Below are 57,454 nucleotides of genomic sequence, written 5' to 3'. Positions count from 1 at the left end.
TTACCATGTTGGCACTGAAAAGTCTTTTAAGAGAATCAGAAAATATATCATTACTATATGAAAGAGGTTGGTCAAAGTATGATTATCGGAACTGGAGTAGACATTGTGGATCTTGCCCGCATAGAGAAATTGATGAATCGCCAGCCCAGCTTTGTGGACCGTATCCTCACACCGCTAGAGAAAGAAAGGTTTTTTACGCTTAGTGAGAAACGAAAAGTGGAATTCCTTGCAGGTCGTTTTGCTGCAAAGGAGGCCTTTTCTAAAGCGAAAGGAACCGGGATTGGAAAAGAATTAAGTTTTCAGGACATGACAATTGTTTCAACAGAAAAAGGGAGGCCGTATTTTTCTGAGCCTCACATGGAAGATAGTAATGTCCACCTGTCCATATCTCATAGTGAACAATACGCCATCGCGCAAGTAATTATCGAAAGCTTGTCAAGCTAGTCTGCATATTCCCCAAAGCTTGCTCATATACATAGTTCAGAAAGGAGACAAGGTGTACAAGTAGAGCTCCAGCCAACCTGCGTCATACAGGATGGTCCGGTATCTCTGCACTCTCACTTTTCTCTAAGATAATCATGTAATGAAGGCAAAGGGGATGAATAATTTGAGAAAAGCATGGCTATTGGTAGTGGTTGGCCTTGTGAGTATCCTTGTTCTCGCAGGGTGCGGTACAAAATCGAAAGAAGATGTAACAGCTTCTCTTAGTGCGAAAGTAGAAGAGATGAAAGGGTATGAATCGAATGCGAAAATGACCCTTCAAACTGGTGCGGAACCACAAGTGTACGAGGTGCAAATCGGGCATAACAAACCGAACTATTACAAAGTGAATTTGAAGAATGCGGAAAAGGATCAAAGTCAGATCATCATCCGTAATGATGAGGGTGTATTCGTTTTGACGCCGGCGCTGAACAAAAGCTTCCGTTTCCACAGCGAATGGCCGCAAAACAGCAGCCAAGCCTATCTGTTTGAGTCGCTTGTAAATGACATTAAGAATGATCCGGAAGCAACGTTCACTGCGACAGAAGAACATTATGTATTTGAAACGAAAACGAACTACCAAAATAATAAGCTCCTTCCGACTCAAGAAATTACATTGAGCAAAAAGGACTTGTCACCTGTTTCAGTAAAAGTGATGGATCCTGATAAAAAACCATTGGTTCTTGTAGAGTTCTCTGATTTCAAATTTGATGCAAGCTTTGATGCTGATGCATTTGATGTGAAAAAGAATATGACTGGTGCTCGTGCAAGCTTGGAGCTGCCTGCATCTGGACCTGTGACAGAAGAGTCAGATGAGTTTTCCGCCATGACACCGCTTGATACGCCTGCAGGTACGGACCTTAAAGAAGAAACCGTCGTGGAAACAGCGAATGGAAAACGTGTCGTCATGACTTATGAAGGCACGAAGACCTTCACGTTGATCCAAGAGAAAGCGCGTAACTCGGAAGTGCCGACATCACAGCTTGTCAACGGTAACCCAGCTGACCTAGGCTTCACAGTCGGCGCCATGACAGAAAACAGCCTAACCTGGACCTACCAAGGCGTGGACTTCACCCTTGCATCCAAAGACCTCACCCAAGAAGAAATGCTCATGGTCGCCCGCTCCGTCCAAGGCGCAGCCATCAAATAACCAAACAACCTAGCAGGCCCGTTGCAGACGGGCCTGTATTTTTTTTGTGAAAAGGGGTCAGACCCCCAAAGGATTTTCCCTCTTCATGTCGAAGGGGCCGTTCTTCACATGACTTTCGGGGATTTTTTCGTTATGATAGGAACATATTAATTTGAGGTTGTAGATTGGTAAAGGAAGTGCTTAGGTAGATGTCGAGCTTTCATAGGGATACGTGGGTTGAGGTAGATTTGGATTGTATTTATGAGAATGTGCAAGCGATACAGGAGCATGTGACAAAGGATGTTACGGTGATTGCGGTTGTTAAGGCGAATGCTTATGGGCATGGAGACGCGCAAGTTGCAAATGTCGCTTTGGAAGCGGGTGCGAAGTATCTTGCTGTATCCTTTTTGGACGAGGCGATGTCTTTAAGGCAGCAAGGAATAACAGCACCAATCCTTGTGCTGGGTGCTTCAAGGGTATCCGATCTGCCGCTTGCTGCTAAGGAAAATATTACGCTTACGGTTTTCCGTCAAGAATGGGTTGAGGAAGCTAGTGTTGCCTATCACGGTAGTGAAGTGGTGAAGCTGCATCTGAAACTTGATACTGGCATGGGAAGGATAGGTGCGCGAACTCAAGAAGAAGTAACGCAAATTTTAGAGTTGGTTGAAAAAGCCCCCAACCTGCAAATGGAAGGGATTTACACGCACTTTGCTACCGCGGATGAGTTGCAATCAGATTATGTGGAACAACAGTTTGAAAGGTTTCACACATTACTGAACAGAATAACAAACCAACACGCCATCCCGATGATCCATTGCGGCAACAGTGCTACAACGCTAAGATTTCCAAAGAGGATCTTCAACGCGGTGCGCGTAGGGATTGCTATGTATGGATTGACCCCATCACCGGAGATGGAACCAGAATTACCTTTTCCGTTAAAAGAGGCCTTTTCCTTGCATACCAAACTCGTACATGTCAAAAAATTATCGATCGGGGAAAGTGTCAGCTATGGAGCTACCTACACAACAAAAGAAGAAGAGTGGATCGGAACGGTGCCTGTTGGCTATGCAGACGGTTGGATCAGAAAATTGCAAGGGATGAACATTCTTGTAGACGGGAAACTCGCTCCAATTGTTGGAAGGATTTGCATGGATCAATTTATGATAAAATTGCCTCATGAACTTCCGATCGGTACCAAAGTGACACTTATCGGCGAGCAGGACGGGAAGAAGATCAGCTCCAACGATGTAGCGGCAAAGCTTGATACCATTAATTACGAGGTGCCGTGTATGATCAGTTACCGGGTACCCCGCATGTTTTGGCGCGATGGGAGTATAATGGAAGTGAGAAACTATTTGCAAGACAAACCATTAGAATAGTAAATGGTAATTTTCTGCATAAAAAAGAGATTATATAGTGATAATAGAGAAGAATTCGCTAAATGGACTTTGCAATTAACAGCAATGATGGTATTATGGAATATGGAATAGTATTATGTGTCTGTAGTTCTTGGAGGTGTATGCTGTGTCTGAATCCAGCGCAACAACTGAAATCTTGATTCGATTACCTCAAAACTTAGTGTCGGAATTAGATGGTTTGGTAAAACAAGAAAACGGCAATCGAAATGAATTAATCTTTCAAGCAACAAAGATGTATCTTCGCGAGCGCAAAAAGCGCCAAATTCGCGAGTCCATGAGACGTGGCTACATGGAAATGTCTAAAATCAATTTAAACATTGCATCTGAAGCTTTCTTGGCTGAATATGAGGCGGAGCATACGGTTGAACGCTTAGTTAGCGGGGGGTAATCATTTGATTGTCAAACGCGGTGACGTTTATTTTGCTGATTTATCCCCGGTTGTTGGGTCTGAGCAAGGAGGCGTTCGACCAGTACTTGTCATCCAAAATGATATCGGAAATCGATTTAGCCCGACCGTTATAGTAGCTGCCATTACTGCTCAAATCCAAAAAGCCAAACTCCCAACTCATGTAGAAATCGATGCGAAGCGTTACGGTTTTGAACGTGACTCTGTTATTCTGCTCGAACAAATTCGAACAATTGATAAACAAAGGTTAACGGACAAAATTACTCATCTTGACGAAGAGATGATGGACAAAGTGGATGAGGCGCTTCAAATAAGCTTAGGACTTATTGACTTTTAATATGTTAAATCCGTTTTATCGATAAGAAGCTATTCACAAGCAGGTGAGTAGCTTTTTTATTTTGCAGTGATACGCACTCTAGCTGTTGATTGGAGTAAAGCCATATGTACAAATCTAATGAACAGCAGCGTTAAATATCGTCCCCTTTCCTACAGAAATACCACCAAAAATAGGTAAATAAACCACAATTATGGGTAGATTGGGATTAAACATATTTGACTTTTAAAATGATAAAAATTTATAGTGGTATTAGTATAGCTATAATTATTGTAAATTTTTTGAATATATCTATTACCGAATAAAGGAGCCGGGATAATGAATCAAGAGATAATTAATTACATTGAGGAAAATCGCGAAACAATCTTTAATCAGTGGATTAATGGTATGGACGAGATCGGCGAAAAGAAAGAGTTTAAGGCTATCTCTGATAAAGTCTATTTAAGTACAAGCCGTGAATACATCAATTTGCTTTTGAATAATATCAGCAAAAACTCCGACGACCTATCAAATGTGTTGAACGACTTTGCTGAGAAGATTGTTCGTTTTGGCTGGCCGCTTGTATATGTAACGGAAGGCTTATCGCTTTTTGGGAAAATTGTTTATGAAGGAATGACAGAACAGGTCGATGACAGTCGTAAAGTCTCTTTAATTTACGATTTTGAACAATGGCTACGTCCGGTAAATAATGAAATTTTAAAATCGTATACAGGTTCGTGGGAGCACACGGTTTCCATGCAAAAAATCGCGTTACAAGAATTAGCGGCGCCTCTTATCCCGGTGTTTGACAAGATCTCAGTCATGCCGCTTGTTGGTACTATTGACACAGAACGCGCAAGACAAATCATGGAAAACCTCCTTCAAGGTGTGGTGAAACACCGTGCGGAAGTGGTTCTGATTGATATTACAGGTGTACCTGTAGTCGATACCATGGTAGCTCACCATATTATTCAGGCTGCTGAGGCGGTTAGACTTGTCGGTGCGAAATGCTTATTGGTTGGCATTCGTCCTGAAATTGCCCAAACTATCGTCAATTTGGGAATTAATCTAGACCAAATTATCACGAAGAATTCCTTGAAAAAAGGGATTGAGACAGCACTTGAAATGACAAATAGACAAATTGTGACTGTGGGGGATCAAGAGTGAGAATACCTATTCTAAAGCTTCACAATTGCCTTTTAATATCCATTCAATGGGAATTAGATGATCAAACTGCGTTGCAATTTCAAGAAGATCTTCTAAATAGAATACATGAAACAGGTGCTAATGGAGTAGTCATTGACTTGACCTCCGTTGATATGATTGATTCATTTATTGCCAAAGTGCTTGGAGATGTCATCAGCATGTCAAAGCTTATGGGAGCGCAAGTCGTTCTGACAGGTATTCAACCTGCTGTAGCCATCACTTTAGTTGAACTTGGAATTCAGTTAGATGAAGTGTTCACGGCATTAGATTTAGAAAAGGGTCTAGAGAAATTACAACAGGAACTGGGGGAGTAAATGATGACTGTCCAATCCTGTGTAAAAATAAGAAACGAATGGGACATCGTAGCTGCCCGGCAAATGGGTAGGAATGTTGCCAAAGATCTGGGTTTCGGAACAGTAGACCAAGCGAGGATAACTACCGCGATTTCGGAGTTGGCTCGAAATATCTATTTGTATGCAGGTACAGGTCAAATTTGTGTAGAAGAAATGGATGAGTACGGAAAAAGAGGACTAAAAGTGATAGCCACAGATGATGGTCCCGGAATTTCAGACATCCGACAGGTAATGGAGGATGGTTATTCCACTTCAGGTGGCCTTGGAGCCGGATTGCCTGGAGTAAAGCGGTTAATGGACTCGTTTCAGATTGATTCTACATCTGGAGAAGGAACGACGATTCATGCCGTAAAGTGGGTTCGCTAGAAGGGGGGATAACCCATGAATTACGAAAAACTTGAATCAGAATATAAAGAAATACTCTCTGCCTATTTAAATCGCCAGTCCGAGGAAGCTCTCTACAAAGGACAGGAGTTCAGTCGCAGATTGCTTGGGGAGAAAATTTCACCGGAAGAAATTATCAGTGTCCATAAATCCATGTTGCAAGATCTTTCTCCGGACATCCCAGACAATATACTGCATTCCTTGGACTTTTTACTTGAAGTGATGATCGGCTATGGCATTGCTTACAGGGAGCACCAAAGCCTCCGTCACCGACAACAGGAAATTCAGACGGAGATTGAAATTGCAGCAAATGTCCAACAAACTCTACTTGAAACGAAGATCCCTGAAACGGACTCAGTAGAGATCGGTGCGATCAGTGTACCTGCTAAACATATGAGCGGAGATTATTACCATTTTGTCCATAACGAGAAAGATTCGTTCAGTGTGGCTATTGCGGATGTCATCGGTAAAGGCATCCCGGCTGCGATGTGTATGAGTATGATTAAATATGCCATGGATAGTTTACCAGATACTAGAGTTGCTCCAAGCTATGTGCTTGGGAATTTAAATAGAGTGGTTGAACAAAATGTGGACGCGAGCATGTTCATCACCATGTTCTACGGGATGTATGACCTTCACAAACACCTCTTCTCATTCTCTTCTGCGGGGCATGAACCACCGTTGTATTTCGATGCGAAGAAAAATGAATTTTATGAGCTGGATGCCAGAGGGCTTGTTCTTGGTATTGACAGACTTGCAACCTATCAACAGTATGAAAAGAGAATTGAAGTTGATGATATGGTGATCCTTTTCTCGGATGGGGTGACAGAGTGCCGTACGGAGGAAGGATTTATCGAGGTTGATAAAATAATAGATTTAATACGGTCATATATTGACCTGCCGCCTCAAGCCATTGTAGAGCTTGTATACAGAGACCTGGAGAAAATTCAGGACTTTCAGCTCAGAGATGACTTTACTTTAATAATTTTAAAAAGAAAGGTTTAAATGTTTGAGAAGCGGGTATTTAGTATTGGGATGACCTAAAAGTGGAATTCTAATTCATGTTTGAGGTGACGAAAGAATGAATATGGACATTCAAATAAAAGAAGAGTTAAATCAGACGCTTGTCTTCCTGGAAGGGGAAATAGATGCCTATACTGCTCCAAAAGTAAAGGAAAAGGTTGCCCCTCTATTAGAAGGATTCGCTGGGGAACTAGTATTTGATTTATCCAATGTTAATTATATGGACAGCACAGGCTTAGGGATGTTTGTAGGTTTCTTTAAAACTGTAAAAGCAAACGATGGTGTCTTTCGTCTGGTAGGTTTATCGGATCGTTTAAAGAGATTGTTTGATATTACTGGTTTAGCAGGAATCATGGAAATTCAATAGGCTCTTTTAGCAGCCGTTAAATAAGTTCACTTAAAGGTGGGGGAACAATGAACCGGGCTTATGACTATATAGAAATGGCTTTTCCGGCAAAAGCAGAGTATGTAGGAGTTATCCGTCTTACTCTATCTGGGATTGCAAATCGTATGGGCTTCTCATACGATGAAATTGAAGATATTAAAATAGCATTAAGTGAAGCGTGCACCAATGCGGTAGAGCATGCTTATAAGCAAGATGAAAAAGGAAATATTCGAATCGGATTCGGTATTTATAAAGACCGACTCGAGTTAGTGGTAGCTGACAATGGACGAAGCTTTGATTTTGACAAAGTAAGGGAAGGGTTAGGTCCATACACCGGGTCCCAACCAGTAGAAACTTTGCCAGAAGGAGGGTTAGGATTATTCTTAATCCAAACGCTGATGGATGATGTGAAGGTGCACAGCAATCAAGGCGTTACCGTCTTCATGACAAAGTATGTACAAGGAGAGCAGGTGGAAAGGGATGCAGAATCAATCTCCGTCCAGTAAGCTGGATGTTAATATGCTATTAGAGCGGTACCAACAAGATGGTTGTGAAGTATCGCAGTTGCAATTAGTAGAGCATTATACTGCACTTGTTGAATCCATCGCTCGTAAATATTCGAGAGGTAAAGCCTTTCACGAAGACCTTTCCCAAGTAGGGATGATCGGTTTGCTTGGAGCCATGAAGCGTTTTGATGCAAGCTTTGGCCGAAGTTTTGAAGCATTTGCCGTTCCGACGATTATCGGAGAAATTAAACGTTTCCTTCGGGATAAAACATGGAGCGTACATGTTCCACGTAGAATCAAGGAAATCGGACCAAAGATAAAATCTGCCGTAGAAGAACTGACAAATGAACTTCAACGTTCACCAAAAGTTTTTGAAATTGCTGAATACTTGGAAGTAACCGAAGAAGAAGTATTGGAAGCGATGGAGATGAGCCAGAATTATCAAGCTCTGTCTGTCGATAATGCCATCGAGGCTGACTCTGATGGTAGTACAGTAACCATCCTTGACATCGTAGGGAACCAGGATGCTGGATTCGATCAAGTGGATCAGCAGCTTCTACTACAAAAAATATTCCATGTGCTTTCAGAAAGAGAAAAACAAATTATTGATTGCACATTTTTTAAGAATATGAGTCAAAAAGAAACAGGGGAAAAGTTGGGTATTTCACAAATGCATGTCTCAAGGCTGCAACGTAAAGCGCTGACCAAGCTCAAGCAAGCGTTTTTGGAAGATAACGCAAACACGGAGATTTTTTCATGATTGAACAGTTCATACATGAAAGAGCGAACGTGAATGCCTACCAGAATGCGAAAAACGGAATGTATTTCTGTGGGGACAGCTACTATGTAAGTACAACAGATGACTACTTTTTATGTGTAGTAGCAGATGGTTTAGGTAGCGGAGAATATGCCCACGATGCATCTCAGGCAGTTATTTCCGCTGCCAAAGACCATGAAACAGAAGACGTTTCGGTTATCATGAAAGCTTGTAATGAAGCGATGAGAAATAAGCGTGGGGCAGCGGTATCTGTGTTAAAAGTCAACTATGACCAGCAAGAAGTTGTGTACAGCTGTGTTGGGAATATTCGATTTTTCCTATATCCTCCGACAGAAAAGCTAATTTACCCACTTCCAGTCAAAGGCTACTTATCTGGGAGACCTCAAACACTTAAAACCCATCGTTTTCCCTACAGTTCCAATATGAAGTTTTTCATCTATTCAGATGGATTAAATATACCGTCTGTAAAAAAATACATCAAAGACATCCCATCCGCTACATCCCTACTAGAGATTGCAGAGATGTTCACAAGCAACGGAATGGACGATGTAACCATCATCTCAGGTGAAATCCACTAGGGAGAACGAAAACTTAAACTTTTTTAAAAACTAAGTTGATTGTAGTGGTAGTCGCGAAAACACCACGTCTTTTCGAGGCCACTGAAATACTGATAACGTAAAGTTTTCAATGATTCCTAGCTGGTGATTGGAGCAAAAGGCGAAGCCCCTTGAGGGAGATAACGCTAAGTGGAGACCCCGCCGCAGGTGTAGCCGAGGAGGCTTCCGGACCGCCCATGAAAAGCGAAGTGCCTGAAACGAAAATCAACAAGTTAATACAACTTTCAAATTCCAAGACTGACAATTCCATGTTAGTCTTTTTTCTTTGTCCGAATAATTTGCTAAAATAAAAGATGGGTTAATATGTTGGGAGGCTACAAAATTGGAATGGAACGATAAAAACGAGCAATTGGTCAACCTATTAGTGAAAGACGTAGAAGTGACAAAAGGACAAGCGAAAAAAGTAATTGCACTTTTAGAAGAAGGCAACACTGTTCCTTTTATCGCCAGATACCGAAAAGAACAAACCGGCTCACTAGACGAAGTACAAATCAGAGCCGTCATGGAAAAATGGCAATACATACAAAACCTTGAAAATAGAAAAGAAGAAGTTACCCGTCTAATTGAGGAACAAGGGAAACTCACACCAGAACTAAAAGCCAGCATTTTAAAATCAACCAAACTACAACAGGTAGAGGACCTCTACCGACCATACAAACAAAAACGCCGCACGAAAGCGACAGTTGCAAAAGAAAAAGGGTTGGAACCTTATGCTGAATGGCTACTCACGTTCCCGTCCTCTCCTTCACTAGAGGAGAAAGCTGCAGATTTTCTCTCTGAGGAAAAAGAAGTGGCGACGATTGAAGAGGTGTTAGAAGGAGCAAAGGATATTCTTGCGGAAACTTTTTCTGATGAACCAACTTATCGCCAATATATCCGCGACGTTACTTTTAAGCAAGGTAAGGTAGTATCAGCTGTTAAGAAAGCGGAAAAAGACGAAAAAGAAGTCTTTGCTATGTATTATGAGTACGAAGAAGCGATCTCAAGAATCCTTCCTCATCGAATTCTAGCAGTAAATCGCGGAGAAAAAGAAGAAGTCTTACGAATCTCCATTGCTGCTCCGACAGAAAGAATCGTTGAATATCTCAATAGACAAGTAATTAAACGAGAATCTTCCATTGCTACACCTCTCATAAAAGAAGCGGTGGAAGACGGATATAAGCGATTGATCGAGCCCGCGATAGAGCGTGAAATTAGAAAAGAGTTAACAGAAAAAGCGGAAGAACAGGCTATCCATATTTTCTCGGAGAACCTAAGAAATCTCCTTCTTCAACCACCTCTTAAAGGACGCGTGGTACTAGGAGTGGACCCTGCTTATCGAACAGGCTGCAAACTTGCGGTTGTCGACGAAACAGGAAAAGTCCTTCATATAAGTGTCATCTATCCGCATACATCAGGGGAAAAGAAACGAGAAGAGTCCATCCAAAAGCTATTGGACGTACTATCAACATTCGAAATTGAAGTAGTGGCGATAGGAAACGGGACCGCATCTAGGGAGACAGAGCAATTACTAGCTGATGTCATCCAACAAAGCGGGAAGAGCATCTCTTATTTAATTGTTAATGAAGCAGGGGCAAGTGTGTACTCCGCCTCTGATTTGGCAAGAGAAGAATTCCCTGACCTACAAGTAGAAGAAAGAAGCGCCGTCTCCATTGCCAGAAGACTCCAAGACCCGTTGGCGGAGCTTGTAAAAATAGATCCGAAATCGGTTGGAGTCGGTCAATACCAACATGACGTGGCGCAAAAACGTTTAGCGGAATCCTTGAATTTCGTTGTGGAAACAGTAGTAAACCAAGTAGGGGTAAATGTAAACACTGCATCTTCTTCTTTATTACAATATGTAGCAGGGTTATCAAAGACGGTTGCTAATAATATAGTGAAAAAGCGGGAAGAAGAAGGGAAATTTGCTAGTAGGTCAGATCTAAAAGGTATTCCAAGACTAGGCGCAAAAACCTATGAACAATGTATCGGCTTTTTAAGAATCATTGACGGAAAGCAACCATTAGACAGAACGGGAATCCACCCTGAAACGTATAGCGATGTAAAAAAATTATTGAAGCAACTCGGGACATCTGAAAAAGACATTGGAACCGAAAAGTTGCAGCAGGCTTTAAAAGATGTAGATGTCGCGAAATTAGCAGAAGATCTGAACATCGGACCTATTACGCTTCAAGACATCATTGACTCTCTCATCAGACCGGAAAGGGATCCTCGTGATGATATGCCAACGCCACTTCTGAAGCAGGATGTATTAAAAATGGAAGACCTGCAAAAAGGAATGGAATTAGAAGGAACGGTCCGAAACGTCGTGGACTTCGGTGCATTTGTAGATATCGGGGTAAAGCAAGACGGACTTGTCCATATTTCTAAACTGAGCAACCGATTTGTGAAACATCCACTAGATGTAGTCTCTGTCGGTGATATAGTCACTGTTTGGGTCGACGGTGTAGAAGTAAACAAAGGAAGAGTTTCCTTAACTATGTTACAACCGGAAAAGCAAGAAGTATAAAGAGAAAATAGCCCCCGAACGGCCAATAAACAGGCTGTCGGGGGTTTTCTTAAAATGTAAGAACGCATAAATACCGTTGAATTCCGTTCCAGGCGCTTCGCTTGCCTGTGGGCGGTCCGTGGTTCTCCTCGGCTTGATCCTGTGGGCGGCTGCGCGCCTTCCACTCCAATCAACAAGGTTATTTCATTTTCAGCTATTCTTTTTATGGTAGAAAAACCAGCACTGATTCAACATTTTTATCTGATATCGATCCTTCTCCAGGTATGCGCGTTGCATCTGCTTCCTAAACCAAGACGGCATCTCTTCACTACCCCCTTCAACCTTTTACTAGAAGGCTCATACTGAGGGGCTGTTTAAATAAAGATTGTTTGAAGTCAAGATAGAGAGAGTGCGAGTGGATTGGAGCGGAAGGCACTCGACTCCGGCGGGAGGTAGCGGTAGACTTGAGACCCCGCAGCGCAGCGAGGAGGCTCAAGCACCGCCACGCGGAAAGCGAGTGCCTGCAGCGGAAAGGAAAGGCAAAACTTCAAAGAGAAAACAACAATCTTATAGAAAACAGCCAAACATAAATGACTTATTTTTTTCTATTCTATGCAGTATAATGGGGAGGGTTCGAATGAAAGGGGCAGGACAAATGGAAGACAAAGATCTACAGAAGTTAATAGAAGAAATCTCACTTAAGTATTTCAACAGACCTTTCCTTCACAAAGCCTCCTTTAACCATCGTCTAAAAACAACCGGAGGAAGATACCTTACTTCCACAAGTAACATTGAAATCAATAAAAAGTATTACGATGCACTTGGTATGGACGAGCTAGTAGGGATTATCAAACATGAACTATGTCACTACCACCTGCACATTCAAGGTAAAGGATACAAACACCGAGATGCTGATTTCCGTTTATTATTGAAAAAAGTGGGGGCACCAAGATTCTGCACACCAATCCAAACACAAGAATTAAAGCCGAAAGCTTTTCGTATATACGAATGTGTAAATTGTCATTTGCAATATAAAAGAGTAAGAAGAGTGAATACAAACAAGTATAGATGTGGAAAATGTAGAGGGAAGTTAAAAGAATTAGGAAAGCGTGTTGACATGCAACCGTGAAATATGATAAATTAATCAAGTCGCTGTTTTAAGAACGGCTGGATGACAATTATGATAATATATCATTTTTGTTCCAAAAGAACTTGACTTTTAAGTACAAGCTTATTAAAATAAAAGCAGTCGGTTGCGACGAAAGAATTTAATTAGTACCGTTTTTATTCCACCATAGCTCAGCGGTAGAGCATTCGGCTGTTAACCGAAGGGTCGTAGGTTCGAATCCTACTGGTGGAGCCATATGGAGAAGTACTCAAGTGGCTGAAGAGGCGCCCCTGCTAAGGGTGTAGGTCGTGTAAGCGGCGCGAGGGTTCAAATCCCTCCTTCTCCGCCATTAATAAGGCCCGTTGGTCAAGCGGTTAAGACACCGCCCTTTCACGGCGGTAACACGGGTTCGAATCCCGTACGGGTCATCAAAAGTTGTGGTATTTTATAAATACTATGGCTTTTTTTTTGTCTAAAATTCTCCTCAAAAGTGTGCTCCGTTTTCCCCTCGAAATTCAGAATTCGGTTTGTGTCTAAATGATGAAATAGATTTCTACTATTTGAAAACATTAACTCATTCATTACCCTTTTTTAAAACAAACAAAACCCCATTTTGAAAAGTAAATTTATTATATTGAAATAATCTATTAATGTAAGCGTGTACATCGATAGGTTTAGACTGCACTTCACAAAAAAACTTTTCGACAAATATCAACATCCCTCCTCCTAATTTTTAGTTAAATCTTCTTTTATTGTAATCCCTTTCAAAAACATTGATATTACGCAATTTCAATTATATCAACAATGAAAACGGTTTCCTGTAATTAACTATTTTTTACATAATAATATACAAAATTTTATATTGTTGATTTATGTCATACGATTTCGACTTGTCGGATAAAGGAGAATATTATAAAAAAGAGAATAGAAGTGTATAACAATATTCTTTTTTATAAGGAATTATGGAAGGGTGAAAAAATTGATTGCTACGAGTGCGACGGATTTTCAGCTGCACCTTTTTCATGAGGGAACGTTGTATAAAAGTTATGAGCTTTTTGGCTCTCATTTAGTACGGCATCGTAAGAAAGTGTTAGGGACTAGATTCACTGTATGGGCACCTAACGCCAAGAAAGTACGAGTAATGGGATCTTTTAACGAGTGGAATGGAAAGTTGCATCCACTAGAAAAATTAAATAACGAAGGTGTTTGGAGCATTCAAATAGATGAAGACCTATCCGGTCATTTATATAAATATGAGATTGTGACACATTCTGGTGAGATATTACATAAGGCTGATCCGTTTGCTTTCCATGCAGAGGTAAGGCCTAATACAGCTTCAATTGTATATGACTTAGAAGGTTTCAAATGGAAGGATCAAAACTGGCGCAGGAAAAAGAAGCGAAAATTGGTTTATGAGAAACCGATGTTTATTTATGAACTGCACCTTGGTTCATGGAGAAAAAAGGATGATGGAGAACTTTACTCCTATAAAGAGTTGATAGCGGAATTAATACCATATATTAAGGAGCATGATTTTACGCATATAGAATTGTTGCCTTTAGTGGAGCATCCGTATGACCGCTCTTGGGGTTATCAAGGTACGGGGTATTATGCTGCAACAAGCAGATATGGAAACCCTAAAGAGTTAATGGCATTTATTGATGCATGCCACCAGGAAGATATAGGTGTGATATTGGACTGGGTACCGGGGCACTTTTGTAAGGATGCCCATGGGCTATATATGTTTGATGGGGCACCAGTCTTTGAATATAAAAACTATCATGACCGTGAGAATGAAGTATGGGGCACGGCAAACTTTGATTTAGGAAAGCCGGAGGTAAGGAGCTTCTTAATATCAAACGCATTATTCTGGATGGAATATTTCCATGTCGACGGCTTTAGGGTGGATGCAGTGGCTAATATGCTTTATTGGCCAAATTCCAAGGAAGAGCATGCAAACCCTTTTGCGCAGGAGTTTTTGAGAAAGCTGAATGAGGCGGTATTTGAACAAGATTATAGTGCACTTATGATTGCGGAGGATTCAACTGATTGGCCATTAGTTACATCCCCAACTTCCAATGGAGGACTTGGATTCAATTACAAATGGAACATGGGCTGGATGAATGACATCTTGCGGTACATGGAGGCTCCTCCAGAGCAAAGAAAACATTTACACGACAAAGTGACTTTCTCCATCGTATATGCTTTTTCCGAGAATTTCATTTTGCCTTTTTCCCATGATGAAGTCGTTCATGGCAAAAAATCGTTGTTAAACAAAATGCCTGGTGAATATGAAGAAAAGTTTGCTCAATTACGCTTATTGTACGGTTTCTTCCTGACGCACCCTGGAAAAAAGCTTCTCTACATGGGAGGGGAGTTTGGTCAATTTGATGAATGGAAGGACCTTGAACAATTGGATTGGTTTTTAGTTAACCAGTATGAGTCCCATCAACAGATGCACCATTATTTTAAGGAACTGATGGCCTTTTATCAAAAGTATAAAGCATTGTACGAATTGGACCATGATCCAAATGGATTTGAATGGATTGATGCTGATAACCGAGAGCAAAGCGTCTTTTCTTTTATCCGAAAAGGGAAAAAGCCTGCAGATACACTAATCATAGTTTGTAATTTCACAGGAGCTTCTTATGAAGGATTTAAAATTGGAGTGCCATATCTTTCTGACTATGAAGAAGTTTTCAGTTCTGATGCAAAAGAGTACGGTGGAGCCGGCCTTATAAACGAGCAGGAAGTTAGTGCGGAAGAGGGAGCATATCACGGCAAGGACTATCATATGATGGTCAATGTTGCATCATTTGGTGTAAGTATATGGCGTCCGAAAAAAATTAGAGGGGAGCGATAACGCGATGGCGAAAAATAAATGTGTAGCAATGTTATTGGCAGGGGGAAAAGGGAGCAGACTCAGTTCCTTAACAAAGACGTTGGCAAAGCCGGCTGTTCCTTTTGGTGGGAAATATAGAATCATTGATTTTGCTTTAAGTAATTGTACGAATTCAGGTATTACTACTGTTGGGGTATTGACGCAGTATCAACCTCTAGTACTTAACTCATATATCGGTATTGGTAGCACATGGGATCTGGATCGGAAAAATGGAGGGGTGACAGTATTGCCTCCATACACTGAATCTTCTGGTGTGAAGTGGTATACCGGGACAGCAAGTGCCATCTATCAAAATATCAATTACCTCACTCAATATGATCCTGAATATGTTCTTATCCTTTCTGGTGACCATATTTACAAAATGAATTATGAGGATATGCTAGACTACCATATTAAAAAGGATGCGGATGTATCCATTTCAGTTGTGGAAGTTCCGTGGGAAGAAGCAAGCAGGTTCGGAATCATGAATACAAACGATAAGCTAGAAGTGGTTGAGTTTGATGAAAAGCCAGCGAATCCAAAGAGTAGTTTGGCATCTATGGGTATTTATATATTCAAATGGTCTGTCTTAAAGGAGTACCTTGAAATGGATGATAGAAACCCTGAGTCCAGCCATGACTTCGGGAAGGACGTCATTCCATTGTTATTGGAGGAAAATAAGAAATTGGTTGCCTACCCTTTTAAGGGATATTGGAAGGATGTTGGAACAGTTAAGAGCCTGTGGGAAGCAAATATGGATCTATTAAAAGAGGATTGTGAATTAAATCTTTTTGAATATGACTGGCGTATCTATTCTGTTAATCCAAACCAGCCTCCACAATTTATTGCACCTTATGCAGACGTTAAAGACTCTTTAGTAAATGAAGGATGCTTCATTGAAGGGAAAATTGATCATTCCGTATTGTTCCAAGGTGTGAATGTAGGGAGAAACTCAGTAATCCAAAACTCAGTGATCATGCCAGATGCCATCATTGGTGAAAATGTCTATGTAAACAAGGCAATCATTCCTTCAGGTATAAAAATTCCTGATGGAGCTGTCATTTGCCCGGAGAAAAATGAAGATGAGATTATTTTAGTAACAGAGGAAATGATGGATAAAGGGATTTTCTCTATAACCCGTTAAATGACGCGAAATTAAACACAGGAAGGGTGTCCATTTATTATGATTAAATCAATGTTAGGTATCATCGATGCAACAATCCATAATGAAGAAATGAAGGAGTTAACTGTAAAGCGATCCATTGCAGCAGTACCTTTTGGAGGACGATATAGACTGATTGATTTTGTACTTTCCAACATGGTCAATTCGGGAATTCAAAACGTTGCAATTTTCCCACGTTATCAGTACCGCTCTCTGATGGATCACCTTGGTTCAGGAAAACAGTGGGATCTCGATCGTAAACGTGATGGTTTATTCTTCTTCCCTAGTTCAGAGAATGAAAACACAGGCTCGTTTCAACATTTCAAAGAAAATGTCGACTTTTTCGGACGCAGCAATCAGAAATATGTCGTGATAGCGAATAGTTTTACGGTATCCAATATGAATTACAAATTGATTCTCGATCGTCATATCCAAAACAGATGCGATATTACCCATGTGGTAAAAGAAGATGAAACCTTGGATATGTATGTCCTTGAGAAGGACCTGCTTGTTAAATTGTTTATGAATCATGAGCAAACGGGGTATAGAAGTATAATGGATGTGGTAGAGGATATTACAAGCGGATACAAAATTTGCAACTATGAATATACAAGTTATGCCGCAGTAATTGATTCGTTGGAAAATTATTATGAGCATAGCTTGGAACTGCTGGATCCTGCTGTTTGGAAACAAGTGTTTGTAAAGGATCATCCTGTTTTCACAAAAGTTAAAGATGAGCCCCCAACAAGTTATTCCAAAGATGCCTATGTAAAGAATTCCATGATTGCAAACGGTGCTATCATTGAAGGGCATGTTGAGAACAGTATTATTTTCCGAGGTGTCAAAATTGGGAAAGGTACGGTGGTCAAAAACAGTATTATCATGCAAAAAGGTGTTATTGGAGAGAATTGTGTTTTAGATTCTGTCATCTTAGACAAAGATGTTAAGGTAGAAGACGGTACAAGATTAACAGGGAAAGCAGATTCCCCGTATTTAGTGAAAAAAGGATCGGTACAAGGAGCTCTGATGAATTCGTGAAGGTATTGTTTGTTGTATCAGAATGTGTCCCGTTTGTAAAGTCAGGTGGCTTAGGCGATGTTGCGGGAGCATTGCCTAAGGAGTTAAAGAAACTTGGTACAGATGTACGAGTTATTTTGCCGAAATATGGGCAAATTCCGGAAGTATTTAAAAACAAAATGAAAAGAGTTCAGACCACTTTTGTAGACGTAGGTTGGCGTCATCAATATTGTGGAGTGGAAAAATTGGTGCATGATAATGTAACCTATTATTTTATTGATAATGAATACTACTTTAACCGCGATTCCCTGTATGGTCACTTTGATGACGGGGAACGCTTTTCCTTTTTCTGCCGTGCCGTGCTGGAAAGTATGACGGCTATTGATTTTATTCCGGATGTCATTCATTGTCATGACTGGCACACGGGAATGGTCAATTTTATCCTGGAGCGCGAATACAAACAAAATCCAAGGTTCGAGCATATTCAAAGTGTCTTTACTATCCATAATCTTCAATTTCAAGGTGTATTTCCACCAAGTATCCTGCATGATTTATTGCGTATTGATAGTAAACATTTTAATGCTGATGAGCTGGAGTTTTACGGTAATGTCAATTTCATGAAGGCAGCATTGGTATCATCCGGTTATATTACAACGGTAAGTCCCACCTATAAAGATGAAATACAGACAGCCTATTTTGGAGAAAAGCTGGATGGGGTTCTACGTCATAGGAATGATTCGTTAGTAGGGATCATTAATGGAATTGACGATGATTTATATAGTCCTGAAACGAACGAGTACATTGAAGCTAATTATTCCGTCAGTAAAATGGGAAATAAAAAGGTGAATAAAGCTGCCCTGCAAAAACTATGCGGATTACCTGTAAAAGAGGATACACCGATTATTGCTATGGTTAGCAGGTTGACCAAGCAAAAAGGATTGGACCTAGTTACATGCGTTTTACATGAAGTGTTAAATGAGGATGTACAGGTTGTCGTACTCGGAACAGGTGAACCTCAGTTTGAACATTATTTCCGAGAGTTATCGTATCAATATTCTGAAAAAGTAAAGACGTTTATTGGGTTTGATGAGCCGCTTGCCCATCAGATTTATGCAGGTGCGGACATGTTCTTGATGCCTTCGAAGTTTGAACCGTGTGGTTTAGGTCAACTAATAGCTCTGCGCTACGGTACCATACCAATTGTACGTGAAACCGGCGGACTGAATGACACAGTCCATTCTTATGATGAAACGACGTTGGAAGGAAACGGTTTTTCCTTCACCAACTTTAATGCCCATGATATGCTTCATACCATCAGGCGTGCCATTAATATGTATGAACAACCAAAAGTATGGAACGGTATTATGAAAGAAGCAATGGAGCGCGATTATAGTTGGGCTAAATCTGCATTTAAATATAATCAATTGTATTCAACACTAATGGCTAGGAGTGGAGTGCATGTTCTCTAATAAAGAGAAATTCAAGGCTGCTTTTTTAAAGAAATTGGAGAGTATGTACGGAAAGAGCTTCCAGGAATCCACCTCTAGAGATCATTATCATACACTCGGAAACATGGTAAGAGAATATATCAGTGCCAACTGGATAGCTACCAACGAACGAAATCGCGCTGCTGATGAAAAACAAGTGTACTATCTCTCTATTGAATTTTTATTGGGAAGATTGTTGGGAAGTAATCTTTTAAATCTTGGAATCCAAGATGTCGTAGAAGAGGGCCTGAAAGAACTAGGGCTCGACTTCTCTTCCATTGAGGAAATAGAAGCAGATGCTGGTCTAGGAAATGGTGGACTTGGCCGTCTTGCAGCCTGTTTCTTAGATTCTCTCGCGTCTTTAGACCTGCCAGGTCACGGGTGTGGCATCCGCTATAAACATGGATTATTTGACCAGAAATTTGTTGACGGTTATCAAGTGGAATTGCCTGAGCAATGGCTTAGACATGGAAACGTATGGGAAGTAAGAAAACCAGATCAGGCTGTCGAAATCAATTTTTGGGGTAAGGTAGAATCTTATACAGAAGATGGAAAAGAGAAGTTCAGGCATGCAAAAGGAGAGGCAATCACAGCAGTTCCGTATGATATGCCCGTTGTCGGATATCAAACGGATACGGTAAATATGTTAAGGCTTTGGAGTGCTGAACCAGCGCCTTTTCCAACGAACAAAGATATCATGCAATATAAAAGAGATACGGAAGCAGTTTCTGAATTCCTATATCCAGATGATACGCATGATGAAGGAAAAATTCTCCGTTTAAAGCAACAATATTTTCTTGTTGCAGCTAGCATAGGGAGCATCATCCGCTCTTATCGAAAGAAGAATGGTAGTCTAATAGATTTCCACAAAAGAGTGACCATCCACATCAATGATACCCATCCGGTGCTGGCGATTCCGGAACTGATGCGAATCCTTTTAGATGAAGAAAATATGAGCTGGGAACAAGCGTGGGAAATCACCTCTCATACCATCTCTTACACCAATCATACAACTCTTTCTGAAGCTTTGGAAAAATGGCCAATCAATATTTTTCAGCCATTGCTACCGCGTATATATATGATTGTAGAAGAAATCAATGAGCGCTTTTGTGCGGAGTTATGGAAAAAGTATCCTGGGCAATGGGGACGGATTGAAGAGATGGCAATTCTTGCGCACGGCTTAGTAAAGATGGCCCATTTAGCGGTAGTTGGTAGCTTCAGTGTTAATGGTGTGGCTAAGATACACACGGAAATATTAAAAAATCGTGAAATGCGTTTATTTTATGAGACTTTCCCAGATAAATTTAATAACAAAACAAATGGGATTACTCACCGCAGATGGTTACTGAAAGCAAATCCCCAACTTACCTCACTCATTCAGAATACGATTGGTCATGGGTGGATGAAGGATACGACACAACTTCGACAGCTTGATGTATATGCAAACGATTCCGCTTTTTTGGAGAAGTTAGACCAAGTGAAACGGGAACGAAAGCAGATTCTTGGGGAACGCATTAGAAAACAAACGGGAATTGTAATTGATTCAGACAGTATCTTCGATGTACAAGTAAAAAGATTACATGCTTACAAACGTCAGCTCTTAAACGTTTTTCACATTATGTATCTGTATAATCGCTTAAAAGAGGACAGTAGTTTTGATATACATCCTAGAACGTTTATTTTTGGAGCTAAAGCTTCCCCTGGTTATTATTATGCTAAAAGAGTAATTAAACTAATTAATTCTCTGGCGGATAAAGTGAATAATGATCCGGCAATTAATGGGCGTTTAAAAGTTATCTTTCTAGAAAACTATCGGGTTTCATTAGCTGAGGACATTTTCCCGGCAGCAGATGTCAGTGAACAAATCTCTACTGCGAGCAAGGAAGCATCAGGTACTGGAAATATGAAATTTATGATGAACGGGGCCTTGACGGTTGGCACGCTTGATGGTGCAAATATTGAGATTAAGGAAGAAGTCGGAGAAGAGAATATGTTCATTTTCGGCCTTACTGCAGAGCAAGTCTTGAATTATTATCAAAATGGTGGATACCGATCTAGCGAGTATTACCATCATGATAAGAGGATACAGCAAGTTCTAGAGCAACTTGTCAACGGATTTTTCCCGGATGTGGATGATCACTTTGAGCCAATTCATGACTCCTTGTTGATGCAGAATGATGAGTATTTCGTCTTGAAGGATTTTGCCTCTTATATCGATGCACAGGAGCGGGTGGATGCTGCTTACCGTAACCGTAATCATTGGTTAACAATGAGCGCAAAGAACATCGCCCATTCCGGATTCTTCTCAAGCGACCGTACCATCAGACAATACGCCAACGAGATCTGGGGACTAGAACCAAGCTATAGCAAGCGATAAGTGAGAGAGGGGCAAATTGCTCCTCTTTTTATATTGAATAAGAAAGTATATATAATCCGGTTGATTTCCGTTACAGGCGCTTCGCTTGCCTGCGGGCGGTCCGTGAGCCTCCTCGGCTTACGCCTGTGGGGTCTCACCTGTCCCTTCCTCCCGAGGGCATCTGCGCGCCTTCCACTCCAATCAACAAGGTGACTACATTCACTAAAGGTTAACGAAAAGGCATTTTAAATAGTTACCTGTAAACATTTTGTTTTCGTAATTTCTAGCTGTTGATTGGAGCAAAAGGCGAAGACTCCTGAGGGAGATAGCTGTAGCTTGAGACCCCGCAGCAAAGCGAGGAGGCTCAAGCACAGCCCCTAGGAAAGCGAAGCCATTTGCGGAAATCCACAGCGGTGTCTAAATAAAATCTAAAATCAATGACTTTTTCAGTGGCCTCCCTTTTTTGCGCGGTCCTTTTGTGTGGTCAAAACTTCTCATTCATTGCTTTGATATAGGTTTCGATGCTGTGGTTTTTGATGATGGAGCCTTCTGTTAGTAGGAACCGGTAGGGGGTAAAGGTGTGCTTGTAGTGCCATGTCTTTTTGCTTAGAGGTGCTACGACTTTTGTTGGTGGTACAAAAGGGACGAGGTCTGCTAGGTTTACGAATCTGATAGACCCTGGAACAACTTCATTATATAGTTGTGCAAACGCTTCGTTCCCTACTCGCGGTGCACCAAAACTATACATATATAGTGAGGAATAGTTTGTATTTATAGCACAATCAAGGGCAAATAGTGTGGCGAGTGCTCCACCGAGACTATGTCCTGTGATAAATATGGTTTTCGAGGCGGATAGCTCTTGCTGAAGACTCTCCAACAGCTCTTCCCTCATAGACTCATATACTGAAAGGAACCCACCATGTACAAGTAGCTGGTTACCTGTTTCACAATAAGGAAAAGGCTCTTGAAAAATTTCTGCATCCGCAATCCAGTCAGGATCTGTTTGTGTCCCGCGAAATGTAACGATGATCGTTTCCTCAGATTCTAAAATAAATCCGAACCATTCTAGGCTATGAAATGATACACCTTTGAATTCTTTTACCAAATCAAAGCCGTTAGGTATAGAAAAAATACCATTTTGATGATACTGGTCATAGGCAAGTTGACAGCATTCTGCTAGAAAAACTGCCCAATCCTTGGAGAAAATATCTCTAGTGTACATGTATCATACCCCTCACTTTCCATCACGAATCGTGATAACTGCCTACGATAATGTATGGTTGTGACAATAAAGAGGTGCATGATTGACTAGATGGGGAAGGGAAATGATAAAATGTGTGGAATAAATAGGAATGATTGATATTGGAAAGGAGCAATAAGGATGGGCTATGAATTAAAAACAAAAGAAACGGATAACAGTGTCATTGAATTCATTGAAACGGTGGAAAGTCCTAAAAAGCGGGAAGATGCGTATAAACTGTTAGAGATCTTCTCAGAAACGACAGGTTACGAAGCGAAAATGTGGGGACCCAGCATAATTGGATTTGGTTCTTATCATTATAAGTATCCTACAGGTCATGAAGGTGATGCCATGCTTGTAGGGTTTTCACCAAGAAAAGCAAAAATAAGCTTATATTTTGCAACTGGTGATTCCAAAAGGGAAGAACTGTTGAAAAGTTTCGGCAAGCATACGACAGGCAAGGCATGTGTGTACATAAATAAAGTGGCAGACATTGATGTGGAAGTATTAAAAGCGTTGATTAAACAATCTATAACATTTTTGCAAGAAATGTATCCAGCCGATTAAACAAAAGGAAGCCTTAGCGCAATGATCTTTAAGGCTTCCTTGTTAAATAAAATTAATTTATTCCGTATATGGATCTTTCTCATACCCATGTAAGTCGCCAAATGTAGTCATAATGCCTTCCTCATCAAGTGCATCTTCATATGCCTCATGTTTGATGGAAGGATATACGGTAACATTTTGACCATACATGTCTGTTCCTACAAAGTTTTCGTAATCCTCTACATAGCCTTCATTCTCTTCGCTTTCTACATATGTGCGGTCGTAATTCTCTACATCATCTGAAAAGTCTGATGGGCTCTCAGAGGTTCCATATCTCTGAACAATTTGCCATGTGTCTTCCGCGTCAAAGGTCACGCCTTCTGATTCATCGTATTCAAAACGCCCATACGGAGGCATCAATACTTTTTCCTCGACAGGCCGGTCATGGGAGACAACCTGATCGGGGCTGTGTTCTTTACAAAAAGTGGTAGTTGGGATAGCATCTAAGCGCTCTACGTCTATTTCTTTTCCACAAACCTCACATACGCCGTAAGTGCCTGAGGCCATAGCTTGGAGCGCGTGATTAATGTCTTTCATTTCTTTTTCGGCATGCTCATTTAAGGCTAGATCTTTTTCTCTTTCGTATAACTCGGTTCCAAGGTCACCTGGATGGTTATCGTAAGCGGATAGCTCACTAACTGTTTCATATGGATGTTCCTGTTCCATCTGATAATGATCATTCTGGTCCAGATGTGCTTGAAGCGTTTGTTTTGTGTCTTCTAATTGCTGCTTTAACTGATTTATTTTATCAGGGGATAACATACAGATAGACTCCTTTCAAATCCTGTCTATTTGTATTATGAGCGTTCATTCTAAAAATCATGATTGCCAATTAAAAAAACTGACTCCATGATCAGAGTCAGTTTATTATTATGCAAAGTAACCAATTACAAGGCCAATGCCTAGCAAAAAGCCGAAAATAGTATTGGTCTTTGCGGTTGCCACCATCGCCGGCATCATCGTCACATTACTGTTATTGTTTGTGAAACCTTTAATCGCTGAAAGCGGCTTGGCCACAGATAAGAAAACTAATAATAACCAAAATGACGCGTAACCAAGTGCAATAAAGAGTACAATAAGTGCATAAGACACAATGAACATGGCAGCTAGAAGTAAAATCGCATTCTTTCTGCCAACTAAAATCGCCACTGTTTTGCGGCCATTCTCTTTGTCGCCTACAATATCGCGAATGTTATTAGCTAACAGAATGGCTCCGACAAGAATGGAAATCGGAATGGAAATTAGCATTGGAATATCAGAAATGGTACCTGTTTGAATGTAAAAAGAGATAAGAATAATAACAAAGCCCATAAAGAATCCTGCTACAATTTCACCAAATGGGGTATAGGCAATAGGGTAAGGGCCTCCTGTGTAAAAATATCCTGCTGCCATACAGGCTGTTCCGATGGCGGCCAACCACCATGTGCTATTCATGCATATATACACACCTAGTAACGTGGCGATACCAAAGAACGCGAATGCGAGCTGTAGAACAGTGGACGGTTTAACACCGTGCCTTACAATCGCGCCGCCAATCCCTACTGAATTTTCATTGTCGAGTCCCTTTTTATAGTCGTAGTACTCATTAATCATATTCGTCGCTGCTTGTATTAACAGGCTGGCCAATAGCATGGCGAAAAATAAAGGCCAGTCAATGCTGGTGTCATAAAGGGCAAGTGCTGTCCCAATAAAGACAGGAACAAACGCTGCTGTTAAAGTATGTGGACGCAGTAGGTTCCACCATACCTTCCATCTCTTTTCTGTAGGTGCTTGAAAGCTTGTCTCTGTTTGAATTGTCTGAGGTTGCATTATGTGACCCCTCCATCTATTATGGCAAAATAAAAAACGAAAACAATATATTATAAATACAATATAAGTGTATGTAAAGGGACAAAAGGTGTCAACGGTTTTTCAGAAGAAACACAGGAAGATTTTACATGTATCTATTATAAGGAAGAAACACGAAAGAAAACCACTCATTTTGTTGACATAAAAAGGTTTTGAGGTGTATCTTTAAGGAAGCGATTTCGAGACAAAGTCTTGCGGTAACAAGGCCTCGGGGGGAGTCTTACATGATTACAATACCATTTCATCATATAGTGAGTTTATGGGAGGAAGCAAAAATTAAAGCGGCCTCGATAAACCAGACGGTCTTAATTAGTTATACTAAAAAAATAGAACAGCTAGATCCCCTTCATTTTTTTCAAAAAAGTGAGCAATTCTTTGAAGGGCAACGGTTCTTCTGGTCAAACCCTGATCATTCTCATATGATGGTCGGTGCAGGTGTGACAGCGGAATTTACTGCAGATGGAGAAGATGACAGGTATCATGCGATTGAAACGCAATGGAAGCGTTTTATCCAGCGGGCTGTATGCATCAAAGATTCACATTCGGTTGGTCCCGTTATGTATGGAGGATTCTCCTTCGATCCAAAAAAGGAGAAGACGAAGTTATGGGACCAATTTACTGACGCCTTATTTATTTTGCCCACCTTTATGCTTACAAAGATAGAAGGTGAAACTTATCTCACCATTAATTATTTGAGTGATTGTGATGAAAGTGTACTGAAAGATTTGGCTAACCTTGAAGAGGAGCTATTGAGTGGCTCTTCTATTAAGCATGTCAGCACTACATCCATTGTAAAATGCCTGGAAATGGATCCGATGGAATGGAAAGAGTCCATTTCTAAAGTTACAGATAGAATAACAGACGGGCAGATGGATAAGGTGGTGCTGGCAAGAGAGTTACGGGTACTATTCCAAGATAAGGTAAACGTTGCGCCTGTATTGAAAAACCTGATGGAAGAGCAGGCGAACAGTTATGTATTCACAGTGGAAAGAGGAACCGATTGCTTCCTTGGTGCGACACCAGAACAATTGGTGAAGAAGCAAGGCCACAACGTTCAGTCCATGTGTTTAGCAGGCTCGATTGCCAGAGGAGACTCAATGAAAGAAGATTTGGAGTTAGGCAATTCTTTACTTAATGATGACAAAAACATGCATGAACATGAGCTTGTTGTGCAGATGATACGGGCATCGTTAGAAAAAGTTTGTGAAAATGTACGTACTCCATCTGAACCAAACCTATACAAAATGAAACATATTCAGCATTTACACACACCTGTAACAGCAGTAACTAACAATGATTGCAGCCTTTCAGATTTAATAAAACTACTTCATCCAACACCAGCACTCGGAGGGTTTCCACAAGAAATTTCTCTTCAAACAATCAGGGAAGTGGAAAGACTGGATAGAGGCTGGTATGCTGGTCCTCTTGGCTGGATGGATTGGAAAGAGGATGGAGAATTTGTTGTAGCTATTCGTTCAGGATTGCTACAGGAGAGGGAAGCCTCCTTGTTTGCAGGATGTGGTATTGTCGGAGATTCCGATCCAGAAAGCGAATATCTAGAAACACAAATTAAATTCCGTCCAATGTTATCAGCACTAGGGGGTAACTAAACACAATGAATTCAATGGATGACATGACCTTTTATCTTGCAGCATTTGTAGATGAATTAGTAAAAAGCGGTATGGAGGATGCGGTAATTAGCCCCGGTTCACGTTCCACTCCAATCGCCCTTCTTTTGGCAGAACATCCTGACATCAACGTTACAGTTCTTATTGATGAGCGATCTGCAGCTTTTTACGCATTGGGACTTGCGAAAACAAAGAATAAACCAGTTGCCATTCTTTGTACATCAGGCACTGCAGCAACGAACTATTATCCTGCCATTGTGGAGGCTTATCAATCTAGACTGCCACTTATTGTCCTAACAGCAGATCGCCCACATGAGCTACGAGATGTCGGAGCCCCACAGGCAATTGATCAATTGAAAATGTATGGAGACTATGTGAAATGGTTCGTTGAGATGTCCTTACCGGAAGATACGAACCGAATGATTCGATACGCACGAACCATGGCAGCGCGAGCTACAGGCACTTCCCTAAGCGCACCTATGGGACCTGTTCATCTCAATTTTCCTTTACGTGAGCCTTTGGTTCCTGACTTAGAGGCGGAGGAGCTTTGGTCCAAGTACAAAGAAAGCAATGAATCGATAGTAGAGGTCAATGTAGGCAAATACTCGATTACGGATGATCAGGCTCGCTTTTTTGCCATGCTGATGAGCGAGCGGAAAAAAGGTATTATTGTTTGCGGAGAAATGCCACAGTCAAAGAGTGATGCATTTTCTAATGCGATTACCGAACTCTCCCAAGCCCTGCAGTATCCAATCTTCGCCGACCCATTATCAGGGCTTAGAACGGGAGCACATCGAAAAGAAACGGTAATGGAAGGCTATGATGCCTTCTTACGACCGGATGAAGTGAAAAAGAATCTGGAACCAGAGATGATCATCCGCTTTGGGGCAATGCCGGTATCGAAGTCTTTAATGCAATACATAAGCAAGTCCAATAGTGCGATACAGATTGTTGTGGACGGAGACGGCGGATGGAGAGATCCGACGTTACAGGCAAGCTATATGGTTCATGCAGAAGAAACGCTTTTTTGCCAAAAGGTAAGGGGGAATCTCTCAGTTCGTGATTCCTTTGAATGGATGGATGGTATCAAATCGTTAAATGACAGGACAAAAAAGATACTTTCTAATGAACAAAAGGAAGGCGGAATGTTTGAGGGGAAAATTATTTCAGAACTTCAAGCAATGCTACCTGATAGTTCGACCATTTTTGTAGGAAACAGTATGCCTATCCGTGATGTGGATACTTTCTTGTATACAGATGATAAAAAGCTGACAGTGCTTGCAAACAGAGGGGCCAATGGGATTGATGGAGTGGTTTCCACTGCACTTGCAGCAAGTAAAGCATATGAAAACCTAGTATTGGTAATTGGAGATTTATCCTTCTACCACGATATGAATGGCCTGCTTGCCGCCAAATTACTAAAGCTTAACGTCACTATTGTGCTTGTAAATAATAATGGAGGGGGAATCTTCTCGTTCCTTCCGCAGTCAAAAGTGGAGAAGCATTTTGAAGCTTTGTTTGGTACCCCAACAGGAATTAATTTTGAGCACGCTGTAAAGTTATACGAAGGCGAATATATGAGAGCGGAAAGTTGGTCTGATTTCCAAGAGGCAGTGTCATATTCTATTAACCAAAAAGGCTTAAAAGTAATTGAAGTTCCAACCAACCGTGCAGAAAATGAAGAGATTCATCGCAAATTGTGGAAAAATGTTTCCCAGGAAATGATATCGGTTTTGGACAAAGAAGAATGATGGAGATTAACGGGGTATACTATCATATAGAGAAGATTGGTCATGGTGCCCGCCATATTCTTATGCTGCACGGTTTTACTGGGAACGGAAGAAGTTTTCACGAATTAATCGCGGGTTTTGAAAATGTAGAAGACTATACTTTTATTTTGGTAGATCAACTTGGCCATGGAAAAACAGATGCGCCTGGCCAAGCGGAGCGTTATCGAATGGAAAAGGTGCTTTTCGATTTGAAATCTATTTTGGATAGATTTAATATTTCATCGGTATCTATTTATGGATATTCTATGGGAGGAAGGGTGGCGCTTTCTTTTGCGGTTGCTTTTCCTTCGATGGTATCCAAAATAGTGCTTGAAAGTGCGTCTCCTGGTCTGGAAAAGTCAGAGGACAGGCTTGCGAGGAAAGAAGCAGATGAAATGCTTGCAGAGCGGATTGAAAAGGAAGGTTTAAAATCTTTTATTGATTTTTGGACTAACATTTCCCTTTTTCAATCACAAAAACTATTGCCTCCGGAAAAACAAGAGGCAATTTATGAGCAACGATTGAGCAATTCACCTGTGGGACTAGCAAATAGTTTGCGTGGTCTGGGTACAGGGATGCAACCTTCCGTTTGGAACTCTCTTCATAAAATCAATTGTCCTGTACTTCTGGCCGCAGGGGAATGGGACGAAAAATTTGTCCTTATTGCTCAGGAAATGAAAAAAAGGATAGAAAAATCGGTTTTTTTCAAAATAAGTGACGCAGGACATGCAATTCATGTGGAACAACCGCGAAAGTTTGGTAAAATAGTAAGTGGGTTTTTAACGAACTAATTTATGTTAGGGAGGAAATAAATCATGGCAAGAGAATGGATAGCAGGACCAAAACAATTTGAAGACATTTTATATGAAACATATAACGGGATCGCAAAAATTACGATCAACCGTCCGGAAGTACATAATGCTTTCCGTCCGAAAACTGTAATGGAATTGATTGAAGCGTTTGCTTATGCACGTGACGATTCTAGTGTTGGCGTCATCATTTTAACAGGTGCTGGAGACAAAGCATTTTGTTCCGGAGGAGACCAAAAGGTTCGCGGACATGGCGGTTATGTTGGGGAAGATGAAATCCCTCGCTTGAACGTACTTGACCTTCAACGTTTAATCCGTGTAACACCAAAACCTGTAGTGGCAATGGTTGCAGGCTGGGCAATTGGTGGCGGACACGTATTACATGTAGTATGTGATTTAACGATTGCTGCTGACAATGCTCGCTTTGGACAGACTGGTCCTAAAGTGGGAAGCTTTGATGCAGGTTACGGCTCCGGATACCTTGCGCGTATCGTTGGACATAAAAAAGCCCGTGAAATCTGGTACCTATGCCGTCAATACGATGCGAAGGAAGCACTTGATATGGGTCTAGTAAACACGGTTGTTCCTTTAGAGCAATTAGAGGATGAAACAGTGAAATGGTGTGAGGAAATGTTAGAAAACAGCCCGACTGCTCTACGTTTCTTGAAAGCTGCCATGAATGCAGACACAGATGGCTTGGCAGGTATCCAACAGTTCGCTGGTGATGCTACATTATTGTATTACACTACGGAAGAGGCAAAAGAAGGTCGCGATGCTTTTAAAGAAAAAAGAAAGCCGGACTTTGGACAATTCCCTCGTTTCCCTTAATAAAAAAGATTTATGGTGATTGGAGGGCAATCTAAGAGCTTTTGGCTTTTGGATTGCCCTTCTTTTTATGGGAAAACTGGGTAGGGAGGTTATAGCGATGACAATATTGCCAAACTTTTTAATGAAACGGGCTGCCTTGACTCCGGACCGGATAGCACTTGAAATGGAAGAGAGGGCGGTGACTTTTTCAGAGTTATACAGGAATTCATTAATCGTGACCGGTAAATTGGTAGAGTTGGGTGTAAGGCATGGTGACCGGATATCTGTCTTTATGGCCAATAGCATAGAGCTTGTAGAATTGCTATTTGCACTAAAAAATCTTGGAGCGATTACTGTATTACATAATTTACGATTAACCTCTAAGGAGCTGTCTTATCAAGTAGAGGACGCAGCATCCCGATTTATTTTGGTGGATGATGAACAAGAATCAGGGCTTCAGAAAAGTAAAGAGTTTAAGGGAACCGATAAGATTGTCTCCTATTCTGAGGTACTTTCATTAAAAGGCAGTGACGTTACTATTGTAGAGGAATTCTCCCTTGAAGAAATCGATACCATTATGTACACAAGTGGCACGACGGGTTTTCCTAAAGGTGTGAAGCAGTCCTATGGCAATCACTTTTGGAGTGCTACTGGCTCTGCTCTAAATATGGGTCTTCACGAAGATGACTGCTGGTTGTTAGCGGTGCCGATCTTTCATATAAGTGGATTATCCATCTTGATGAGAAGCGTGATTTATGGAATAAGAGTGATTATCCATAGACGTTTTGAAGCGGAGGCAGTACATAAGGACTTGATGGAACGGCAAGTTAGTATTGTATCGGTCGTGACTACCATGCTGAGCAACTTGTTGGAACAACTCGGTTCAAAATCCTATCCGCTAACGTTTCGATGCATGCTCGTTGGTGGAGGGCCAGTACCCAAATCTATTCTGGAAGAGTGCAGGAGGAAATCTATTCCTGTTTACCAAACGTATGGCATGACGGAGACCTGCTCACAAATTGTCACCCTCTCTCCTGACTTTGCCATGTCGAAAATAGGTTCAGCGGGGAAACCACTTTTTCCTTGCCAGCTAAAGATAATGATTGATGGAATGGAAGTTGGTCCTATGGAAACAGGTGAAATTGTGGTGAAGGGTCCAAACGTAACAGTTGGGTACTATAACCGGGAAAATAGTACTTCTGAGGCAGTAAAAGACGGGTGGTTCTACACTGGAGATTTAGGTTATGTGGATCAGGACGGGTTTCTATTTGTTGTGGACAGACGAAGTGATTTAATTATTTCGGGCGGGGAAAATGTCTATCCTGCAGAAATTGAAGCGGTTCTCGTTTCTCACCCTTCCATAAAGGAGGCGGGTGTTACTGGGATACCTGATCATCGTTGGGGACAGATTCCCGTAGCATTTGTTGTTACTGGAAGGGAAGAAGAGCTGCTGGAAGAAAAATTGAAGTCTTTTGTTCGTGAGCAGTTGGCGGGCTATAAAGTCCCAAAACAAATATATGTTGTGGAAAGTTTGCCGAGAAATGCTTCCAATAAGTTAATGCGGAGAGAGCTTTTAAAAATGTTGCCGGATTGGGAGGATAATGATGAGAATTGAGAAGGTTGATTTATTCCTGACTTCTATGAAATTAGTTCAACCATTTCGAACTCACCAGGAAACCGTCACAGATAGGGAGAGCATCTTAATTAAAGCAACAGATGATTCAGGGAATTCTGGATGGGGGGAAGTGGTTGCATTTTCTTCTCCGTGGTATACAGAGGAAACTATAGAAACTGCTTGGCATATGTTGACTGAGTTTTTCATTCCAACTGTTTTACATCAAGAGTGGGAATCCCCGCGAGGAGTGAACGAAGCTCTTTTACATTGGAAGCGAAATCAGATGGCTAAAGCTGGAGTGGAGATGGCAATCTGGGACCTTTTTGCTAAGCAAGCGGGTGTGTCTCTGGCAAAGTATATCGGAGGTGTGCGCAGAGAGGTGAAAGCTGGAGTAGTAGTGAGCCTGGATACTCCAGAGAGGATGCTCTCTACCATCGAGCATAGAATAAAAGAAGGCTATAAGCGTATTAAGGTGAAAGTAGACCCATCAAACGACTACGAGATATTAAAAAAGATAAGAGATTCATTTCCGGATATTGCTTTACTAGTAGATGCAAATTCTGCTTATTCGCTTGGAGATGTGGAGCGGCTAAAAAAATTAGATGCATTAAACTTGCTGATGATCGAACAGCCACTTGCTGCTGATGACATTGTGGAGCATGCTGAACTACAAAGAGTTTTAACTACACCTGTTTGTTTGGATGAAAGTATTGTTTCCCTTCAGGATGCAAGAAACGCTATCAAGCTAGGAAGCTGTAAAGTGATGAGTATTAAAATCGGTCGGGTTGGCGGACTTGCTAACGCCATTGACATCCATGATATATGTGCGGGACATGGAATTCCAGTCTGGTGCGGTGGTATGCTGGAAACCGGGATTTCGAGAGCATTCCATATCGCCCTAGCGTCTTTGCACAATTTTACAATCCCAGGAGATCTTTCTTCATCAAGCCGTTATTGGGATAAGGATGTAATTACGCCGGAAGTGGTAGTGGAAAGAGGTAAATTGCCCGTACCAGATGGTCCAGGCATCGGCTTTGAAGTGGATGAAGCGTATGTAAAGGAATTAAGTAAGCGAAATGCAAGCTTTCATACAAAAAAGTAAAATTAAATTTCCGACAAAACAATAAAAAACACAAAAGCCCCTGCAGCCCAATCACTGCAGGGCTTTTTCATGTTAACTTTATATATATTCGACGTAAAGAGCGAAATTCCTAGAGGGGTCTGACCCCCTTTCTTTCTTTTTTTCTATATTTTCGCGCTTTTTCGTTCTTGACAAAAGTTTGCTTAGGGTTTAAGTTTTGTATGAGGGCAACTTTTTGAGTTTAGGCTTAAATTACTGTAATTGGTCAAGTTGAATCACATTTTTATCTTCTTCTACATACAGTGGATTTAGGAGAAGGAAAGAACGTGTGTATTTTTTTACCATAAAATTTGCATTAGACAAACTTTTGTTGACTAGTACAAATACTTAAAAAAGAGGAGAGAGAAAATGAAAAAACTATTGGGGAAATTGGTATTGCTAGGAGCTATCAGTTTAGGATTGACTGCTTGTTCCTCAGGAGTAAGTAGCGATGAGAATGAAACAATTAAGGTTACCACTACTATTGCCCAAATAGCAGATATCGTTGAAAATGTTGGCGGAGATAATGTAGAAGTGGAAAGTCTTATGGGGCCAGGTATTGATCCACATTTGTATAAAGCATCTCAAGGAGATTTAAAAAAATTAAATGAAGCAGATATCATCTTCTATAACGGGCTTAAATTAGAGGGAAGAATGGGAGAAATTCTTAGTAAAATGAAGGATAAAAAAGCAACGGTTCCTGTAGCAGAATCTGTTCCAACGGATAAGTTGTTAATTGCAGAAGGTGAAACAGATAAAAAGGATCCTCATGTTTGGTTTGATATCTCATTATGGGTGTATGCAGTAGAAGAAGTGAAAGAGACATTGATTAAAGAAGATAAGGCGAACGCTGATTTATATGAAAAGAATGCGGAAGCATATATAAAGAAATTGGAAGAATTAGATACTTACGCCAAGGAACAACTTGCAACGATTCCAGAAGAGAGTAGAGTATTAGTAACGGCTCATGACGCGTTCCAGTACTTTGGGAAAGCATATGGAATGGAAGTGACGGGCTTGCAAGGATTGAGTACAGATGCAGAGTTTGGTTTAAGTGATGTGCGTTCCATTGTAGATCTTTTAGTAGAAAGAAACATTAAAGCAGTATTCGTCGAAAGTAGCATATCGGAAGACTCCATAAATGCAGTAGTTCAGGGAGCTGAAAGCAAGGACCATACAGTTGTAATAGGTGGGGAATTATACTCTGATGCAATGGGAGCTGCTGGTACAGAAACAGGAACATACTTAGGAATGTTCCGACATAATATTGATACAATCGTAAAGGCGTTAAAATAGAAGGCTTTTATTTCATGGGGAAAAGCAAATTAGAAAGCAAGGTGAACGAATATGCAGCCAGTCAAAATAGAAAATTTAACAGTAGCTTATCATCGTAAACCTGTATTAAAAGAAGTTAGTTTCAGCGTTCCGGAAGGAAAACTTATCGGGATTATTGGACCGAATGGTGCCGGTAAATCTACATTAATCAAGGCGGCTTTGGAATTAATTCCGAAGGCGTCTGGTACTATATCAATCTATGGAAAATCGTATAAATCACAGCGTAAATTAATTGGTTATGTTCCACAGCGTGGGTCTGTGGATTGGGACTTTCCAACGAACGCATTGGATGTTGTACTGATGGGGAGATATGGTCATATTGGTTGGGTGAAGAGACCGAACAAGAAGGATATAGAGTTTGCTTATGAATGCTTGGATAAAGTCGGAATGAAAGAATATGCAACACGACAGATTAGTCAGCTTTCAGGTGGTCAACAACAACGAGTGTTCCTGGCAAGAGCGCTTGCACAGGATGCGAGTATTTATTTTATGGATGAACCCTTCGTAGGTGTGGATGCTGCAACAGAAAAAGCAATCATCACCATTCTTAATGAACTTAAAGCACAAGGAAAAACAGTGCTGGTAGTTCATCATGATCTCCAAACAGTGAAAGAGTATTTTGACTGGGTGTTGCTGCTTAATCTTAGAAAGATTGCGATTGGTCCGACAGAAGAAGTATTTACAATGGATAATTTACAAAAAACGTATGGTGGTCGGTTGGCATTTTTAGACCAAAATCATGCCATTGTCGAACAATAGGAGTGACAGTATGGAAACGGTTCTCAATATGCTACAAGATCCGAACGTGCAGTGGGTACTGCTAGGGACCATTCTGCTAGGAATGGCAAGTGGTGTCATTGGTAGCTTCGCTTTGTTGAGAAAACAAAGCCTTCTTGGAGATGCAATGGCACACGCAGCTTTGCCCGGAATATGTATTGCGTTCTTACTGATTGGAGCAAAGTCGATGTCGTGGTTATTGATTGGAGCGTCCATCTCAGGTTTAATCGGAACTTACTGTATTCAAGCTATTATTAAACACTCCAGAATAAAAGAAGATACTGCAATAGGTCTCGTTTTATCCGTGTTTTTTGGCTTTGGTATTGTTCTATTAACATATATTCAGCAGTATGGAAGTGGTAATCAGGCAGGGCTGGATTCATTTATTTTTGGGCAAGCGGCGGCTATTGTTGGTTTGGATGTACAAATCATTAGTGTAATAGCCTTTATTTTAATTTTTATCACATTCGTCTTGTTCAAAGAATTGAAGCTGATAACCTTTGATCCTCAGTTTGCTCAAGGGATAGGACTTCCAGTTAAATGGCTGAATGGTCTTTTAATGACTATGATTGTCGGCGCAGTTGTTATTGGGCTTCAGGCAGTTGGCGTTATATTGATGGCAGCTATGTTAATCACGCCGGCTATCACTGCGAGGTATTGGACAGAACGGCTTGACTATATGGTGGTTTTGGCTGGCTTGGTCGGTGGAGTTTCAGGTGTTGTTGGGACTTTGCTCAGTACATTGGCCCGTGGGATGTCGACAGGACCATTAATTATTTTGGCAGCGACAATATTGTTTGTATTCTCCCTTATATTCGGTACAAAAAAAGGGTTATTGCCTAAAATGGTTAAACAATGGAAGGTTAAGCGCCTAGTAACAAGGGAAAATATTTTATCTAGTCTGTATGAATTGAGTGAGACCAAGTTAAAAGAGTCAGAAGGTAAAGAAATTGGAAGCTACACCTACCAACAAGTGGTGGAACTGCGTCCGATATCCACCATCACGATGCTTTCAGTGGTAAAGGAATTGAAAAAGGAAGGTTTATTAGCTGAAGAACAGGCTGATAAATGTATAATGCTAACGGAAAAAGGGCTGGAGATGGCCCATGATGTTGTTCTAAAAAACAGGTTAATGGATATGTACCTTATGTTTGAAAGTAAGTTCCCTGTTTCGAATTGGAGAGAGGGAAGCATGGATCTTTTAAATGGACCGAAAGAAATTATTGATGAACTTCGGGCTTTACTCAAGGATTTTGGAAGGGAACCTAATGGCTTATTTTTATATAAGAAGAAAAGAAATATAGGGAACAAAGGCTTCCATTCTGCAGTAGAAGGGAGTGAAGGCTGATGAGTTATGAAGGATGGATTATTCTAACAGGGTCCTTAGTTGGCATAACATGCGGTCTTACCGGTTGTTTTCTTATCCTAAGAAGAATGGCAATGCTTGCAGATGCGATTAGTCACACGGTTTTACTTGGTATTGTAGGAGCATACCTTGTTTCAAACAGTCTAGATGGTATCTATATGTTTGCTGGTGCATTAGTAGTGGGATTATTGACAGCATTCTTCATTCAGCTTCTCCATTCATCAGGAGTCCAGTCTGATGCAGCAATTGGAGTGGTATTTACCTCCTTATTTGCATTAGGGGTAATCTTAGTTTCCTTGTTCGCAGGAAGAGTTCATTTAGATGTAGATCATGCACTGATGGGAGAAATTGCGTTTGTTCCCTGGGATACGTTAATTATTGCGGGGATGGATGTCGGTCCAAGGGCAGTATGGATGCTTGGAGCTGTTCTTGTCGTCAATTTGGCAATCCTTGTATTTTTCTATAAAGAATTAAAAATTTGCTCGTTTGATCCTGAAATGGCCCTTGCTATTGGAATTCCAGTCATGTTCATGCACTATTTATTAATGGGGATGCTCTCCATTACAACAGTTGCATCTTTTGATAGTGTAGGAGCTATATTAGTTGTTGCAATGCTTATTGCGCCAGGAGCAAGTGCTTACCTATTGACTGATAAACTAAGTATCATGCTTTTGTTAAGTGCTGGTATTGGGGTTGCATCAGCAGTTCTTGGCTACTATGCGGCGTCCTTATTTAATGTATCGATATCTGGTATGATGGCTTCCATGGCAGGAATATTGTTTGTTTTAACCTTTTTCCTATCGCCAAAGCATGGTTTGGTTATGAAATGGTTCTTTAGAAGAAATTTATCAAAAGAAAGCAACAGCCTCCATTAAATGGGGGCTTTTTATATAATTAAGGGAATAGTTTAGAAAAGAATTTATATATTACGGTTGATTTCATTCGTCAACAGATAAAAAAATACGGTCTATTGAAATAGATAAACTGAAAAGCATAAACATTATTTTCTGGTGGTTTCTAGCTGTGGATTGGAGCAAATGGCGTAGACTCCTACGGGGGAGTAGCGGCAATGTTGAGACCCCGCAGGGCACCGAGGAGGCTCAAGGCCGCCCCGTGGAAAGCGAAGCCATTTGCGGAAAGGAACAGTGGCATTTAACCAAACAACTAATGTTTTTTGCTTTGAGAAGACCAGACGGTTTTGAAAATAGAAAAGCCCAAGAGTTACCTGCCACGTAGCTCTTGGGCTCTTTGTTTTTTTCATTAATGAGCAGGTTTGAAGGTTTTGCAGTCGGTATCCTTTGAGTCGTGTGCAGTGTTCCCTTTATGGCTCACCACATAAATAGCATCTGCTTGGCAAAGGTTGCCTTGTCCCCAATAATTACAGTTTTCCACTTCACATAAAACTTCTTTTGCCATTTTTACGTCCTCCTTTTTTGTACAGAAGATACGTTTCTATTGTTAGCCATAAAAAAATTTTCATACTTCATTATAAAAAATAGGTATATTTTATAATTTTATTGACAAAGAGAATCATTCTCAATTATTATGAACGTATAAGAGAGAATCATTCTCAATTAACGATAGGAAGGAAGTAGAAAAAGATGGCTTCACTTATGGTAGTTGGTGCAGATCACTTAGGCAACATTCAAGAAAAACTTGTCACACAAGGATTTGAAAACGTCTTACATATTGACGGAAGAAAGGTGCAAGTAGTTAAGAGAAGCATCCCGGAGCATATTGATATTATCTTGGTTCTTACCGATTACATTAACCACAACCTTGCTAAAGTAATCAAGCAAAAAGCAAAAGAGAGCAATAAACCTGTTTTCTACTGTAAACGTTCCTGGAGTTCCATCCAGAAAGTGCTTTGTAATTTTTCTAAATTAAATTGCCAGGAGAAAACATACTCCTGACCTTAATTTTCACTTTTGATGTATTTTTCATCCTTCATAAACAAGCGCCAAAAATAGATAAAGCCTGGAAACAAGATGATAAACCCAACAATATACGTAATGAAGAGCGCCCGAAAAGATGCAGGGTCTGTAAATCCGTTTTGAATCGTGACATTTGGATAGATGATATAAGGAAGATGTGCACGCCCGTATGCGTAACTTGCCACTGCATACTGAATAAAGGCAGAAACAACACCTAATCTGGGCAGGCCGGTCCATCCATCTTTTCCAGGAATAACAAGCGCCACCCCTGTCACGACAAACATACCAGCTGAAATGAATAACCAGACAAGATAGTCCATCATTCCATCAAAAAGCCAAGTTGCTTCATATCGCATAGTGATCATGATCAATAGGGCGCCTAGTAATGAGACAGGACCCAAGATTAAGGCATCCCTTCTGTATATAGCATATGCATGTCTGTCTTTTGCAACCTTAGAGAAATCCGCCAGTAACAAGGAAGACAAAAACAAGGTGCTGCTAACAGCAAACAGGATGAAAGAGAGGGCATGTGGACTTGTCAGTAAACGGCCAAGCATTAAAGTGTCCACGCCATCGATATTATCGACGAAACCACCATGTGTAATGGGCAAAACAAGGATTAAAAAAGCCGGTATTATAAAACCACTGATTCCTGATACGTACGTTAGTGGTTTATGATAATCATCCACAATATGAGAGAACACAAGGAATCCGCTTCGGACTGCAAGCAAAAGAAGAATGATGCTTCCTGGTATTAATAGGACGGTCCCTAACGTGTAGGCTGCGCTTGGAAAGAAACTGTATATAGCCACCACTACAGCGACAACAAATACATTGGTAACCTCCCAAGTAGGCGATAAATATCGATTAGCGATATTGGTGGCATTTGTTTTTTCATTCTTAATATAGAGCATAGACCAGAAACCGGCTCCGAAATCCATCGTCGCCATGACGGCGTAGATAAAAATGAAACCCCATAGGACAGTAATTGCCAATATTACGTCTGTCATGAAGGTGATCCTCCTTATGCTTGAACCCCAGTAGATGATGGGGGAATATCGTTCAACTCGTCCTCAATCGGATGTCGCTTGAAGTAGTAGCGAAGGACCAGTACCACCGCAACACCGAGAAGTACATAAATACCTGCAAACGCTAGGAACAATGCGGCAAGATTTTGGTTTCCTGTAACCGCATCCTCCGTTAACATCACCCGATAAATAACCCATGGCTGTCTTCCAGTACACGCGAAAATCCATCCAAATTCAATAGCCAACATAGAGAGTGGGCCTGCAGCGACAAACAGCCACATAAGCCACTTAGGATAGGTTGTTTTTTTGAGAATTTTACTCCAGAAGAACCCTACTAAAGAGAGCATAATTAGAAGTGAACCGATTCCAACCATTGCGTTGAAAAGGGTATGAACAAATAAGGGTGGCCAATACTCTTCAGGAAAGTCATTCAGTCCGACAACAACCGTGTCAAAGCGGTCATCTGCTAAAAAGCTTAGTGCCCATGGAACCTCAATGCCCCATTTTACTTCTTTTGTTTCCCGGTCTGTGAATCCTCCAACTGCAAGGGGCGCATGTGACTGAGTTTCGAAGAGGCCTTCTGCTGCTGCTAATTTTTCCGGTTGGTATTGATGCAATAACTGTGCAGATTCATGTCCGTTTATGGCGGTCATAAACGAAAAAATTCCTCCCACAACAAGCCCCATGATCAGTGCTTTTCGGTGAAATTTATATACCCGCTGATCATGTTTATTTCGTAGCATCTTATAAGCTGCAACGGAGGCAATGACAAAGGCCCCTGTCATAAAGGCGGAGACTGCCACATGCGCAGCTGTAATGACAAAACTAGGATTGAAAAAAGCGGCCCAAGGATCCACATCGACAATCTGACCATTTTCAATTCGAAAGCCTGCCGGTGTTCCTTCAAACGCATGGACATTTGTAATGAGAACGGCGGATGCTGCCGCACCGATGGTAACAAGTGTCACACTCAAAATGCGCATCCACGGTGAAATGCGGTCTGCAGCATACACGTATATGGATATGAATAATGCTTCAATGAAAAACGCATATATTTCAATCTGAAACGGGAGAGCCATTACCTTTCCGATGACCTCCATGAATCCAGGCCACAAAAGGGAAAGTTGAACTCCGGCGATTGTACCAGTAGGGATTGCGACCCCTAGTAGCACTGCTTTTGCTTTTGTCCACCTTTTTGCCATAATCGCATATTCACGGTTTTGGGTTTTTTGATACATTAATTCAGCAATGAGAATCATTAAAGGAATCCCAACGCCCAGTGTTGCAAATATGATATGAAATCCCATTGTGGTTCCAAACAATGACCGTGCAATTACTACATCTTCCATTTTGGCTACGTCCCTTCAAGCTAATCTATATCGTTAGAGTCCACATTTTTCCACAAAATATGCATAATTTGCTAAAGAAAAAGTTAACCCATCTAACTGTCAGATCAACTGGTAAAATGGTAATTTAAATTACTTGAAAGGTGGCTGTATAAACTATAAAATTAAAACGTAACTATTACGATTTATTATAGTTTTATTTGCTTTTAGAGCAATTGTATAATGGGTAGTAGAATAGTATGTAGAAATGTTAGGAGTGTTTAAAAATGTCAAAAAAGATTCCAGTTTACGTGATAAGCGGGTTTTTGGGAAGCGGAAAAACAACCGTACTTTTACATATGTTAGAACACTTTAAAAATGAAGGGTTAAAGCCTGGAATCATTCTAAATGAACTTGGTGATGAAAATGTGGAAAACCATCTTTTTCAGGGAGAGAAAGTGGTGGAACTCCTGAATGGATGCATCTGTTGTACCATTCAAGAGGATCTAAAGTCCACGCTTGATCAATATGTAGGGGAAAAAGTGGACGTGTTGATGATTGAAGGAACCGGTGTGGCAAATCCATTGGAAATTAAAGATGTTTTATTGACACCTTATTATATGGAGCATTTCGAGTTGCAGTCCATGATCAGTCTTGTAGACGCCAGTCATTATCTTGAGTATCAAAGTTTCTTCAATAGTTCCAAAGAAATACGGGGTTTGTTAAAAGAACAAGTCACATCTGCTCATTTGTTGGTGCTGAACAAGATGGATCTCGTTTCGGAAAAAGAGCTGATTAAAGTGGAGTCCAAACTGGCGGATGAGTTAGAGGATCATGTTCCTGTCTACCGCACCAGCTATGGGGAGGTACCGCTTGAGATTCTTTTGGAAAAAAGAATGCAAATGAGAGAAGTGAGGGTAGATAAACATGGAGAAGGTGCTGGCCATGACCATGATAGCCATCACCACCATCACCACCATCACATTGAAGCGGTCAAAGTGGCGTTTTCTGAGCCGGTTAATCGAGTGGTGCTTGAAAAGCAATTGAAGAAGCTATCTAAACAGGTGGTAAGATCCAAAGGAATAGTTCGGCTGGATGAAACTCCTGGCTTGTACGAGTTTCAGTATGCAGCATCTACTTTGGTATTGAACAGAATCGAGAAAACCGGCATAGAGCCTTCCATTATATTAATAGGGAAAGAAATTGATGATAAGAAAGTGGAGAAGTTTTGTGAAGCGTTGAGAGGGGAGTAAGAGAAGGAATTGGCTTCTCAAATGGGGATTTGGTTTCGGTGCAAATTTTAACAGCAAAAAAAGGCAGCCCACAACAGGCTGCCTTTTTCTATATCTACTTAATTCAACGCTTTCTTCAACGTCTCTAAGTTTTGACGCATCAAGCTGAAGTAATCTGCTCCGTTTTTAACATCTTCTTCTGTTGCTGCTTCTAAGTTATGCAAGACCAAAGCTTCTGCTTTGATTTCATCTTTTACCACTTCAGCAATTTTACCGCTTATATTTTGATCAAAAATAACATACTTGATCTCATTTTCTTTAGCAGTATTAATTATTTCAGTTAATTGTTTTTGTGAAGGCTCTTGCGTTGGAGATAAACCAGTCACGCTGATTTGCTCCAATCCATAACGGTTCTCCCAGTAACCGTATGCTGCATGGGAAACTAAAAGCTTTTTTGTTTTCGCGCTATCCACTGTTTCTTTGAATTCTGTATCTAATTTTTCGAGGTCAGCTTTCAACGTTTCAAAGTTTGCTTCGAAATCTTCTTTTGCTTCCGGTTTTAATTCAACAAGAGCATTTTTGATATTTTCAGCAAGTGTGATAGAAAGTGTAGGGTCTAACCATACATGAGGGTCTCCATTAGAATGGTCGTGTTCCTCATGTCCATCTTGTGTATGCTCATCGCCGTGCTCATCGCCGTGCTCTTCGTCATGAGCTTCGTCGGAATGCTCATCACCATGCTCTTCGTCATGAGCTTCGTCGGAATGCTCATCACCATGCTCTTCGTCATGAGCTTCATCAGAATGCTCATCATCATGCTCTTTGTTATGAGCTTCGTCGGAATGCTCATCACTGTGCTCTTCGTCATGAGCTTCATCGGAATGCTCATCATCATGCTCTTCGTTATGAGCTTCGTCGGAATGCTCATCACCGTGTGCATCATGGTCAGATTCTCCACCCTCAGGTCGTAGCTCAATTCCTTCAGCGGCTCCAACAATCTTTACGTCCTCGTTTCCTAAGACTTCTTTTGCTTTATCAGCAAATCCTTCCACGCCCACACCTGTAAAAATAAAAGCGTCAGCAGAAGCCATTTCACTCATTGTTTTAGCTGATGGTTCAAAAGTATGTGCATCAGCACCAGCAGGAAAAACAGGCTTCACATCAACATGCTCGCCGCCAATTTTCTTCGTAAAGTCCTCCAAAGGGAAGATGGTCGTATAGACAGTCAATTTTTCACTGCCGTCAGAAGCCTGATTATCTGAATTACATCCAACAAGGAATGTAAAAACTACTAACATCATTGCGATAAAAATAGATTTAGTTTTCATTATTTTCTCCTCTCGTTTTGTATCCCAACACATTATATCGTAACTGTTACGATTTGAGAACTAAAAAGACAAATGTTATAAAATTTTTACAATTACTCTACGATAAAAGCAGGTACAGGATCTGCAAGCTTAGACCAGTCCTCATTCATTTCTTTTTCAGTAAGTAGGCAGGTGTCAAGTGATCTTTCAATCTGCTTTTGCTCCATTTCAATCCCGATGAAGACAAGTTCGGTCATTCTATCGCCATAGGTTTCGTCCCATCTTTCTAGCAATTCAGGTTCTTCTTCTAATGTTTGCTTCTTCTCCTCATCACTGTAACTTGCGACCCATTCTCCAGCACCTTGAATCATAATAGAAGCACCAGCTTGCGAAATCAAGCCTGCCATATCATTTCTTGAAGCAAGCCAGAAGAAACCTTTGGCACGGACAATCTCGCCTGGCCAATTATCTAGCCAAGCTTTAAATCTCTCTGGGTGAAATGGTTTCCTGCGGCGATAAACGAAAGAGGATATTCCGTACTCCTCGGTTTCAGGAGTGTGCTCTTCATTTAGTTCTTTAATCCAACCGGCAGCTTGGCTCGCTTTTTCAAAATCGAACAGTCCTGTGTTCAAAATCGCTTCCAACTTCACTTGGCTGTTTACCGTTTGGATTATTCTTGCATCTGGGTTCAGTTTTCTCAACAGAGCTTCTAATTCAACTACATATTGGGGATCTAGTAGGTCTGTTTTATTTAATAATAGAACATCAGCGAATTCAATTTGGTCAATTAATAGATCAGATATCTCGCGTATATCCGATTCATCCGTTCCCTGTTTACGATCTAATAGACTTTCTCCTGATTGATAGTCATCATAAAAGCGGAAACCATCAACTACGGTGATCATCGCATCCAAGCGGCACTTTTCTGTGAGATCAATATCAAACTCTTCATCTAAGTAAGTAAAAGTCTGGGCAACAGGGATTGGTTCACTGATTCCTGAAGATTCAATAACGATATAGTCAATGTTGCCTTCATCAACAAGACGCTCGACTTCCTTCATGAGGTCTTCTCGCAATGTACAGCAGATACAGCCGTTTTGCATTTCCACCAATTTTTCTTCGGTTCTGGAGAAACCGCCTTGTTGGATAAGTGCAGCGTCAACGTTTACTTCACTCATATCGTTAACGATTACTGCAATTTTCAAACCTTCTCTATTTGATAAAATATGATTTAACAGGGTTGTTTTTCCTGCACCAAGGTAACCGCTTAGTACTGTTACAGGTATCTTCTTTTTCATAAAATATATACTTCCTTTCTTGTTTAAAGCGTAACCTTTACGATTTACATATAGAATAGTACTAAAAACATAAAAAGAAAACAAGCTATTTTTATTGTCATTTTGTTTTGAGTTTGTCATATTGAAAGAAGGGAATCTAAACTATTATTCAGAAAGAGGGAAAAAAGATGAAATTACTGGATGAAATTTTAGAACACAATTCGGGATTTGTAGAAAAAGAGGAGTATATTCAATATCAGACGACTAAATTTCCTGACAAAAAATTAGTAGTCCTATCTTGCATGGATACAAGGCTGATGGATCTGTTACCTAAGGCGATGAATCTTAAGCATGGAGATATGAAAATTGTTAAAAATGCTGGAGCAATTGTATCGCATCCGTTTGGAAGTATTATGAGAAGTATCTTGGTTGCCGTGTTTGAACTACAAGCAGATGAAGTGTTGGTTGTAGGACATCACGATTGCGGAATGGGAAAAATCAATCCAGAAGGCATGCGTGAAAAGATGGAAGCAAGGGGAGTAACAAAAGAAACTATTGATGATTTGAAATATGCGGGCATTGATGTAGCAGGTTTCTTAAAAGGATTTGACAGTGTGGAGGAAAGCGTCCGTGAGAGCGTGGAAATGATTGCAAATCATCCACTAATGCCAGATGGGGTACCTGTGCATGGATTGGTCATTGATCCACACACAGGAAAGCTGGATCTTGTTGTGAACGGGTATGAACATAATTAAACTTTTTCTTTCTTTTCCGGTACATGATCAATTCCACCAGGATGAAATGGGTGGCATTTAAGAATTCTTTTTATCGTCAGCCAACCACCCTTGATTGCTCCAAAACGTCCAATTGCTTCCATTCCATATTGGGAGCATGTTGGATAAAATCGACAAGTTGGCGGGGTTAATGGGGAAATGAATTTTCTATAAAAACGAATGATGGATAAAAAGACATGCTTCATTTACTGTCACCTCAAGTAAATTATAATCGAAAATTTAGGAAACCAAAAATTTATTAAATTCGTATAAATCAGATGAATTTAATTGGAATTAAATATGTGTTATACTGTAAATAACTTTTAAATAAAGGGAGAGTGCTATTATGCCTTCAGTAGAAAGTTTTGAACTAGATCATAATGCGGTAAAAGCTCCTTATGTTCGTCATTGTGGAGTACACAAAGTAGGGACAGACGGTGTTGTTAATAAATATGATATTCGTTTTTGCCAACCAAACAAACAGGCGATGAAGCCAGACGCCATTCACACTTTGGAACATTTATTGGCATTCAACATCCGTACACATGCGGAAAAGTACAGCCATTTCGATATCATCGACATTTCTCCAATGGGTTGCCAAACTGGATATTATCTAGTGGTAAGCGGCGAACCGACAGTAGATGAAATTGTTGATTTGATGGAAGACACGTTAAAAGATGGTATCCAAGTGGAAGAGATTCCTGCTTCCAATGAAAAGCAATGCGGTCAAGCAAAGCTTCATGACCTTGAAGGTGCGAAGCGTTTGATGAAGTTCTGGTTAGAGCAGGATAAAGAAGACTTGAAAAAAGTATTCGGTTAAAAGGGAAGGATGACTCGATTGGGTCATCCTTTTTTAAATGGAAGATATAATGTTCGCTGCTACTCTCGCACCAGAAATATTACGTGCGATTGGACCAACTTCAAGTTCTGCAAGGGCGCCGCTTACATAAAGGTTTGGTGCCCATTCTAACATGTGGTTAACAATAGGATATCCGCACTTTGCGCACGGTAGCTTCTCTTGTTTTATGACAGGATCCAGCCATTCTTTACCTGGAAGTCCTTGTTCAAAACCTGTTGCAAGAAGAATCGAGCCGCCTGTTATTTTTTCACCATTTTCAAGGAGCAACTGTACATCATTGTACTGACCTACAAAATCATTTATGATTCCATCCTTAATGGCTAATTTTTTTGAACGTACTAAATGGCTAATTCTGTTTCTTAACTCAGAAGGAATAGAGCCTTTATGCCTTGCAGATTTAATTGCTTTTCGCCTATTTTCATAATCTTTTATTTTGATAAATGGGTGACGCATTTTAGGGCCAAGCCATTCTGGATTACTATCAAAGTCATGGACTCTAAAAGAATGACGTTTTAGCATCGTCACTTCACCTGGAAACAATGTGGCCAGTTTTATTGCTAAATGGGTGGCGGTTATACCACCGCCGACCACTACAAACGGTCCATCCATATTTTCGAAAGAAGGAAGGTCTTTGTCAAAAACATGAAATAAGGAATTTGGACGTTGCTTTTTTAAACGGCTAGCCCATTCAGGGAGATGCAACTGATCACTCATTCCAATGGCAATCACTACTTTTTCCGTTTGTAACACTTCTCCAGTTTGAAGATACACCTTCCAATACCCATTGCTTTTTTCTACATTACTGACCTTAGATCGGACATAAGCTTTCATTATTTCCAAATCATCGACCAGGTGATCACAATGGTCATTGAACATATGTAAAGAGGGCCTTTTATACCTTCCGTAAAAGTCATTGCTTCCTTGATAGACCTTTTCTTTTTTGGAAAAAGACTGCAAACTAAATGGATCTGTGTCTAAATGATGCACAGAGGGCGATCTTAAGTATGGCATGGAAATGGTGGAGGTACATCTCTTCCAATTTTCTAGAGGTTTTGGATTTGGATCAACTATTCTTATTTTATTAATGGTAGTTTTATTCTTTTTAAGTAAAAACGTGGCAACAGTTAAACCTTGAATGCCCCCACCAATGATAACCCATTGATGCATAGTAAACACTCCTCTTTTTGCAAATAGTAATCATTACGATTATTGATAATACATATAGTATAGGAATATGCAAGAGGAATCAAGAAGCAAAAACACAAACTAGTTTTCCATACTTTACTATCATACTGTTAATAGATTAGACATATATTGCTAGTAACAAAGATAAAGTTTTAAAAGTTTGATATGTTATAATACAAAATAGAAAATATGATAGGAGTAGAAGAATGAGGAAAAGCAGTAGTCTTTTGAAGGATTTGATCGGGCTTGCCTTGATTGGAGTGTTCCTATACCTATTCTTTTTTATAGACTTCAAGGAAATCTCTCTTGATATTCCAAGCTCATGGCTGAATGTAAATACTATTTTTCTTAGTATTGTTATTGAAGCCATACCGTTTATTTTACTTGGTGTATTCGCCTCTGCATTGATACAAACATTTGTCTCAGAGGAAAAAATAAAAAAATACTTACCAAAGAGTCCGATTGGTGCCATTATCCCGGCAGCGTTACTTGGGGTCATTCTACCAATTTGTGAGTGTGCGATTATTCCTGTTGTTCGCAGATTAATTAAAAAAGGGATGCCGCTTCATGTTGGGGTGGTCTTACTTGTAGGTGCACCTATCCTTAACCCGGTAGTTGTAGCTTCTACATACTTTGCCTTTAATGGGGATCCTACCATTTTATATGGTAGATTTGGACTTGCCTTTATTTTGTGTATTGTCATAGGCTTTTTGATGCTGTTGCTTTTTGATAATAAAAATCAATTGCGCTGGACGAAGAGTGAATTGCAAGGCAGACAAGACATGGAACTTGAGCAGCCAGCACTTCAGCAGAATAAATGGAAAGCGACATTCTACCACGCTAGTGACGAGTTTTTTGATATGGGGAAATACTTGATAGCCGGTGCGTTCATCGCGAGCTTATTCCAGACATTCCTTGACCGCAGTGTATTAATGGCGCTTGGACAGAATGAAGTGTTGTCTCCTGCAGTTATGATGGCTTTTGCATTTGTACTCTCACTTTGTTCAGAAGCGGATGCATTCGTTGCCGCATCATTTGGTTCAACTTTTACAGTGGGATCGTTGTTAGCGTTCATGGTATATGGACCGATGCTCGATTTGAAAAATACATTCATGCTTTTTGCCTATTTCCGTACAAAATTTGTACTTGTTTTTATGGCAGTTGTAACCATTGTCGTGTTCGCCGCGATACTTATTTTCCAGCAACTTGTGCTGTAGGAGAGAGGATGATTATAGATGGAAAGCAATCGTGATTATGGGTTTCATATTTATTTGCGTGGAATCATATTGCTGGGATTTACTCTCTTGTTTTTTAAACTTCTGGCCACTGGGAATATAACGAATTTCATTGCACCGAGGATGATGCCGTTCATGTATTTTGCAGCAGGGACTTTGTTTATTCTTGGAATTGTGCAGATTTGGCGTAGCGGTTCTAAAAATAAAGAAGAACTGGTGTGTAATTGTGGGTTTGACCACGGGGAGTCATCCACTCCGATTCAATCAATTTTGATTTATTCCATGTTTGTGTTGCCTGTGGTGACAGGATTCATGTTCCCGGAAAATATTTTGGACAGCTCGATTATTGATAAGCGCGGTTTTACAAATTCTAAGATGATTGTAGAACAACGAGAACAGGCGGGGGCATTTGACGGTCCATCAGGTGGTGCTGCGTCAGATGATGGAAGCGGAGAGTCCGACACATCAAGGGCGGAAGCTTACTTGGATGATCCTGAAGGGTATATGGAGGATCAAGAAAACGGGCCACCGACCATTGACGAACAACTTGCGGATGCACCTTTAGAGCATCCGGAAGGATTTGAATTGCAAGAACCACCGGAAGGGTATTATGAAGAATTGAAGGCTGAAATGCTTAAGATGGACACCATTGTCGTGGATGATGAGAGATACATTCCAATGATGAACATCATTGACATGAGCATTGATGAATTTGTCGGAAAGAAAATTGAAATGGTTGGATTTGTGTACCGAGAAGCCGACTTTACGGAGAACCAGTTTGTTGTCGCGCGTTTTGGATTGTCTTGTTGCGTAGCCGATGCCAGTGTTTATGGGACGTTGTCCACTATGAGCGGGGCAGGGGACCTTAAAAACGATGACTGGGTGAAAGTGAGCGGAACCCTGACAACCACTCAATACAATAACTGGACCCTTCCATATGTCGAAGTAGAAACCTTGGAAAAAGTCGAACAACCAGATTCACCATATATCTATGAATACTATTAACTTTCTATTTAAATAATGGAAGAAAATAACCAAATATTCGAGATCAATAAAACCCCCGGAGCATATCGATCCGGGGGTTTCGACGTTTCGTGCAAAATTCCTTTAGGGGTCTGACCCCTAAAGGAACTTTTTTTATTTCTTTTCCTCATGAGCGGTGTCTTGTTGGTTTTGTGTTTCAATTGGGTCTATGGTGTGTTCGTATTTGTAGGCTTTGTTGGTGGAGAGAAGGGTGAGAAATAGCACGACAAGTACGATGATGATGCAGATGATTAAAATGGTCATCATGGTGATGTATACCTCCGAATAAATTAATTTTTATTATATCATTTTTACTCTCTAACAAAAACTAATCAAGGCATAAGTCCATTGTTTAGGGGGACGCTATAAGGGGTAAATAACCTATATTACCTATATATTATATTGGTATATTTGAAGGAGGCAATGGAACAAAATGTCTAAACAATTAACGGATGTAGTAAATAAGCAAGTAGCGAACTGGAGTGTTCTTTATATCAAGTTACATAATTATCACTGGTTTGTAAAAGGTCCTGAATTCTTCACACTCCATGAGAAATTTGAAGAGTTATACGGGGAGGCTGCCACACATATTGATGAATTGGCAGAGCGATTACTAGCAATTGAGGGGACTCCAGTTGGAACGATGAAAGAGATCTTGGAGATATCCACTATCCATGAAGCGGAAGGGAAAGAAACGGCAGAGCAAATGGTCCAATCCATTGCAAGCGACTTCTCTACCCTTATAGAAGAGTTAAAAGAAGGCATGGAGATTGCAGACCAAGTGGGAGATGAGACCACTGGTGATATGCTTCTTGCCATCCACCAAAGCGTGGAGAAACACAATTGGATGTTGCATGCATTCTTAGGAAAATAAAAACAAGTAGCCTGGTGCAAGAACTTTACCCAAGTCCTTGCATCAGGCTTTATTTTTTCTGAAGGCTCTGTTAAACACCGCGGTTGATTTCCTCACTAGGCTTCGCTTTCCTAGGAGCGTTTGGGGAGCCTCCTCGGAAAAGTGCCTGCGGGGTATCCCCTAAACGCTATCTCCCTCAGGTCAAGGAAGGCTTTGACAGCGAAACATCGCACGAAGAAAACGCGTAGCATTTTCGAGGAGTCTGCGCCTATTGCTCCAATCAACAGCTAGGTTGCTGCAAAAATTAACAATATGCTTTAACAGAGCCTTTCTGAAAAAAGTTAATGAAGCAGACCTTGATCCCCATTAGTTCCACTAATCAACAACTCTTTTACCTGCTCCATCACCAATTCTGCCACCACTTGATGGAGGTCTTCATCCGATAATTCCGTTAAAAGATCGATGCATTGCTCTCTTGTAAAACTGTTTACGATAGAGTACGCAACTGCATCAATATCTTCATCATCCCGTATCCATTTTTTATGATATTTGTTTACGAACGTTTCAAATGATTTCATATATTTTCTATCTCCTCTAGTAAAATAATGATTAGTTTCCTCCAATTTGAAAAGTTCATACACAAAACCCTACTATTTCGTAACGGGCTATTAGTATTTTGCATAATATGGATTATAGAAATAAGTGAGGATGCAGGGGGATTTGTCATGGACAAGTACAATTTAATTTGTTTTGGGATCGCGTCATTAGTGGGTTCCATGGCCTCTTTTTTTTACGGAGGCTTTAGTTCACTATTAATGTTTTTAATTATGTTTGTTGTCGTGGATTATTTAACAGGAATTATGGCGGCATTTGTTGAAAAGCGCCTGTCGAGTCGAGTGGGTTTTAAGGGTATCGCACAAAAGGTATTTATATTTGCATTAGTAAGCATTGCGCATGTCTTGGACATTATTTTAGGTACTAATTTAATTAAAGACGTTACGATTTTATTTTATTTGGTCAATGAGTTTATTTCCATTATGGAAAATGCGTCACGTTTGGGTGTACCAATACCGAACATCTTGAAAAAAGTTATTGATGCCATTAAGAAAAAGGCGGATCCGTAACAATCAAATCTAAAAGAATAAAGCAGGGATTTTGTGTGAAAATAAGAGAAGATACTGGAAAGGGTGAAGATACATGGAGCGTAAAACGTACTACATTTCACTAGCAGAGGGATCAATTTCACAAGTGAGTACAGCATCTTCTTGGGACTATCAGATACAGGCAACAGATGATGAAATAACCCATTTAAGGGAAATTTTCGATCAAAATTATTCTTCTGATTGGCAGGGTTTTTGGCGGGCCCACATACCTTATGTACAATATCATTTTGACAAAACAAATGATGCATATGATAACGGATTGCAACAGGCGTTCAAGATGATTTATGAGCTTGGGGATGAAGCAACGAAGACTCATATTAAAGATCAGGGATTAATGGATGATTTAATCGAATAAAAGTTTTTTATCCATGATGGTCTAAATAAGGTACTTGACTCTCACATTTTCGATGCTACTATGATAAGATAAATAAGAAAAAAGAGATATTGGAGTTTCGATAGTATGTATGAGTTTGAAGATATTTATAACAACCGAGTGATGTTATCCTTTGAAGACCATCCTTTTTCTCGAGACCCCAAACACGTCTGGGTAATTTGTCGTTACCAGGATCAGTGGCTGTTGACCAGTCATAAGAACAGGGGAATGGAGTTTCCAGGTGGAAAAGTAGAAGATGGGGAAACCGCTGACCAAGGGGCGATTAGAGAAGTAAGGGAAGAGACAGGTGGACAGGTGTCCCAGTTGAAATACATAGGGCAGTATAAAGTGGATGGAAGAGAAAAAGTTATTGTTAAAAATGTATATTTTGCAGTAATCGATAAGTTAGAAAAACAGTCTACATACTTTGAAACGAATGGTCCTGTTCTCCTGAAGGAGATACCAGGTAACATAAGAAAAGACAATCGATTTAGTTTTATTATGAAAGACGACGTTCTGACGCATTGTCTTGATAAAATAAAGAAGGGCAACTCCATTTGAGGAGTTGCTCTTTGCTTTTACGTATGTTTCACTAACTTCTTCTCGAGATATTCCACCAATTGGTACATTATTGTTGCAAATACTGCGATAATCAACAAACTGAGTAGTACAAGAGTGAAGTTAAATACTTGAAAGCCATAGATAATCATATAGCCAAGTCCTTTAGAGCTGACCAGAAATTCACCTACAATGACCCCAACCCATGCCAAGCCTACGTTTACTTTAAGGGTAGAAATAATAGTAGGATAGGACGCTGGGAGGACTGCTTGCTGGAAAAGTTGCCTGCGGGTGGCTCCGAAGGTCCTTAGAACTTTTAGATAGTTATCATCTACTTCTTTAAAGGCAGTATAAACCACAATGGTCGTGATGATGACGGAAATAATAGCGCCCATTGTAATGATTGATCCCATATTAGGACCGATGGCCACAATTAAAATAGGGCCAAGGGCTACTTTTGGCATTGCATTCAAAATGACTAAATAAGGCTCAAGCACTCTAGAAATCATCGGCGACCACCAAAGGATGGCAGCCATGATCGTTCCAATGAGTGTTCCAAGAACGAATCCGAAGATGGTTTCGGTTACTGTTATACTAATATTCGAAAGTAGCGTGCCATCTTTTATTTTGTCTATGAATAGATTCCAGATTCTACTTGGATAGCTAAATAGCAAGGGATTAATCCAGCTGTTTTTTCCGGCAAGCTCCCAAGCGGAAAAGAAGACGATAAAGATAACCAACTGATACAGCCTTACTTGAAAGGTCACCTTTTTACGCTGTTTTAAATATCCTTGGTGAAGTAAATCAATGTTCGCTTTCTTGTTCAAGTTGCTCCAACTCCTTCCAAATCTTTTGGAACAAGGAGGAGAAGTCAGGATGCTGCCTTGCTTCAAATGGAATCATGTTTTTCAGTTCTTCCGGCACTATAAACGTTTTCGCCAAACGTCCAGGGTTCGCTTTTAATAAAAAGATGCGGTCACTCATCGCGATGGCTTCCCCGATGTCATGGGTGACGAGCAAGGCGGTTTTTTTAAAGGATTTGAGTGTGGTGAAAACTAAATCCTCAAGCTTTAGCTTCGTCTGGTAGTCAAGAGCTGAAAATGGTTCGTCAAGAAGCAGGAGCTGAGGATCGGTGGCAAGTGTTCGGACCAGTGCTGCACGCTGCCGCATTCCGCCTGATAACTGAGAAGGATATAATTTTTCAACATCCGGCAGTCCCATTTCTTTTAGCAGATGTAAAGTTTTTTCCCTATTTAGTTTCGTCTGTTTATCTGCAATCTTCAACCCTAGAAGTACGTTTTCCTCAATAGTCTTCCATGGGAAAAGATAATCCTGTTGAAGCATATAGCCAATATTGGAGACGCAGTCTTTGGAAGGTTTGTCACCTAACAATACGGTCCCTTCTGTAGGCTTAAGGAGACCCGCAATAATGGATAACAGTGTTGTTTTCCCGCAGCCACTTGGGCCGAGGAAGGAGATAAACTCCCCTTCCTCAATAGAGATGGAGATGTCTTCTAGTACCTTTGTAGCCCGTTCCGGTGTAAAATAGATGTGATTTATATTATTAATTGATAATAAACTCATCGTTCATCATCCTATTCTTCCATTACCTCTTCTGCAATGGTTGTATTTACTAATGTGCCGTATTCCACATATTGTGGAAGCTCCCCGGCTGTGTCCATGATGTTTTGCAGGTTATCCCATTCTTCTTGATCCAGGATTGGATCAGTGGCGTAAGAACCTTGACTCTTATAACGATCTACAACGGTTTCAATTAATTCTACCGACGTATCTTCAAAGTATGGAAGGATGACTTTGGCAGTTTCAGAAGCAGGGTTGTTCTCCACCCATTGTTGGGCTTTGTAGAGCGCACGGGTGAATTTCTCTGCTGCCTCAGGATTTTCTTTTAGATAGCTTTCCTTTGCCATGAATGTCGTATATGGCAAGTGACCTGACTCTTCCCCGAAAGAAGCGACAATATATCCGATGCCTTCCGCTTCAAAAATACTAGCCTGCGGTTCGAATAACTGCACAAATTCACCTGTACCTGAAGCGAAAGCGCTAGGGATGTTTGCAAAATCAACATTTTGAATCAGATTCAAATCATTCTGCGGGTCAATTCCATGCTTTTTCAGAACAAACTCCCCAGCCATTTGAGGCATGCCACCTTTTCGTTGGCCAAGAAATGTACTGCCTTTTAAAATATTCCAATCAAAGTTATCGAGTTTTTCTCTTGATACTAGAAATGTTCCGTCTGTTTGGGTAAGCTGAGCAAAGTTAATGATTGGGTCATTAGAGCCTTGGGCATACACATAGATGGACGTCTCAGAACCTACCAATGCCACATCAGCCCCGTCAGCGAGCAAGGTGGTCATCGTTTTGTCGCCACCCCAAGTGGTCGTTAATTCAATTTCCAACCCTTCTTCTTCAAAAAATCCTTTTTCAATCGCAACATATTGGGGAGCATAAAAAATAGAGCGGGTAACTTCGGCAATCCGGACTTTTTCAGTTTTGCCGCCACCGCAAGCTACAAGCGCAGCGACTAAAGCAAAAGATAATAAAATACTTAACGCAATTCTTAAACCTTTCATGTCCTACCTCCTCACAAATTGTGGGCATATGCTTTGTATGTTTTTATAGATTAGCGTATGATTTGGGCTAAATATGTGTGAATGCCTAGTGCGTCAAAAGGGGGCAATATTTTTGCAAGACGGGACAATTGTTGAAAAGACTCCATTTCCATCACCGAGTTCGAATATCAGTGTTTATAAGGTTACCTATTATAGCTCAGGATTAAAGGTGAAGGGACTGCTAGCCGAACCAAAAGCGGAAGGGGAGTATGATGGGTTTCTATATTTAAGGGGCGGTATCAAAAATGTCGGACAGGTACGTGTTGGCCGGATCGTTCAATTTGCTTCAGAAGGCTTTGTGGTGATGGCGCCATTTTACCGTGGCAATCAAGGCGGAGAGGGGAATGAGGACTTTGCTGGGGAAGACAGGGAGGATGCGTTTGCTGCTTATCAGTTGTTAGCGGGTCATGAAAAAGTTAACGCTAATCGTATTCATGTCTTCGGTTTCTCTCGTGGAGGTGTGATGGCTCTCATGACTGGTATTGAATTTCCTGAAGTGTGTTCTGTTGTGTCCTGGGGCGGCGTTTCCGATATGTTTCTCACCTATGAGGAGAGAGTGGACCTACGCCGTATGATGAAGCGAGTAATTGGGGGGACTCCGAATAAATATCCGGAGCGATATGAGTGGAGGACACCGCTGTTGGAGCTTGGCCGGCTGGATGCACCTATTTTGATTATTCATGGAGAACAGGACAAGAACGTTTCTATTGAGCATTCTTATAGATTGGAAAAGCGTGCAAAGGAGATGGGAAAGAAGGTGGAGGCGTGGTATTATCCGGAGTACACGCACTATTTTCCGCCACAGGAGAACCGTAGGATTGTGGAGCGGCTGACGAGGTGGATGAAGGAGCAGTGATGGAATGTGGGACGTTGTTCGTATAGTTCCTTTTAAGGAAGAGATAGGTTCTCAACACCCGAACCGTGAAGCGAAAAGGGAAAACGGTAACAGAGAGGGCTCCTCAATGCCCGAACCGTGAAGCGAAAAGGGAAAACGGTAACAGAGAGGGCTCCTCAACGCCCGAACCGTGAAGTAAAAAGGGAAAACGGTAACAGAGAGGGCTCCTCAACGCCCGAACCGTGAAGCGAAAAGGGAAAACGGTAACAGAGAGGGCTCCTCAACGCCCGAACCGTGAAGCGAAAAGGGAAAACGGTAACAGAGAGGGCTCCTCAATGCCCGAACCGTGAAGCGAAAAGGGAAAACGGTAACTGAGCGAACTTCCTAAGCGCGCCCAATAAACTAAAAAGCCAACCAAGTCTCTAACAGCCTTGGTTGGCTTCTTCAAATATTTTTTCCGATTATACCGTAGGTCCGCCCAACTCAAGGACTTCCGTCGGTACATTTTCAAACTTTTTGAAGTTCGCCTTGAACTTGCCTGCAAGCTCACGTGCAAACTGATCGTATTTCTCGTCGTTATCCCATGTTTTCTTTGGTTGTAACACTTCGTCAGGTACACCTGGAACGTGTACAGGAATGGAAACCCCAAAGTATGGATCTTTTTCCACTTCTACATTTGTCAGGTCGCCTTCAAGTGCCGCCTGTACCATCGCTCTTGTGTATGAAAGCTTCATGCGGCTTCCAACGCCATACTCTCCGCCAGTCCATCCTGTGTTAACAAGGTAAACTTGCACATCATGTTCATCGATCTTTTTGCCTAACATTTCCGCATAAGTGGTTGCAGGAAGCGGCAAAAATGGTGATCCAAAGCAAGTCGAGAAAGTAGCTTGAGGTGATGTGATTCCTCGCTCTGTGCCTGCAAGTTTGCTTGTGTAACCACTTAGGAAATGGAACATAGCTTGTTCTTTAGATAGCTTAGAGATAGGAGGCAATACGCCTGTTGCATCTGCTGTTAAAAAGACGATGGTATTCGGGTGACCAGCAATGCTAGGCTGAACGATATTTTCCATTGCATCCAGTGAATAAGCTGCACGTGTATTTTCGGTCAACGTAGAGTTCTCATAGTCAGCAATTCTAGATTGACCGTCAATGACCACATTTTCAAGGACTGAGCCAAAACGAATCGCATCAAAGATTTGTGGTTCTTTTTCGCGAGTCAGACCAATGCATTTTGCGTAGCATCCGCCTTCAATGTTAAATACTCCTGTATTAGACCAGCCGTGCTCATCGTCACCGATAAGTTTACGGTTAGGGTCTGCAGAAAGCGTTGTTTTACCTGTGCCAGATAGTCCGAAGAATAATGCTACATCGCCTTCACGTCCTACATTTGCAGAGCAGTGCATTGGCATAATTCCGTTTTCAGGTAAAAGGTAGTTCATAACAGAGA

The 57,454-nt window shown here is 40.8% G+C and carries 59 protein-coding genes and 3 tRNA genes (1 of these 62 running past the window's edge); 45 read left to right on the top strand and 17 right to left on the bottom strand.

Going from position 1 to position 57,454, the window contains the following annotated elements; genetic code table 11:
- Positions 1-78 precede the first annotated feature (78 nt).
- The 14 genes from acpS (at position 79) to HC179_RS12255 (ending at position 11,507) form a co-directional block, all read left to right on the top strand.
- Positions 79-444: a holo-ACP synthase gene (gene acpS, locus HC179_RS12320; RefSeq protein WP_168864555.1), complete on the top strand. Its 366-nt coding sequence runs from the start codon at positions 79-81 to the stop codon at positions 442-444.
- Positions 445-607: 163 nt separating this feature from the next.
- Entirely contained in the window at positions 608-1,630 is a 1,023-nt protein-coding gene (locus HC179_RS12315) for a LolA family protein (RefSeq protein ID WP_205825309.1), read from the top strand.
- Positions 1,631-1,818: 188 nt separating this feature from the next.
- Positions 1,819-2,988 (top strand): alanine racemase, encoded by a 1,170-nt coding sequence (gene alr, locus HC179_RS12310; RefSeq protein ID WP_168864553.1) that lies wholly within the window; start codon positions 1,819-1,821, stop codon positions 2,986-2,988.
- 145 nt (positions 2,989-3,133) lie between these two features.
- Positions 3,134-3,415 carry a CopG family ribbon-helix-helix protein gene (locus HC179_RS12305; RefSeq protein ID WP_010195162.1) on the top strand — a complete coding sequence of 94 codons (282 nt, stop codon included), beginning with the start codon at positions 3,134-3,136 and terminating at the stop codon, positions 3,413-3,415.
- A 4-nt stretch (positions 3,416-3,419) separates the two neighbouring features.
- Positions 3,420-3,770, top strand: coding sequence for a type II toxin-antitoxin system endoribonuclease NdoA (gene ndoA, locus HC179_RS12300; RefSeq protein WP_010195163.1), 351 nt, complete (start codon positions 3,420-3,422; stop codon positions 3,768-3,770).
- Positions 3,771-4,085: 315 nt separating this feature from the next.
- A complete protein-coding gene (locus tag HC179_RS12295; RefSeq protein WP_168864552.1) occupies positions 4,086-4,913 on the top strand; it encodes an RsbT co-antagonist protein RsbRA in 828 nt (275 codons plus the stop codon).
- Entirely contained in the window at positions 4,910-5,266 is a 357-nt protein-coding gene (locus HC179_RS12290; RefSeq protein WP_010195165.1) for an STAS domain-containing protein, read from the top strand. The genes HC179_RS12295 and HC179_RS12290 overlap by 4 nt, the downstream gene beginning before the upstream one ends.
- 3 nt (positions 5,267-5,269) lie before the next feature.
- Positions 5,270-5,671, top strand: coding sequence for an anti-sigma regulatory factor (locus HC179_RS12285; RefSeq protein WP_168864615.1), 402 nt, complete (start codon positions 5,270-5,272; stop codon positions 5,669-5,671).
- 15 nt (positions 5,672-5,686) lie between these two features.
- On the top strand, positions 5,687-6,694 hold the full coding sequence (locus HC179_RS12280; RefSeq protein ID WP_168864551.1) for a PP2C family protein-serine/threonine phosphatase: 1,008 nt from the start codon (positions 5,687-5,689) through the stop codon (positions 6,692-6,694).
- Positions 6,695-6,770: 76 nt separating this feature from the next.
- Positions 6,771-7,079 carry an STAS domain-containing protein gene (locus tag HC179_RS12275; RefSeq protein ID WP_168864550.1) on the top strand — a complete coding sequence of 103 codons (309 nt, stop codon included), beginning with the start codon at positions 6,771-6,773 and terminating at the stop codon, positions 7,077-7,079.
- A gap of 47 nt (positions 7,080-7,126) precedes the next feature.
- On the top strand, positions 7,127-7,603 hold the full coding sequence (gene rsbW / locus HC179_RS12270; protein WP_168864549.1) for an anti-sigma B factor RsbW: 477 nt from the start codon (positions 7,127-7,129) through the stop codon (positions 7,601-7,603).
- Entirely contained in the window at positions 7,578-8,363 is a 786-nt protein-coding gene (gene sigB, locus HC179_RS12265) for an RNA polymerase sigma factor SigB (RefSeq protein ID WP_168864548.1), read from the top strand. Before rsbW ends, sigB begins: the two co-directional genes overlap by 26 nt.
- Positions 8,360-8,959: a PP2C family serine/threonine-protein phosphatase gene (locus HC179_RS12260; protein WP_168864547.1), complete on the top strand. Its 600-nt coding sequence runs from the start codon at positions 8,360-8,362 to the stop codon at positions 8,957-8,959. Before sigB ends, HC179_RS12260 begins: the two co-directional genes overlap by 4 nt.
- 361 nt (positions 8,960-9,320) lie before the next feature.
- Entirely contained in the window at positions 9,321-11,507 is a 2,187-nt protein-coding gene (locus tag HC179_RS12255; RefSeq protein WP_168864546.1) for a Tex family protein, read from the top strand.
- A gap of 189 nt (positions 11,508-11,696) precedes the next feature.
- Here the strand turns inward: HC179_RS12255 and cmpA are convergent, their stop codons facing one another.
- Entirely contained in the window at positions 11,697-11,807 is a 111-nt protein-coding gene (gene cmpA / locus HC179_RS12250) for a cortex morphogenetic protein CmpA (protein WP_156317784.1), read from the bottom strand.
- Between the two features lie 334 nt (positions 11,808-12,141).
- Between cmpA and HC179_RS12245 the strand changes: the two genes are divergently transcribed.
- The 9 genes from HC179_RS12245 (at position 12,142) to HC179_RS12205 (ending at position 21,518) form a co-directional block, all read left to right on the top strand.
- A complete protein-coding gene (locus HC179_RS12245; protein ID WP_168864614.1) occupies positions 12,142-12,615 on the top strand; it encodes a SprT family protein in 474 nt (157 codons plus the stop codon).
- Between the two features lie 159 nt (positions 12,616-12,774).
- Positions 12,775-12,849 (top strand) — tRNA-Asn (locus tag HC179_RS12240).
- A gap of 3 nt (positions 12,850-12,852) precedes the next feature.
- A tRNA-Ser gene (locus tag HC179_RS12235) sits at positions 12,853-12,943 on the top strand.
- Positions 12,944-12,950: 7 nt separating this feature from the next.
- Positions 12,951-13,022, top strand: a tRNA-Glu gene (locus HC179_RS12230).
- Between the two features lie 551 nt (positions 13,023-13,573).
- Entirely contained in the window at positions 13,574-15,457 is a 1,884-nt protein-coding gene (glgB, locus tag HC179_RS12225) for a 1,4-alpha-glucan branching enzyme (protein ID WP_168864613.1), read from the top strand.
- Positions 15,458-15,461: 4 nt separating this feature from the next.
- Positions 15,462-16,619 carry a glucose-1-phosphate adenylyltransferase gene (locus HC179_RS12220; RefSeq protein WP_168864545.1) on the top strand — a complete coding sequence of 386 codons (1,158 nt, stop codon included), beginning with the start codon at positions 15,462-15,464 and terminating at the stop codon, positions 16,617-16,619.
- Positions 16,620-16,658: 39 nt separating this feature from the next.
- Entirely contained in the window at positions 16,659-17,675 is a 1,017-nt protein-coding gene (locus HC179_RS12215; protein ID WP_168864544.1) for a GlgC family sugar phosphate nucleotidyltransferase, read from the top strand.
- Positions 17,672-19,123, top strand: coding sequence for a glycogen synthase GlgA (glgA, locus tag HC179_RS12210; protein WP_168864543.1), 1,452 nt, complete (start codon positions 17,672-17,674; stop codon positions 19,121-19,123). The genes HC179_RS12215 and glgA overlap by 4 nt, the downstream gene beginning before the upstream one ends.
- Entirely contained in the window at positions 19,113-21,518 is a 2,406-nt protein-coding gene (locus HC179_RS12205; protein WP_168864542.1) for a glycogen/starch/alpha-glucan phosphorylase, read from the top strand. Before glgA ends, HC179_RS12205 begins: the two co-directional genes overlap by 11 nt.
- Before the next feature lie 463 nt (positions 21,519-21,981).
- Here the strand turns inward: HC179_RS12205 and HC179_RS12200 are convergent, their stop codons facing one another.
- Positions 21,982-22,719 (bottom strand): lipase family protein, encoded by a 738-nt coding sequence (locus tag HC179_RS12200; RefSeq protein WP_168864541.1) that lies wholly within the window; start codon positions 22,717-22,719, stop codon positions 21,982-21,984.
- A 159-nt stretch (positions 22,720-22,878) separates the two neighbouring features.
- Between HC179_RS12200 and HC179_RS12195 the strand changes: the two genes are divergently transcribed.
- Complete coding sequence (locus HC179_RS12195) at positions 22,879-23,304, top strand: DUF1801 domain-containing protein (protein ID WP_168864540.1); 426 nt, start codon at positions 22,879-22,881, stop codon at positions 23,302-23,304.
- Positions 23,305-23,361: 57 nt separating this feature from the next.
- On the opposite strand, the gene HC179_RS12190 is transcribed toward HC179_RS12195, so the two are convergent.
- Positions 23,362-24,105, bottom strand: coding sequence for a TraR/DksA C4-type zinc finger protein (locus tag HC179_RS12190; RefSeq protein WP_168864539.1), 744 nt, complete (start codon positions 24,103-24,105; stop codon positions 23,362-23,364).
- A gap of 108 nt (positions 24,106-24,213) precedes the next feature.
- The gene (locus HC179_RS12185) at positions 24,214-25,152 is read right to left on the bottom strand and encodes a 1,4-dihydroxy-2-naphthoate polyprenyltransferase (protein WP_168864538.1); all 939 of its coding nucleotides are present in this window, start codon (positions 25,150-25,152) and stop codon (positions 24,214-24,216) included.
- A 263-nt stretch (positions 25,153-25,415) separates the two neighbouring features.
- Here HC179_RS12185 and HC179_RS12180 point away from each other — a divergent pair, with 263 nt between their 5' ends.
- From HC179_RS12180 to HC179_RS12135, 10 genes are all read left to right on the top strand, one after another.
- Positions 25,416-26,801, top strand: coding sequence for an isochorismate synthase (locus tag HC179_RS12180; RefSeq protein WP_168864537.1), 1,386 nt, complete (start codon positions 25,416-25,418; stop codon positions 26,799-26,801).
- A 14-nt stretch (positions 26,802-26,815) separates the two neighbouring features.
- Positions 26,816-28,570, top strand: coding sequence for a 2-succinyl-5-enolpyruvyl-6-hydroxy-3-cyclohexene-1-carboxylic-acid synthase (menD, locus tag HC179_RS12175; protein ID WP_481747974.1), 1,755 nt, complete (start codon positions 26,816-26,818; stop codon positions 28,568-28,570).
- Positions 28,570-29,379, top strand: a complete 810-nt coding sequence (gene menH / locus HC179_RS12170) for a 2-succinyl-6-hydroxy-2,4-cyclohexadiene-1-carboxylate synthase (RefSeq protein ID WP_168864612.1) — start codon at positions 28,570-28,572, stop codon at positions 29,377-29,379. Before menD ends, menH begins: the two co-directional genes overlap by 1 nt.
- Before the next feature lie 24 nt (positions 29,380-29,403).
- Entirely contained in the window at positions 29,404-30,225 is an 822-nt protein-coding gene (menB, locus tag HC179_RS12165) for a 1,4-dihydroxy-2-naphthoyl-CoA synthase (protein WP_168864535.1), read from the top strand.
- A 97-nt stretch (positions 30,226-30,322) separates the two neighbouring features.
- Complete coding sequence (locus HC179_RS12160; protein WP_168864534.1) at positions 30,323-31,819, top strand: o-succinylbenzoate--CoA ligase; 1,497 nt, start codon at positions 30,323-30,325, stop codon at positions 31,817-31,819.
- On the top strand, positions 31,806-32,921 hold the full coding sequence (gene menC / locus HC179_RS12155) for an o-succinylbenzoate synthase (protein ID WP_168864533.1): 1,116 nt from the start codon (positions 31,806-31,808) through the stop codon (positions 32,919-32,921). Before HC179_RS12160 ends, menC begins: the two co-directional genes overlap by 14 nt.
- Before the next feature lie 387 nt (positions 32,922-33,308).
- On the top strand, positions 33,309-34,235 hold the full coding sequence (locus tag HC179_RS12150; RefSeq protein WP_168864532.1) for a metal ABC transporter solute-binding protein, Zn/Mn family: 927 nt from the start codon (positions 33,309-33,311) through the stop codon (positions 34,233-34,235).
- Between the two features lie 51 nt (positions 34,236-34,286).
- On the top strand, positions 34,287-35,033 hold the full coding sequence (locus HC179_RS12145; protein WP_060666904.1) for a metal ABC transporter ATP-binding protein: 747 nt from the start codon (positions 34,287-34,289) through the stop codon (positions 35,031-35,033).
- 10 nt (positions 35,034-35,043) lie between these two features.
- Positions 35,044-36,399 carry a metal ABC transporter permease gene (locus HC179_RS12140; RefSeq protein WP_168864531.1) on the top strand — a complete coding sequence of 452 codons (1,356 nt, stop codon included), beginning with the start codon at positions 35,044-35,046 and terminating at the stop codon, positions 36,397-36,399.
- Positions 36,399-37,292 (top strand): metal ABC transporter permease, encoded by an 894-nt coding sequence (locus HC179_RS12135; protein ID WP_168864530.1) that lies wholly within the window; start codon positions 36,399-36,401, stop codon positions 37,290-37,292. Before HC179_RS12140 ends, HC179_RS12135 begins: the two co-directional genes overlap by 1 nt.
- Before the next feature lie 385 nt (positions 37,293-37,677).
- On the opposite strand, the gene HC179_RS12130 is transcribed toward HC179_RS12135, so the two are convergent.
- Complete coding sequence (locus tag HC179_RS12130) at positions 37,678-37,833, bottom strand: DUF1540 domain-containing protein (protein WP_010195228.1); 156 nt, start codon at positions 37,831-37,833, stop codon at positions 37,678-37,680.
- 185 nt (positions 37,834-38,018) lie between these two features.
- Between HC179_RS12130 and HC179_RS12125 the strand changes: the two genes are divergently transcribed.
- A complete protein-coding gene (locus tag HC179_RS12125) occupies positions 38,019-38,330 on the top strand; it encodes a DUF2325 domain-containing protein (RefSeq protein WP_168864529.1) in 312 nt (103 codons plus the stop codon).
- 2 nt (positions 38,331-38,332) lie between these two features.
- On the opposite strand, the gene HC179_RS12120 is transcribed toward HC179_RS12125, so the two are convergent.
- Positions 38,333-39,361, bottom strand: coding sequence for a cytochrome d ubiquinol oxidase subunit II (locus HC179_RS12120; RefSeq protein ID WP_168864528.1), 1,029 nt, complete (start codon positions 39,359-39,361; stop codon positions 38,333-38,335).
- Positions 39,362-39,375: 14 nt separating this feature from the next.
- Positions 39,376-40,728 carry a cytochrome ubiquinol oxidase subunit I gene (locus tag HC179_RS12115; protein ID WP_168864527.1) on the bottom strand — a complete coding sequence of 451 codons (1,353 nt, stop codon included), beginning with the start codon at positions 40,726-40,728 and terminating at the stop codon, positions 39,376-39,378.
- Positions 40,729-40,991: 263 nt separating this feature from the next.
- Here HC179_RS12115 and HC179_RS12110 point away from each other — a divergent pair, with 263 nt between their 5' ends.
- The gene (locus HC179_RS12110) at positions 40,992-41,957 is read left to right on the top strand and encodes a CobW family GTP-binding protein (RefSeq protein WP_168864526.1); all 966 of its coding nucleotides are present in this window, start codon (positions 40,992-40,994) and stop codon (positions 41,955-41,957) included.
- 98 nt (positions 41,958-42,055) lie between these two features.
- Here the strand turns inward: HC179_RS12110 and HC179_RS12105 are convergent, their stop codons facing one another.
- On the bottom strand, positions 42,056-43,264 hold the full coding sequence (locus HC179_RS12105; RefSeq protein WP_168864525.1) for a metal ABC transporter solute-binding protein, Zn/Mn family: 1,209 nt from the start codon (positions 43,262-43,264) through the stop codon (positions 42,056-42,058).
- A gap of 92 nt (positions 43,265-43,356) precedes the next feature.
- Positions 43,357-44,541 (bottom strand): GTP-binding protein, encoded by a 1,185-nt coding sequence (locus HC179_RS12100; RefSeq protein ID WP_168864524.1) that lies wholly within the window; start codon positions 44,539-44,541, stop codon positions 43,357-43,359.
- 167 nt (positions 44,542-44,708) lie between these two features.
- Here HC179_RS12100 and HC179_RS12095 point away from each other — a divergent pair, with 167 nt between their 5' ends.
- Positions 44,709-45,275: a beta-class carbonic anhydrase gene (locus tag HC179_RS12095; RefSeq protein WP_168864523.1), complete on the top strand. Its 567-nt coding sequence runs from the start codon at positions 44,709-44,711 to the stop codon at positions 45,273-45,275.
- On the opposite strand, the gene yidD is transcribed toward HC179_RS12095, so the two are convergent.
- On the bottom strand, positions 45,272-45,499 hold the full coding sequence (yidD, locus tag HC179_RS12090; protein WP_168864522.1) for a membrane protein insertion efficiency factor YidD: 228 nt from the start codon (positions 45,497-45,499) through the stop codon (positions 45,272-45,274). The genes HC179_RS12095 and yidD overlap by 4 nt on opposite strands.
- A 140-nt stretch (positions 45,500-45,639) precedes the next feature.
- Between yidD and HC179_RS12085 the strand changes: the two genes are divergently transcribed.
- Positions 45,640-46,113 carry an S-ribosylhomocysteine lyase gene (locus HC179_RS12085; protein ID WP_010195244.1) on the top strand — a complete coding sequence of 158 codons (474 nt, stop codon included), beginning with the start codon at positions 45,640-45,642 and terminating at the stop codon, positions 46,111-46,113.
- 33 nt (positions 46,114-46,146) lie between these two features.
- Here HC179_RS12085 and HC179_RS12080 read toward each other — a convergent pair whose 3' ends face one another.
- Positions 46,147-47,319, bottom strand: coding sequence for an FAD-dependent oxidoreductase (locus tag HC179_RS12080; protein WP_168864521.1), 1,173 nt, complete (start codon positions 47,317-47,319; stop codon positions 46,147-46,149).
- Between the two features lie 224 nt (positions 47,320-47,543).
- Here HC179_RS12080 and HC179_RS12075 point away from each other — a divergent pair, with 224 nt between their 5' ends.
- Positions 47,544-48,554, top strand: a complete 1,011-nt coding sequence (locus HC179_RS12075; RefSeq protein WP_168864520.1) for a permease — start codon at positions 47,544-47,546, stop codon at positions 48,552-48,554.
- An 18-nt stretch (positions 48,555-48,572) separates the two neighbouring features.
- Entirely contained in the window at positions 48,573-49,577 is a 1,005-nt protein-coding gene (locus HC179_RS12070; protein ID WP_168864519.1) for a TIGR03943 family putative permease subunit, read from the top strand.
- 132 nt (positions 49,578-49,709) lie between these two features.
- Here HC179_RS12070 and ytzI read toward each other — a convergent pair whose 3' ends face one another.
- Positions 49,710-49,862 (bottom strand): YtzI protein, encoded by a 153-nt coding sequence (ytzI, locus tag HC179_RS12065; RefSeq protein WP_168864518.1) that lies wholly within the window; start codon positions 49,860-49,862, stop codon positions 49,710-49,712.
- Between the two features lie 166 nt (positions 49,863-50,028).
- On the opposite strand from ytzI, the gene HC179_RS12060 reads away from it, so the two are divergent.
- On the top strand, positions 50,029-50,469 hold the full coding sequence (locus tag HC179_RS12060; RefSeq protein ID WP_168864517.1) for a Dps family protein: 441 nt from the start codon (positions 50,029-50,031) through the stop codon (positions 50,467-50,469).
- A gap of 320 nt (positions 50,470-50,789) precedes the next feature.
- Here HC179_RS12060 and HC179_RS12055 read toward each other — a convergent pair whose 3' ends face one another.
- Entirely contained in the window at positions 50,790-51,026 is a 237-nt protein-coding gene (locus HC179_RS12055) for a hypothetical protein (RefSeq protein WP_168864516.1), read from the bottom strand.
- A gap of 147 nt (positions 51,027-51,173) precedes the next feature.
- Between HC179_RS12055 and HC179_RS12050 the strand changes: the two genes are divergently transcribed.
- The 3 genes from HC179_RS12050 (at position 51,174) to ytkD (ending at position 52,545) form a co-directional block, all read left to right on the top strand.
- Complete coding sequence (locus HC179_RS12050) at positions 51,174-51,572, top strand: phage holin family protein (RefSeq protein ID WP_168864515.1); 399 nt, start codon at positions 51,174-51,176, stop codon at positions 51,570-51,572.
- Between the two features lie 73 nt (positions 51,573-51,645).
- Positions 51,646-51,966, top strand: coding sequence for a hydrolase (locus tag HC179_RS12045; RefSeq protein WP_168864514.1), 321 nt, complete (start codon positions 51,646-51,648; stop codon positions 51,964-51,966).
- 105 nt (positions 51,967-52,071) lie between these two features.
- On the top strand, positions 52,072-52,545 hold the full coding sequence (ytkD, locus tag HC179_RS12040; protein ID WP_168864513.1) for an RNA deprotection pyrophosphohydrolase: 474 nt from the start codon (positions 52,072-52,074) through the stop codon (positions 52,543-52,545).
- A 17-nt stretch (positions 52,546-52,562) separates the two neighbouring features.
- Here the strand turns inward: ytkD and HC179_RS12035 are convergent, their stop codons facing one another.
- The 3 genes from HC179_RS12035 to HC179_RS12025 are packed head-to-tail and all read right to left on the bottom strand — an operon-like array spanning position 52,563 to position 55,133.
- Positions 52,563-53,369 (bottom strand): ABC transporter permease, encoded by an 807-nt coding sequence (locus HC179_RS12035; RefSeq protein ID WP_168864512.1) that lies wholly within the window; start codon positions 53,367-53,369, stop codon positions 52,563-52,565.
- Positions 53,347-54,126 carry an ABC transporter ATP-binding protein gene (locus HC179_RS12030; RefSeq protein ID WP_168864511.1) on the bottom strand — a complete coding sequence of 260 codons (780 nt, stop codon included), beginning with the start codon at positions 54,124-54,126 and terminating at the stop codon, positions 53,347-53,349. Before HC179_RS12030 ends, HC179_RS12035 begins: the two co-directional genes overlap by 23 nt.
- Before the next feature lie 11 nt (positions 54,127-54,137).
- Complete coding sequence (locus HC179_RS12025) at positions 54,138-55,133, bottom strand: ABC transporter substrate-binding protein (RefSeq protein WP_168864510.1); 996 nt, start codon at positions 55,131-55,133, stop codon at positions 54,138-54,140.
- 73 nt (positions 55,134-55,206) lie between these two features.
- Here HC179_RS12025 and HC179_RS12020 point away from each other — a divergent pair, with 73 nt between their 5' ends.
- Complete coding sequence (locus HC179_RS12020; protein ID WP_205825307.1) at positions 55,207-56,028, top strand: alpha/beta hydrolase family protein; 822 nt, start codon at positions 55,207-55,209, stop codon at positions 56,026-56,028.
- Positions 56,029-56,468: 440 nt separating this feature from the next.
- On the opposite strand, the gene pckA is transcribed toward HC179_RS12020, so the two are convergent.
- Positions 56,469-57,454 carry the 3' portion of a phosphoenolpyruvate carboxykinase (ATP) gene (gene pckA / locus HC179_RS12015; protein WP_168864610.1) on the bottom strand. 601 nt of this gene lie beyond the right edge of the window, so 986 of the gene's 1,587 nt are visible here — the last part of the coding sequence; its start codon lies off the right edge, out of view; its stop codon occupies positions 56,469-56,471.

The organism is Bacillus sp. RO1, assembly GCF_012524115.1.
GTDB lineage: Bacteria > Bacillota > Bacilli > Bacillales > Bacillaceae_I > Sutcliffiella_A.
This window is presented reverse-complemented; position numbering and strand designations above follow the sequence as displayed.

Bases quoted from the DNA above. Each gene is read 5' to 3' on its own strand.
- HC179_RS12115 (WP_168864527.1), bottom strand. From the start codon at position 40,728: ATGGAAGATGTAGTAATTGCACGGTCATTGTTTGGAACCACAATGGGA.
- HC179_RS12190 (WP_168864539.1), bottom strand. From the start codon at position 24,105: ATGTTATCCCCTGATAAAATAAATCAGTTAAAGCAGCAATTAGAAGAC.
- HC179_RS12215 (WP_168864544.1), top strand. From the start codon at position 16,659: ATGATTAAATCAATGTTAGGTATCATCGATGCAACAATCCATAATGAA.
- cmpA (WP_156317784.1), bottom strand. From the start codon at position 11,807: ATGCCGTCTTGGTTTAGGAAGCAGATGCAACGCGCATACCTGGAGAAG.
- HC179_RS12120 (WP_168864528.1), bottom strand. From the start codon at position 39,361: ATGACAGACGTAATATTGGCAATTACTGTCCTATGGGGTTTCATTTTT.
- HC179_RS12085 (WP_010195244.1), top strand. From the start codon at position 45,640: ATGCCTTCAGTAGAAAGTTTTGAACTAGATCATAATGCGGTAAAAGCT.
- HC179_RS12200 (WP_168864541.1), bottom strand. From the start codon at position 22,719: ATGTACACTAGAGATATTTTCTCCAAGGATTGGGCAGTTTTTCTAGCA.
- HC179_RS12180 (WP_168864537.1), top strand. From the start codon at position 25,416: ATGATTACAATACCATTTCATCATATAGTGAGTTTATGGGAGGAAGCA.
- HC179_RS12105 (WP_168864525.1), bottom strand. From the start codon at position 43,264: ATGAAAACTAAATCTATTTTTATCGCAATGATGTTAGTAGTTTTTACA.
- HC179_RS12060 (WP_168864517.1), top strand. From the start codon at position 50,029: ATGTCTAAACAATTAACGGATGTAGTAAATAAGCAAGTAGCGAACTGG.
- HC179_RS12145 (WP_060666904.1), top strand. From the start codon at position 34,287: ATGCAGCCAGTCAAAATAGAAAATTTAACAGTAGCTTATCATCGTAAA.
- HC179_RS12075 (WP_168864520.1), top strand. From the start codon at position 47,544: ATGAGGAAAAGCAGTAGTCTTTTGAAGGATTTGATCGGGCTTGCCTTG.
- HC179_RS12030 (WP_168864511.1), bottom strand. From the start codon at position 54,126: ATGAGTTTATTATCAATTAATAATATAAATCACATCTATTTTACACCG.
- HC179_RS12080 (WP_168864521.1), bottom strand. From the start codon at position 47,319: ATGCATCAATGGGTTATCATTGGTGGGGGCATTCAAGGTTTAACTGTT.
- ytzI (WP_168864518.1), bottom strand. From the start codon at position 49,862: ATGATGACCATTTTAATCATCTGCATCATCATCGTACTTGTCGTGCTA.
- HC179_RS12140 (WP_168864531.1), top strand. From the start codon at position 35,044: ATGGAAACGGTTCTCAATATGCTACAAGATCCGAACGTGCAGTGGGTA.
- HC179_RS12135 (WP_168864530.1), top strand. From the start codon at position 36,399: ATGAGTTATGAAGGATGGATTATTCTAACAGGGTCCTTAGTTGGCATA.
- menC (WP_168864533.1), top strand. From the start codon at position 31,806: ATGATGAGAATTGAGAAGGTTGATTTATTCCTGACTTCTATGAAATTA.
- HC179_RS12285 (WP_168864615.1), top strand. From the start codon at position 5,270: ATGACTGTCCAATCCTGTGTAAAAATAAGAAACGAATGGGACATCGTA.
- HC179_RS12025 (WP_168864510.1), bottom strand. From the start codon at position 55,133: ATGAAAGGTTTAAGAATTGCGTTAAGTATTTTATTATCTTTTGCTTTA.
- HC179_RS12205 (WP_168864542.1), top strand. From the start codon at position 19,113: ATGTTCTCTAATAAAGAGAAATTCAAGGCTGCTTTTTTAAAGAAATTG.
- acpS (WP_168864555.1), top strand. From the start codon at position 79: ATGATTATCGGAACTGGAGTAGACATTGTGGATCTTGCCCGCATAGAG.
- HC179_RS12195 (WP_168864540.1), top strand. From the start codon at position 22,879: ATGGGCTATGAATTAAAAACAAAAGAAACGGATAACAGTGTCATTGAA.
- HC179_RS12280 (WP_168864551.1), top strand. From the start codon at position 5,687: ATGAATTACGAAAAACTTGAATCAGAATATAAAGAAATACTCTCTGCC.
- sigB (WP_168864548.1), top strand. From the start codon at position 7,578: ATGCAGAATCAATCTCCGTCCAGTAAGCTGGATGTTAATATGCTATTA.
- menD (WP_481747974.1), top strand. From the start codon at position 26,816: ATGGATGACATGACCTTTTATCTTGCAGCATTTGTAGATGAATTAGTA.
- yidD (WP_168864522.1), bottom strand. From the start codon at position 45,499: ATGAAGCATGTCTTTTTATCCATCATTCGTTTTTATAGAAAATTCATT.
- HC179_RS12125 (WP_168864529.1), top strand. From the start codon at position 38,019: ATGGCTTCACTTATGGTAGTTGGTGCAGATCACTTAGGCAACATTCAA.
- HC179_RS12185 (WP_168864538.1), bottom strand. From the start codon at position 25,152: ATGCAACCTCAGACAATTCAAACAGAGACAAGCTTTCAAGCACCTACA.
- alr (WP_168864553.1), top strand. From the start codon at position 1,819: ATGTCGAGCTTTCATAGGGATACGTGGGTTGAGGTAGATTTGGATTGT.
- HC179_RS12275 (WP_168864550.1), top strand. From the start codon at position 6,771: ATGAATATGGACATTCAAATAAAAGAAGAGTTAAATCAGACGCTTGTC.
- HC179_RS12045 (WP_168864514.1), top strand. From the start codon at position 51,646: ATGGAGCGTAAAACGTACTACATTTCACTAGCAGAGGGATCAATTTCA.
- HC179_RS12110 (WP_168864526.1), top strand. From the start codon at position 40,992: ATGTCAAAAAAGATTCCAGTTTACGTGATAAGCGGGTTTTTGGGAAGC.
- HC179_RS12070 (WP_168864519.1), top strand. From the start codon at position 48,573: ATGGAAAGCAATCGTGATTATGGGTTTCATATTTATTTGCGTGGAATC.
- ytkD (WP_168864513.1), top strand. From the start codon at position 52,072: ATGTATGAGTTTGAAGATATTTATAACAACCGAGTGATGTTATCCTTT.
- menH (WP_168864612.1), top strand. From the start codon at position 28,570: ATGGAGATTAACGGGGTATACTATCATATAGAGAAGATTGGTCATGGT.
- HC179_RS12245 (WP_168864614.1), top strand. From the start codon at position 12,142: ATGGAAGACAAAGATCTACAGAAGTTAATAGAAGAAATCTCACTTAAG.
- HC179_RS12020 (WP_205825307.1), top strand. From the start codon at position 55,207: ATGTGTGAATGCCTAGTGCGTCAAAAGGGGGCAATATTTTTGCAAGAC.
- HC179_RS12055 (WP_168864516.1), bottom strand. From the start codon at position 51,026: ATGAAATCATTTGAAACGTTCGTAAACAAATATCATAAAAAATGGATA.
- HC179_RS12160 (WP_168864534.1), top strand. From the start codon at position 30,323: ATGACAATATTGCCAAACTTTTTAATGAAACGGGCTGCCTTGACTCCG.
- HC179_RS12095 (WP_168864523.1), top strand. From the start codon at position 44,709: ATGAAATTACTGGATGAAATTTTAGAACACAATTCGGGATTTGTAGAA.
- HC179_RS12150 (WP_168864532.1), top strand. From the start codon at position 33,309: ATGAAAAAACTATTGGGGAAATTGGTATTGCTAGGAGCTATCAGTTTA.
- HC179_RS12220 (WP_168864545.1), top strand. From the start codon at position 15,462: ATGGCGAAAAATAAATGTGTAGCAATGTTATTGGCAGGGGGAAAAGGG.
- HC179_RS12130 (WP_010195228.1), bottom strand. From the start codon at position 37,833: ATGGCAAAAGAAGTTTTATGTGAAGTGGAAAACTGTAATTATTGGGGA.
- HC179_RS12260 (WP_168864547.1), top strand. From the start codon at position 8,360: ATGATTGAACAGTTCATACATGAAAGAGCGAACGTGAATGCCTACCAG.
- HC179_RS12295 (WP_168864552.1), top strand. From the start codon at position 4,086: ATGAATCAAGAGATAATTAATTACATTGAGGAAAATCGCGAAACAATC.
- HC179_RS12050 (WP_168864515.1), top strand. From the start codon at position 51,174: ATGGACAAGTACAATTTAATTTGTTTTGGGATCGCGTCATTAGTGGGT.
- HC179_RS12100 (WP_168864524.1), bottom strand. From the start codon at position 44,541: ATGAAAAAGAAGATACCTGTAACAGTACTAAGCGGTTACCTTGGTGCA.
- menB (WP_168864535.1), top strand. From the start codon at position 29,404: ATGGCAAGAGAATGGATAGCAGGACCAAAACAATTTGAAGACATTTTA.
- rsbW (WP_168864549.1), top strand. From the start codon at position 7,127: ATGAACCGGGCTTATGACTATATAGAAATGGCTTTTCCGGCAAAAGCA.